At 74.2% G+C, this 42,158-nt stretch carries 44 protein-coding genes; 21 read left to right on the forward strand and 23 right to left on the reverse strand.

Going from position 1 to position 42,158, the window contains the following annotated elements; genetic code table 11:
* Positions 1-618 (reverse strand): hypothetical protein (locus MNZ29_RS13300; RefSeq protein ID WP_277957286.1); only part of this gene is annotated, 618 nt, incomplete at its 3' end.
* 135 nt (positions 619-753) lie between these two features.
* Between MNZ29_RS13300 and MNZ29_RS13305 the strand changes: the two genes are divergently transcribed.
* The gene (locus MNZ29_RS13305) at positions 754-1,551 is read left to right on the forward strand and encodes a hemerythrin domain-containing protein (RefSeq protein ID WP_242339887.1); all 798 of its coding nucleotides are present in this window, start codon (positions 754-756) and stop codon (positions 1,549-1,551) included.
* 170 nt (positions 1,552-1,721) lie between these two features.
* Positions 1,722-1,907: a hypothetical protein gene (locus MNZ29_RS13310; RefSeq protein WP_242339886.1), complete on the forward strand. Its 186-nt coding sequence runs from the start codon at positions 1,722-1,724 to the stop codon at positions 1,905-1,907.
* Between the two features lie 29 nt (positions 1,908-1,936).
* Here the strand turns inward: MNZ29_RS13310 and MNZ29_RS13315 are convergent, their stop codons facing one another.
* Positions 1,937-2,395, reverse strand: coding sequence for a hypothetical protein (locus MNZ29_RS13315; protein WP_242339885.1), 459 nt, complete (start codon positions 2,393-2,395; stop codon positions 1,937-1,939).
* Positions 2,396-2,550: 155 nt separating this feature from the next.
* Here MNZ29_RS13315 and MNZ29_RS13320 point away from each other — a divergent pair, with 155 nt between their 5' ends.
* The 8 genes from MNZ29_RS13320 to MNZ29_RS13355 all read left to right on the forward strand — a co-directional run bounded on the left by MNZ29_RS13320 (position 2,551) and on the right by MNZ29_RS13355 (position 8,517).
* A complete protein-coding gene (locus tag MNZ29_RS13320) occupies positions 2,551-3,000 on the forward strand; it encodes a hypothetical protein (protein WP_242339884.1) in 450 nt (149 codons plus the stop codon).
* Positions 3,001-3,078: 78 nt separating this feature from the next.
* Positions 3,079-3,573 carry an asparaginase domain-containing protein gene (locus MNZ29_RS13325; protein WP_242339883.1) on the forward strand — a complete coding sequence of 165 codons (495 nt, stop codon included), beginning with the start codon at positions 3,079-3,081 and terminating at the stop codon, positions 3,571-3,573.
* Between the two features lie 49 nt (positions 3,574-3,622).
* The gene (locus MNZ29_RS13330; RefSeq protein WP_242355538.1) at positions 3,623-4,522 is read left to right on the forward strand and encodes a glutathione S-transferase; all 900 of its coding nucleotides are present in this window, start codon (positions 3,623-3,625) and stop codon (positions 4,520-4,522) included.
* A 111-nt stretch (positions 4,523-4,633) separates the two neighbouring features.
* Positions 4,634-4,900: a hypothetical protein gene (locus MNZ29_RS13335; RefSeq protein ID WP_242339881.1), complete on the forward strand. Its 267-nt coding sequence runs from the start codon at positions 4,634-4,636 to the stop codon at positions 4,898-4,900.
* A 57-nt stretch (positions 4,901-4,957) separates the two neighbouring features.
* Positions 4,958-6,058 carry a winged helix DNA-binding domain-containing protein gene (locus tag MNZ29_RS13340; protein ID WP_242339880.1) on the forward strand — a complete coding sequence of 367 codons (1,101 nt, stop codon included), beginning with the start codon at positions 4,958-4,960 and terminating at the stop codon, positions 6,056-6,058.
* Between the two features lie 74 nt (positions 6,059-6,132).
* Positions 6,133-7,395, forward strand: a complete 1,263-nt coding sequence (locus tag MNZ29_RS13345) for a type II restriction endonuclease (protein ID WP_242339879.1) — start codon at positions 6,133-6,135, stop codon at positions 7,393-7,395.
* A 128-nt stretch (positions 7,396-7,523) separates the two neighbouring features.
* Positions 7,524-8,042, forward strand: coding sequence for a polymer-forming cytoskeletal protein (locus MNZ29_RS13350; RefSeq protein ID WP_242339878.1), 519 nt, complete (start codon positions 7,524-7,526; stop codon positions 8,040-8,042).
* A gap of 34 nt (positions 8,043-8,076) precedes the next feature.
* Positions 8,077-8,517 carry a hypothetical protein gene (locus MNZ29_RS13355; protein WP_242339877.1) on the forward strand — a complete coding sequence of 147 codons (441 nt, stop codon included), beginning with the start codon at positions 8,077-8,079 and terminating at the stop codon, positions 8,515-8,517.
* Between the two features lie 127 nt (positions 8,518-8,644).
* Here MNZ29_RS13355 and MNZ29_RS13360 read toward each other — a convergent pair whose 3' ends face one another.
* Positions 8,645-9,010, reverse strand: coding sequence for a hypothetical protein (locus MNZ29_RS13360; protein ID WP_242339876.1), 366 nt, complete (start codon positions 9,008-9,010; stop codon positions 8,645-8,647).
* Positions 9,011-9,238: 228 nt separating this feature from the next.
* Between MNZ29_RS13360 and MNZ29_RS13365 the strand changes: the two genes are divergently transcribed.
* Entirely contained in the window at positions 9,239-10,138 is a 900-nt protein-coding gene (locus MNZ29_RS13365) for a hypothetical protein (protein ID WP_242339875.1), read from the forward strand.
* 273 nt (positions 10,139-10,411) lie between these two features.
* Here the strand turns inward: MNZ29_RS13365 and MNZ29_RS13370 are convergent, their stop codons facing one another.
* The 7 genes from MNZ29_RS13370 to MNZ29_RS13400 all read right to left on the reverse strand — a co-directional run bounded on the left by MNZ29_RS13370 (position 10,412) and on the right by MNZ29_RS13400 (position 18,855).
* Positions 10,412-11,002 carry a hemerythrin domain-containing protein gene (locus MNZ29_RS13370; protein WP_242355540.1) on the reverse strand — a complete coding sequence of 197 codons (591 nt, stop codon included), beginning with the start codon at positions 11,000-11,002 and terminating at the stop codon, positions 10,412-10,414.
* A 110-nt stretch (positions 11,003-11,112) separates the two neighbouring features.
* Positions 11,113-12,816: a nickel-dependent hydrogenase large subunit gene (locus MNZ29_RS13375; protein ID WP_242339873.1), complete on the reverse strand. Its 1,704-nt coding sequence runs from the start codon at positions 12,814-12,816 to the stop codon at positions 11,113-11,115.
* Positions 12,813-14,030 carry an NrfD/PsrC family molybdoenzyme membrane anchor subunit gene (nrfD, locus tag MNZ29_RS13380; protein ID WP_242339872.1) on the reverse strand — a complete coding sequence of 406 codons (1,218 nt, stop codon included), beginning with the start codon at positions 14,028-14,030 and terminating at the stop codon, positions 12,813-12,815. The genes MNZ29_RS13375 and nrfD (MNZ29_RS13380) overlap by 4 nt, the downstream gene beginning before the upstream one ends.
* Positions 14,027-14,908 (reverse strand): hydrogenase 2 operon protein HybA, encoded by an 882-nt coding sequence (gene hybA / locus MNZ29_RS13385; protein ID WP_242339870.1) that lies wholly within the window; start codon positions 14,906-14,908, stop codon positions 14,027-14,029. Before hybA ends, nrfD (MNZ29_RS13380) begins: the two co-directional genes overlap by 4 nt.
* 3 nt (positions 14,909-14,911) lie before the next feature.
* Entirely contained in the window at positions 14,912-16,021 is a 1,110-nt protein-coding gene (locus tag MNZ29_RS13390; RefSeq protein ID WP_242339869.1) for a hydrogenase small subunit, read from the reverse strand.
* A gap of 248 nt (positions 16,022-16,269) precedes the next feature.
* Positions 16,270-17,475 carry an NrfD/PsrC family molybdoenzyme membrane anchor subunit gene (gene nrfD / locus MNZ29_RS13395; protein ID WP_242339866.1) on the reverse strand — a complete coding sequence of 402 codons (1,206 nt, stop codon included), beginning with the start codon at positions 17,473-17,475 and terminating at the stop codon, positions 16,270-16,272.
* 399 nt (positions 17,476-17,874) lie between these two features.
* Positions 17,875-18,855 (reverse strand): OmpA family protein, encoded by a 981-nt coding sequence (locus MNZ29_RS13400; RefSeq protein ID WP_242339864.1) that lies wholly within the window; start codon positions 18,853-18,855, stop codon positions 17,875-17,877.
* Positions 18,856-18,985: 130 nt separating this feature from the next.
* Between MNZ29_RS13400 and MNZ29_RS13405 the strand changes: the two genes are divergently transcribed.
* From MNZ29_RS13405 to MNZ29_RS13425, 5 genes are all read left to right on the forward strand, one after another.
* Positions 18,986-19,609 (forward strand): 1-acyl-sn-glycerol-3-phosphate acyltransferase, encoded by a 624-nt coding sequence (locus tag MNZ29_RS13405; protein ID WP_242339862.1) that lies wholly within the window; start codon positions 18,986-18,988, stop codon positions 19,607-19,609.
* 157 nt (positions 19,610-19,766) lie between these two features.
* Positions 19,767-20,507 carry a DUF4440 domain-containing protein gene (locus MNZ29_RS13410; protein WP_242339861.1) on the forward strand — a complete coding sequence of 247 codons (741 nt, stop codon included), beginning with the start codon at positions 19,767-19,769 and terminating at the stop codon, positions 20,505-20,507.
* A 166-nt stretch (positions 20,508-20,673) separates the two neighbouring features.
* Positions 20,674-21,129 carry a polymer-forming cytoskeletal protein gene (locus tag MNZ29_RS13415; protein WP_308197064.1) on the forward strand — a complete coding sequence of 152 codons (456 nt, stop codon included), beginning with the start codon at positions 20,674-20,676 and terminating at the stop codon, positions 21,127-21,129.
* A gap of 171 nt (positions 21,130-21,300) precedes the next feature.
* Positions 21,301-23,043, forward strand: a complete 1,743-nt coding sequence (locus tag MNZ29_RS13420; RefSeq protein ID WP_242355542.1) for a hypothetical protein — start codon at positions 21,301-21,303, stop codon at positions 23,041-23,043.
* A gap of 170 nt (positions 23,044-23,213) precedes the next feature.
* Positions 23,214-23,801 (forward strand): hypothetical protein, encoded by a 588-nt coding sequence (locus tag MNZ29_RS13425; protein WP_242339857.1) that lies wholly within the window; start codon positions 23,214-23,216, stop codon positions 23,799-23,801.
* A gap of 75 nt (positions 23,802-23,876) precedes the next feature.
* On the opposite strand, the gene MNZ29_RS13430 is transcribed toward MNZ29_RS13425, so the two are convergent.
* From MNZ29_RS13430 to MNZ29_RS13475, 10 genes are all read right to left on the reverse strand, one after another.
* Entirely contained in the window at positions 23,877-25,526 is a 1,650-nt protein-coding gene (locus MNZ29_RS13430; protein WP_242339855.1) for a hypothetical protein, read from the reverse strand.
* 17 nt (positions 25,527-25,543) lie between these two features.
* Positions 25,544-25,873 (reverse strand): hypothetical protein, encoded by a 330-nt coding sequence (locus MNZ29_RS13435; protein ID WP_242339853.1) that lies wholly within the window; start codon positions 25,871-25,873, stop codon positions 25,544-25,546.
* Positions 25,874-25,996: 123 nt separating this feature from the next.
* Positions 25,997-27,088: a chemotaxis-specific protein-glutamate methyltransferase CheB gene (gene cheB, locus MNZ29_RS13440; protein WP_242355544.1), complete on the reverse strand. Its 1,092-nt coding sequence runs from the start codon at positions 27,086-27,088 to the stop codon at positions 25,997-25,999.
* Positions 27,085-29,517, reverse strand: coding sequence for a response regulator (locus tag MNZ29_RS13445; protein ID WP_242340125.1), 2,433 nt, complete (start codon positions 29,515-29,517; stop codon positions 27,085-27,087). Before MNZ29_RS13445 ends, cheB begins: the two co-directional genes overlap by 4 nt.
* A 3-nt stretch (positions 29,518-29,520) precedes the next feature.
* On the reverse strand, positions 29,521-30,021 hold the full coding sequence (locus MNZ29_RS13450) for a chemotaxis protein CheW (protein WP_242340126.1): 501 nt from the start codon (positions 30,019-30,021) through the stop codon (positions 29,521-29,523).
* Positions 30,018-30,386, reverse strand: coding sequence for a PleD family two-component system response regulator (locus tag MNZ29_RS13455; protein ID WP_242340127.1), 369 nt, complete (start codon positions 30,384-30,386; stop codon positions 30,018-30,020). The genes MNZ29_RS13450 and MNZ29_RS13455 overlap by 4 nt, the downstream gene beginning before the upstream one ends.
* Positions 30,383-31,576: a methyl-accepting chemotaxis protein gene (locus tag MNZ29_RS13460; RefSeq protein ID WP_242340128.1), complete on the reverse strand. Its 1,194-nt coding sequence runs from the start codon at positions 31,574-31,576 to the stop codon at positions 30,383-30,385. Before MNZ29_RS13460 ends, MNZ29_RS13455 begins: the two co-directional genes overlap by 4 nt.
* Before the next feature lie 52 nt (positions 31,577-31,628).
* Positions 31,629-32,159, reverse strand: coding sequence for a chemotaxis protein CheW (locus tag MNZ29_RS13465; protein WP_242340129.1), 531 nt, complete (start codon positions 32,157-32,159; stop codon positions 31,629-31,631).
* A 60-nt stretch (positions 32,160-32,219) separates the two neighbouring features.
* The gene (locus MNZ29_RS13470; protein WP_242340130.1) at positions 32,220-33,095 is read right to left on the reverse strand and encodes a phosphate/phosphite/phosphonate ABC transporter substrate-binding protein; all 876 of its coding nucleotides are present in this window, start codon (positions 33,093-33,095) and stop codon (positions 32,220-32,222) included.
* 15 nt (positions 33,096-33,110) lie between these two features.
* Positions 33,111-34,814 carry a methyl-accepting chemotaxis protein gene (locus MNZ29_RS13475; protein WP_242340131.1) on the reverse strand — a complete coding sequence of 568 codons (1,704 nt, stop codon included), beginning with the start codon at positions 34,812-34,814 and terminating at the stop codon, positions 33,111-33,113.
* 336 nt (positions 34,815-35,150) lie between these two features.
* On the opposite strand from MNZ29_RS13475, the gene MNZ29_RS13480 reads away from it, so the two are divergent.
* Entirely contained in the window at positions 35,151-36,464 is a 1,314-nt protein-coding gene (locus MNZ29_RS13480; protein WP_242340132.1) for a hypothetical protein, read from the forward strand.
* Positions 36,465-36,544: 80 nt separating this feature from the next.
* On the opposite strand, the gene MNZ29_RS13485 is transcribed toward MNZ29_RS13480, so the two are convergent.
* The gene (locus MNZ29_RS13485; protein WP_242355546.1) at positions 36,545-37,102 is read right to left on the reverse strand and encodes a YceI family protein; all 558 of its coding nucleotides are present in this window, start codon (positions 37,100-37,102) and stop codon (positions 36,545-36,547) included.
* A 116-nt stretch (positions 37,103-37,218) separates the two neighbouring features.
* Between MNZ29_RS13485 and MNZ29_RS13490 the strand changes: the two genes are divergently transcribed.
* The 3 genes from MNZ29_RS13490 (at position 37,219) to MNZ29_RS13500 (ending at position 39,571) form a co-directional block, all read left to right on the forward strand.
* The gene (locus tag MNZ29_RS13490) at positions 37,219-37,911 is read left to right on the forward strand and encodes a TetR/AcrR family transcriptional regulator (RefSeq protein WP_242340134.1); all 693 of its coding nucleotides are present in this window, start codon (positions 37,219-37,221) and stop codon (positions 37,909-37,911) included.
* Positions 37,908-38,558: a DUF6448 family protein gene (locus tag MNZ29_RS13495; RefSeq protein WP_242355548.1), complete on the forward strand. Its 651-nt coding sequence runs from the start codon at positions 37,908-37,910 to the stop codon at positions 38,556-38,558. The genes MNZ29_RS13490 and MNZ29_RS13495 overlap by 4 nt, the downstream gene beginning before the upstream one ends.
* 131 nt (positions 38,559-38,689) lie before the next feature.
* Positions 38,690-39,571: a neutral zinc metallopeptidase gene (locus MNZ29_RS13500; protein WP_242355550.1), complete on the forward strand. Its 882-nt coding sequence runs from the start codon at positions 38,690-38,692 to the stop codon at positions 39,569-39,571.
* 159 nt (positions 39,572-39,730) lie between these two features.
* Here the strand turns inward: MNZ29_RS13500 and MNZ29_RS13505 are convergent, their stop codons facing one another.
* Both MNZ29_RS13505 and MNZ29_RS13510 read right to left on the reverse strand, forming a co-directional pair.
* Positions 39,731-40,231 (reverse strand): methylated-DNA--[protein]-cysteine S-methyltransferase, encoded by a 501-nt coding sequence (locus MNZ29_RS13505; protein ID WP_242355552.1) that lies wholly within the window; start codon positions 40,229-40,231, stop codon positions 39,731-39,733.
* Positions 40,228-41,682: a DNA-3-methyladenine glycosylase 2 gene (locus MNZ29_RS13510; RefSeq protein ID WP_242355554.1), complete on the reverse strand. Its 1,455-nt coding sequence runs from the start codon at positions 41,680-41,682 to the stop codon at positions 40,228-40,230. Before MNZ29_RS13510 ends, MNZ29_RS13505 begins: the two co-directional genes overlap by 4 nt.
* A gap of 209 nt (positions 41,683-41,891) precedes the next feature.
* Between MNZ29_RS13510 and MNZ29_RS13515 the strand changes: the two genes are divergently transcribed.
* Positions 41,892-42,158, forward strand: a 267-nt coding sequence (locus MNZ29_RS13515) for a hypothetical protein (RefSeq protein ID WP_277957287.1), incomplete at its 3' end; no start/stop codon positions are given.

Below are 42,158 nucleotides of genomic sequence, written 5' to 3' on the forward strand. Positions count from 1 at the left end.
CGCGCCGGCGGAGGCCTGCGGCGCCGGGGCGGCGTCCGCGTGCGCCTCGCCGGCCGGCGCGGACCGGCGCGACTCCGGGGAAGCGCCGGCGCGGCCCTCGTCCTCGAGCGGCTCGGCGCGGCGGAGCGGCGCGACGGGGCGGAGCTCGCGCTCGGGGAAGACCGCCACCCCGACGACGCCGACGTCGCGCGCATCGCCGGTGAGCGCCGCGTACGAGCGCGGCACGCTCGAGAAGCGGAACGCCGCGACGGACTCGCGGCTCGTCCGGAACCCGTCGATGGCCACCTCGGACCAGCCCTCCACGAGGTACCCCCGCTTCGTCCACGTCGCGGGACGTCCGTCGATCACGTCGCGGCCGTCGACCGACACGACCACCTCCACGCGGCGGCCGGAGTCGTTCCGCACACGCACGAGGTACCTCCCGCCGAGCGAGCCGAGGACGTAGGTGCGCCCGCGGTGGGAGAAGGTCGGCAGCGCCCTGCCCTCCTCGTCGGTGAGCTGGATGGAGTAGGGCCCGGCCTGCGCGGGCCGCTCCGGCGGACGGGCGGTGGCGCGGGCGCCGGGAACTGCGCACAGCAGGGCAAAGGCAGCGGCGAGGACGTGTACACGGACGTGCATGGTCGGCTCCTCTCTCTCGCGAGGTGAACGGACGAGCGGGCGAAAGGATCTACGGACGCCGTCCGGGTGACACGGGGGCATGCGCGACGCGGATGACGCGTTGCGTCCGCCGGGCGAGGTGCGGACATTCGCGCCATGCCCACGCCACGCGACGCCGTAGCCGTGCTCGAGGACGATCACCGTGAGGTCGAGGAGCTCTTCCAGGCCTTCGAGCGCTCCCGGAGCGCCACGCACCGGGAGGACCTCGCCGCGAGGATCGTCCGCGAGCTCTCGATCCACGCCTCGATAGAGGAGCAGCTCGTCTACCCGCGCGTGCGGCAGGTGGTCGACGGCGCGTCCAAGGAGCCGGCGGTCCTCGTCGCCCTCGAGGAGCACCACGTCGCGAAGCTCGCGCTCACCGAGATCCGCACCCTGCGGGCGACCGACCCTCGCTTCGACGCCAAGGTCCGCGTGCTCATCGCGAGCGTGCGCCACCACGTCGAGGAGGAGGAGCGCGACCTCCTTCCTGCGATGGAGCGCGCCTACACGACGGAGGAGCTGCGAGAGCTCGGCGCCGCGCTCGAGCGCGCGAAGCGGATCGCTCCGACGCGGCCCCATCCCTTCGCGCCGGACGAGCCGCCCGGCGCCATGTTCGCAGGGCTCGCCGCCGGCGCCCTCGACCGCAGCCGCGACGGCCTGGCCCAGCTCGTCGACATGGCGGTGGACATGAGCCGGCAGCTCGTGGACTCGGCGCTCCGCCGTGGCGAGGACGCGGTGCGCCGCGCGCGCGGGCGCCTCACGCGCAGGCTCGAGGAGGCGCGGGCGGAGGTGCAGCCCGAGGCGGTCGAGCGGCGGATACGGCGCGGCGTGCGCGCGGCCCGGCGCGCTCAGCAGCGGATCGGCGAGGGCGTAGAGGAGGTCGGTCGCGAGCTCCAGCCGGAAGCCGCGCAGTAGCGTCGCGCGCCCGCGCCCGGGGTCCGACCGCGCCCTACCCGGCCGCGCCTCGGCGCACTCGCGCGCCCTTGTGGCTCCTCGGCCGCCCGTGCGAGGTTCCCGGCCCGGCTGCCCGCCTCACGGTGCAGCCGCGTCCTCGTTCCTCGCCCGGGAAGGGCTCCGGAGCCCGCATGAAGACCCTCGTCGCCTCCGTCATGGCCGTCGCGCTCCTCGGAACCGGCTGCATCGTCCACGGCGGCCCGGTCTACCGCCGGTCCAGCAGCGGCGCCGTGGCTGCGCCCGCGAAGAGCTGCCCGCCCGGTCACCGCTGGAGCGACGGCCGCTGCCACTCCAAGGGCAAGGGGCACGACCGGTAGCGCGGCAGCGCGCCGCCTACGGGGTCGGCTCAGCCGGTCGCGCCGCGCCAGCGGAGAAAGGCCGCGGACCGCCTCCGCGCGCGCGCACGCCACAGCTGCGCGAGCGAGAGCGCGAGGCCCGCGGCGAGGAGCACGAGCATCCCGCGGAGATACGCGTCGTTGATGGGGGTGCGCGGCGCGAGCCCGAGCGCGAGCGCCCCGAATCCTGCGAGCGCGCCGGTGAGCGCGACGAGCTGCGCGGACACGGCGGCGCGCCAGCAGCGCCACGAGCCCGCGAGCAGCGAGTAGCCCGCCCACAGGAGGACGAGGCCGCAGAGCCCCTCGACGACGGTGGCGAGGGGGATGGGCGGCTCCTCGATCCGGAGGGCGCCGAGCGCGAGCGGGTGCCCGTGGTGGGCAGCGGCGAAGACGAGGAACGTCGTCGCCTCGGCGACCAGGATGAGGCCGAACAAGGCGGCCCCGGGCGTCGTCCGGCGCGGTGTTGCCATCCCTCCTCCTCCCCGAGCCGGCTCCTGGAGCGCGAACGGCTCGCCTGGAGATCGTAAGCACGACGCGCCGCGTGGGACCCGGGAGGTCGCCCGGCGCCCGTGGCCCAGGCGATCGGGGAGACGGCCGGTGCATGGGGATGTGCTAGCGTCACCGCGTGCTCCGCCGCCCCCCGCAGAGCGTCGTCCTGGCGATCGCCTCGGCCGGCGTCGTCGGCGCCGAGGCCCTGGCGCTGGGCGTCTGGTGCGTCCGGCTCCTCGGGCAGGGTGAGGCGATGCTGCGCTCCGCCGCGACCGCGGTCCTGTGCCTCCTCGTCGCGGGCGGGATCGTCGCGTTCATCCGCGGTGCGCTCCTCCAGCGCCCCGACGTCCGCATGACTGCGGTCGGCTGGACCATGCCGATCGCGGCGTGCCTGGGCGTGTTCGCGATGCTCATCGGGCTCGTGGCCGCGCTGCTCTCGGCCCGCACGGCCGCGCTCCCCCTGCTCGCGTTCGCGCTCGTGGTGGTCCTGCCGATCGGGACGATCGGCGTCGCGCTCCTGCGCCCGTCGGCGCGCGCGTGGTTCGACGCCGGCGCCGAGCGGGAGAGACGGTCCCGCCGCGCCTGAGGCCCCGGCTGGCCTGGTCGTCTCGTGCGGCTGGCGGCCCCCCGTGCGCCTGTCCGCGTTCCGCAATATCCTGCGGGCATGGCGACCGAGCCCATCCGACTGTTCGTGACCGGCGGCACCTTCGACAAGGAGTACGACGAGCTGACCGGGCGCCTGTACTTCAAGGACACGCACGTCCACGAGATGCTGCGGCTCGCGCGCTGCCGCGTCGAGACGCGCGTGCGGACGCTCATGATGATCGACAGCCTCGACATGACCGACGCGGATCGCCGCGCGATCGTCGAGAACTGCCGGAGCGCCGCCGAGCAGCGCCTCGTGATCACGCACGGGACGGACACCATGGCCGAGACCGCCCGCGCGCTCCTGGACGCGGGGCTCGGCAAGACGATCGTCCTGACCGGCGCGATGGTCCCCTACGCGTTCGGCTCCTCGGACGGGCTCTTCAACCTCGGCAGCGCGATCTCGTTCGCGCAGGTGCTGCCGCCCGGCGTCTACGTCGCGATGAACGGCCGCGTCTTCCCGGGCGACCACGTCCGGAAGAACCGGCAGAGCGGCATCTTCGAGGAGGTGTGACCCGCCCGGGCGCTCGCGCCCCGGAGCCGCCCGAGGGAACGTCCGGGCCATGGCTCCTTCCGAACCGCGATGGGAACTCCTCTACTGGCCGGGCCTCCAGGGCCGCGGCGAGTTCGTCCGGCTCGCGTTCGAGGACGCGGGCGTCCCGTACGACGACGTGGGGCGCATGCCCGACTCGGAGGGCGGCGGCGCCGCCGCGATCGAGCGGCTGCTCGAGGAGCCCGGGCCGTGGCTCACACCGCTCGGGCCCCCGGCGCTCCGGCACGGCGAGGTCCTCGTCGCGCAGACCGCCGCGATCCTGCAGTACCTCGCGCCGCGCATCGGCGTCGTCCCGGAGGACGAGGCGAGCCGGCTGCGCGCGCACCAGATCCAGCTCACGATCGCCGATCTCGTCGCCGAGACCCATTCCACGCATCACCCCGTCGCGACCTCCCTCTACTACGAGGCCCAGCGGCGCGAGGCGAAGCGCAACGCGGAGGCGTTCGTGCGCGAGCGCATCCCGCTCTTCCTGCGGTACCTCGATCGCGCGCTCGACTCGAACCCCGCCGGCGGCGGGAGGTGGCTCGTCGGGAGCGACTGCAGCTACGCCGATCTCTCGACGTTCCAGATCATCGCCGGGCTCCGCTACGCGTTCCCGAACGCGATGCGCCAGCACGAGCGGAGCTTCCCCCGGCTCGCCGCCCTGCACGACGCCGTCGCCGCGCGACCGCGCATCGCGGCGTACCTCGCGTCCGACCGCCGCCTCCCTTTCAACGAGTGGGGCATCTTCCGGCACTACCCGGAGCTCGATCTCGGAACCGCGGCCCGGACCGGCCGCGCGCGCGCCCGGAAGGCGGGCCCGATGAAGGCCGCAGCCCGCTCGAAGATCGTGCGCCGCGCGCCCGCCGGGAAGTCTCGCGCCGCTGCGACCGTCCGCGGCAAGGGTCGGAAGCCACGGCGGGAGGCGTGAGGCGGACCGGGCGGGCGGACCCGCGCGAGGGACCCCATTCGAACTCTTTCCGCGCAGTGACGTTCGCGGCCAACTCACCACCTCGAAGGCCACCCGAACCCGGAGTTGACCATGAAGCGGATCGCCCTCGCCCTCCTCCTCGGCTCGCTCGCCACCCCCGCCCTCGCCGCGACGAAGACCTACCAGGTGACCGGTCCGGTCCTCGAGGTCACCGAGGACAGCGTCACCGTCCAGAAGGGCAAGGAGAAGTGGGAGATCGCCCGCACGCCCGACACGAAGATCACGGGCGAGGTGAAGAAGGGCGAGAAGGTGACGGTCGAGTACCGGATGACGGCGACCAGCGTGGAGGCGAAGCCGGCGGGCAAGGCGAAGAAGTAGCGCGCGACGTTCGGTGAAGGTGCGGCGGCGGCGCGGGCGCGCCGCTATCTTCCTCGCGTGCCCGGCCGCCCGCTCTCGCTCCGCGCCCTGAACCGCGCCACCCTCGCGCGCCAGCTGCTCCTCGCCCGCCAGCGCGTCCCCGTGCTCCGCGCCATCGAGCGGCTCGCCGGCCTGCAGGCGCAGCTCGCGCGACCGCCGTTCATCGGCCTCTGGTCGCGGGTCGAGGGGTTCCGCCGCGAGGAGCTGAGGCGGCTCGTCGCGTCGCGGGCGGTGGTCCGCGGGCCGCTCATGCGCGCGACGCTCCACCTCGTCACCGCCGCGGACTTCCTCGCCTTCCGCGGTCCCCTCCAGCCCGCCCTGGACGCCGCGTCCAGGATCGTCGCGGACCGCCTCGTGAACGTGGACCTCGCGCGGGTGATCGCCGCGGCCCGCGCGCTTTTCGAGGAGGAGCCGCGGACCTTCGACGAGCTCCGGCCGCTGCTCGGCGCGCGGTTCCCGGGGGTGGACCTTCGCGCGCTGGCCTACGCCGTGCGCACCCAGCTCCCGCTCGTGCAGGTCCCGAGCGAGGACGCGTGGGCGTTCCATGGCTCGGGGCGCTTCGCGGTGGCGGAGGCGTGGCTCGGTGAGGCGATCCCGGACGAGCGCTCCCCGGAGGCGCTCGCCGTCCGCTACCTCGCCGCGTTCGGCCCCGCGACCGCGGCGGACCTGCAGGCGTGGTCGGGCCTCGGGAGGCTCGACGGCGCGCTCGCGGCGATCCGGCCGAAGCTGCGGAGCTTCCGCGACGAGGACGGGCGGGAGCTCCTCGATCTCCCCCGCGCTCCCCGTCCGCCGGAGGACACGCCCGCGCCCGTGCGGTTCCTGCCGGAGTGGGACAACCTGCTGCTCGCCCACGCCGACCGTCGCCGCGTCGTGGCCGAGGCGCACCGGAAGGCGCTCACCACGAAGAACCTGGTCGTGCCTCCGACCTTCCTGGTGGACGGGTTCGCCGCCGGCAGGTGGCGGATCGCGGGCACCGGCAAGCGCACGAAGCTCGAGCTCGAGCCGTTCGCGCCGCTGCCGAGACGCACGCGGGACGCGCTCGAGGAAGAGGGCGAGCGGCTCGTCGGGTTCGTGGTGAACGACGAGGAGGCGGCTCGCGCGCGGGGGCGGCGGGGGTGACCGCGACCTCGACCGCCGGCGCGCGCTCCGGCGACCGTCATCGCAATGGCGCGCGTGAGAAGTAGACTCCCGGAATGACCACCTCCCCGCTCCGCGACCTCGTCGCACGCTGGCGCGACGATCCCGGCGGCACCTACCGCACCTGGTTCACGTGGGACGAGCGGCTCAAGAACTTCCGCTCCATTCGCCGCGGCATCGAGAAGGTCGTCGCGGAGATCGAGGCGGGCGCGTTCGGCAACGTCTACAAGGGCTCGTCCCTCGAGACCGCCGTCGGCGCGATCGCCGAGCAGCGCCAGATCTTCAAGGGCGCCGACCACGCGTTCCTTTGGAAGCCCAAGCTCCGCATTCCCGACATCTACGAGGACCGCGAGAACCAGCTCGCTTTCGGCCGGTTCCTCGGTGCCTGCCTGTGCTGCGGCGGCGAGGAGGCGCTGCTCGCCGAGGTCCGCCGGCTCGCCGCTCGCCGGATCAAGGGGCTGGGCCCCGCCGCGGCGAACCTCCTCTACTTCCTGCACCCCACGCTCGCGCTGCCCTTCAACACCGCCATCGTGAACGGCTACAACGCGCTCGCGGGCGCGAAGGTGAAGCTCGGGCGGTGGGACGACTACCTCGCGCTCCGCGAGGGCGCGCTCCGGCTCGTGGCCGAGCACCGGGACCTCCTCTCGAACGACCTCGGCGCCGTGGCAGGCCTCCTGTTCGACGTCGGCTCGGGCCGCTACCGCGCGCCGCCGCGCGCCGACGACGCAGCCGCGCTCACCGCCTGGCAGGCGGATCTCGCGAAGGTGCGCGAGGAGAGCGCGAAGGAGCGGAAGACGCGGGAGGCCGCGTCGGCAGGCGACCGGACTCACACCGAGATCCAGGCCTGGCTGCGCGACCTGGGGCGCGCGCTCGGCTATGGGGTGTGGATCGCGTCGAACGATCGAAACCGGCCCTGGGGGGATGGCCGCCTGTGCGATGGATGCCTCGCGGAGCTGCCGCCGTCACTCGCGGGCGGCGCCGGATCGGGGTTCATCCCGCTCATCGACGTCCTCTGGCTGGAGCCAGGATCCGGCCGCGTCGAGGCTGCCTTCGAGGTGGAGCACACCACGACGATCCAGACGGGCGTGATGCGCATGCTCGATCTCGCCGAGACGCAGGCGGGAGGCCTCCGCGGGATCTTCCTGGTCGCGCCGGACGATCGCGAGGACGACGTGCGGCGGCAGCTCTCCCGCCCGGCGTTCCGACGGATCGGCGAGCTCGACGTTCGCTGGCTCCCCTACGGCGAGCTCGCGCGGAACCGGGAGGCGATGGCGCGGTTCGGGACCGGCCTGAAGGCAGTGGCGAGGCGGCTCGGCTGAAGGGCGGTGGAACGTCCAGGCGCGCGAGCACGCTCCTCGAGCCGGGATCGACCCTCGTCTGGGTGTGAACGTCGCGGGCGAAATATCGCTGTCGGACCCGCGTACGATTTCTCGCCCCGGAGGTCCCCATGCGCGTATTTCCGATCGTGGCGTCCCTCGCTGTCACCATGCCCCTCGTGCTCGCCGTCGCGCCCGCAGCCGCGATCGCCGCCGACACGAAGCGCAGCTGCGACGTGGAGATCACCGGCAAGGACGAGATCGTCCGGAGCGGCGACGTCGTGGTCTCCGCCGGCGAGCACCCCCGGCACGTCGTCGCGCTGAGCGGGAGCGTACGCGTCAAGAGGGGCGCGACCGTCGACGAGGCCGTCGCGCTCGGTGGAGACGTCGTCATCGAGAGCGACGCTGCGGTCACGGGCGACGTCACCGCCGTGGGCGGGAACGTCCGCCTCGAGAAGGGCGCGCGCGTCGAGGGGAACGCGACCACCGTCGGCGGCAAGCTGCTCGTCGCGCAGGGGGCTGCGCTCCAGGGGGAGCGCCACTCCGTGGAAGCCATGATCGACGGGGAGAGCCTGGCGCAGCGCGTCGTCGGGGCCGTGTCGGCCGCGCTGCGCGACGCGGACTGCCACGTCCGGATCCGCAAGGAGTAGGGGCCGCACGCGCGCGGCGTGATAGGACCGTCGCATGCCGCTCTTCTCGCGCCGCCTGCCGCACGTCCTCACGCAGAAGGATCTCGTCCTGCTGCTCGCGCCGACCTATGCGGCGGCGCGCAGCGTGGACGAAGAGGAGGCACAGGACCGCCTCGCGCAGGCGCTCGCCGTGCCGGCGGCGCTGGACGACGTGTACCGCGGGTTCTCGGAGGCGCTCCGCGCGCTCCAGGGCCCGCGGACGACCGAGGACCAGCTCATGGACAAGCTCTCCGCGGGCGTGCTCGCGCGCCGCGCGCGCGCCAAGCCTGCCCCGGCGACGCCGGCCGTCTCGGCGGTGCTCGTGCGGCTCGACCTCGAGATCGGCCTCGCCGCCGAGGCGATGCGCGGGACGCTCGCCACGCCGCGCGGCAAGGCGCTGCTCGACGAGGGGCTGCGTACGCTCGGCGCGCACGTCGTGAAGGATTTGCTGAAGTAAGAGGCACGTTCACCGGCCGACGCGCCCCCGCGACCCCAGAGCGACCGCCCGACGACGGCCCGGCTGAGGACGATCGGGCGCCGAGTGGCGCGAGCGCGGCCGGGAGGTCGACCGCGCTCGCGAGCCGCTACTTCCCGCCGTGCTCCTCGTGAAGCTTGCGAATCTGCGCCTCGCTGAGCTTCGTCAGCTTCACCGCCTTCGCGTCCTTCCGCTCGGCCTCCGGCACCTTGTTGATCGCGTCCTCGGGGCTCTTCGCCTCGGTGGTGAGGTACATCGTGTGGTCGCCCGACATGCAGCCCCACTCCGCCTTGCCGAGCAGCTTCTTGTCCTTCGCGACCTCGTCCATCCGCGCGAGGCACTCCTCCGGCGTGTGCTTCACCGTCACGAGGTACTTGCCCTTCCCCTCTCCTGCCATCGTGGTGTCGGCCGCCAGGCTCGGCGCCGCCGCGATGAAGAGCGCCGCGATCGTCGTCGTCCACAGGGCGAGCTTCATGAGCGTCTCCTCCTTTCACGCGCCCCCATACGCCTCCCTCCCGCCCGGCGCACGCCCACGACCGCGACGCCCGAAGGGCTGGGAGGCGCCTGGAGCGTGCACCCGACCGAGAGTACCGCTCCGCGGACCGACCGCCCGCGGCGCGGTCTCTCCTGCCGACCGCTCCTCCGAATGGCTCGCAACAACATGTCCCGGCGGCGGCACGATGCCTGCTTTGCCGCCGTTCTCATGACTGCTCCTCGCCGCGTTTTGCCAGGCACCGTCTACCTGATCACGCGGCGCTGCTCGGAACGCCGCTTCTTCCTTCGCCCGTCCAAGATCATCAACGAGATCTTCCTCTACGTCCTCGCCCTCGCAGCCCGTCGCCACGGCGTCCTCGTCCACGTGTTCTGCGTCCTCTCCAACCACGCGCACCTCATCGTCACCGATCCCGAAGGACGCCTCCCGGCTTTCATGCAGTACCTGGACTCTCTCGTCGCACGCGCGGTGAACGCCTCGCTCGGCCGCTTCGAAAGCTTCTGGGCGACCGACGGGAGCTACAGTGCGGTCGAGCCGCTCGATGCTGAGGACGTCCTCGCGAAGGCTGCGTACGTGCTCGCCAATCCCGTCGCCGCCGGACTCGTCAGGCGGGGCGCGGAGTGGCCGGGTCTCTGGACTGCCCCAGAGCAGATCGGGACCATCAAGCTCGTGGCCCGAAGGCCGAGCTTCTTCTTCGACCCCAAAGGCTACCTCCCGGAGACTGTCGAGCTCGAGCTCTCAGCCCCGCCGGGCTTCGCCTCTGCGGACGAGTTCCGTGCCTCGCTCTCGGCCGCCGTGCAGGAGCTCGAGAAGAGGCACCACCAGGAGATCGCCACCAAGGGCCGCCGGTTCGTCGGCGTCACGCGGGTGCTGGCGCAGAACCCGTTTGCGAGCCCGCCTGCCGGAGAGCCTCGCTTCGAGCTCAAGCCCCGGATTGCCGCGCGCGACAAGTGGAAGAGGATCGAGGGCCTCCTCCGCCTCCGGTCCTTCCTCGTCGAGTACCGGCAGGCCTTGGTCGAGTGGAGCTCGGGTGTGCGGACCGTGGTCTTCCCCGCCGGCACCTACCACCTGCGCCTTTTCCACGGCGTGCGGTGCGCCGGCGCAGCGTAGGATCCGCTCTCGCTCACGGACTCAGTGGGTCGGTTCCGCGCGCTTCCATGGCAGGGGTGCGCGCGCAGCCAGCGAAACTCGCGTCCACAGCCCGAAAGCGCGTCGAAACGTCACTCGCAGGCGGGCGTGAGTCGCCGGACTGCCTAACCATGACGCCGAGATTGCGCATCGAGCGCCCTCTCCTGCCGTATCCGCCGCTGGTTACTCTCGGTCTGGCCGAATACTCTCGAATACTCTCGGTCTGGCCGAACGAAGCGAAGCGAAGCGAAGAGGTCAGCGCGAACCCCTCGCCCTGACCGCGTCTCCCACCAGGAGCGCCGCCGGGTAGAACACCTGCTCCTCGGTGCGCGCGTGGAGCTGGAGGTCCTTCGCGAGCTGCTCGACCTTCGCGTTCCCCGCCTTCCTCGCCGTGGCCTCGAGCTTCTTCGCCGCGGCGCCGATGGCCTCGTGCTCCTTCAGCATCTTCGGGAGCTCCTCGCGGAGCGCGTCGGTGAGCTTCAAGACCTCCGCCATCTTCGCGTCGTACTTCCCGGCCGCGAGCGGCTCGAGCAGCGCGAGGGGCGGAAGCGCGATCTCCTCCTCCCGGACGAAGTGCGGGTGGAGCACCTCGGCGAGCGCTCGCGCGGCCTGCCCGACCGCCGCAGGTGCCTTCGTCGCGCGCACGAGCTCCTCGTGGATCTTCGCGTGCTCTGCGCGCATGGAGTCCGGGATCTGGAACGGCGCCGCTGCGTGAGGTGCCTCGGCCTCCTGCCCGTGCTGCGCAGCGGCCGGTCGCGCGTGCGCGGCGGCCGCCAGCACGAGGGCAGGAGCGATCGACGTCCAGGAGAGCAGCCGGCGGGCTCGAACGGGCTTCCCATCGCGCATGGCAGGACCTCCGCGTGTCGTGTAACCACACGGCGCCCACGGGCGCGCGGATCCTTGCCGCACTCCGACGAACGAACCGACGTGGGTGAGCGCGGCCGGTCGGTGACGCCCTACCCCACCCTGACCGTCCCGAGCTCGGTCCCTTCCCCGTCCACCGTGTGGACCGCGCAGGCGAGGCATGGATCGAAGGAGTGAATGGTCCGCAGCGCCTCGAGGGGCAGCTTGGGGTCGGCGATCGGATTCCCGACCAGCGCCGCCTCGTACGGCCCGGCCTGCCCCTTCCCGTCCCTCGGCCCGGCGTTCCAGGTCGACGGCACCACCGCCTGGTAGTTCTTGATCGCGCCGTCCTCGATGACGACCCAGTGCGACAGCGCCCCGCGCGGCGCCTCGTGGAACCCGAACCCCCGCACCTCGTTCTTCGGGAAGGTCGGCGCGTTGAACACCGCCGTGTCGCCCCGGCCGATGTTCTCGACGAGGAGCTGCCAGTGCTTGAGGGCGAGCTCGGCGAGGACCGCGGTCCGGATGGCGCGCGCGGCGTGGCGGCCGAGCGTGGAGTGGAGCACGGCCGGTGTGAGCTTCGCGCCCGCCACCGTCCCGGCCACGTCGAGGCAGCGGTCGGCCCAGAAGCGGATGCGCGGGTGGCCGAGCGCGTAGCCGACGAGCACCTGCGCCAGCGGACCGACCTGCATCGGCCTGTCCTGGAAGCGCGGCGCCTTCACCCACGAGTACTTCCCCTCCGGCTGCCAGTCCTGGACCTTCGGGACCGTCTCCTCCGCGAACGGACTCTTCTGCCAGTCCCCTTCGTAGAACGATCGCGCGATCGACTCCGTGACGTTGTCGCGGAAGTACGGATCGCTGAACGAGGAGAAGGGCCGCGCGGTGGAGAGGTCGCCCGCCATGATCGTCCCGCCGGGCAGATCGAACTTCGTCCCGGGCGCGTCGATGGGCAGGTCGGGGACGGAGAGGTAGCTCGTCACGCCCGCGCCGTGGCGCAGCCAGTCGGGGTACATACCGGCCACCGCGCAGACGTCGGCGAAGTACGCCTGGTGCACGAACGCCTGCACCTCCTCGAGCAGCGTCTTCACCTGGTACAGCTTCTCCATGTTGAGCGCGGCGGGGCTGTCCAGGTTGATCGCGTTCGCGACGCCGCCGACGGCGAGGTTCTGGATGTTGGGCGTCTTGCCGCCGAGGATCGCGACCGCCTGGTTCGCCTTGCGCTGCACGTCGAGCGCCTGCAGGTAGTGCGCGACCGCGAGGAGGTTCACCTCCGGCGAGAGGCGCATCGCCGGGTGACCCCAGTAGCCGTTCCGGAAGATCCCGAGCTGCCCCGCCTTCACGAAGCCGTCGAGCTTGGCCTTCACGGCCGCGAGGGCGGCCCGCGAGTTCCCCGGCCAGGACGAGAGGCTCCCGCCGAGCGCGGCGGCCTTCGCCGGATCGGCCTCGAGCGCGCGCGTCACGTCCACCCAGTCGAGCGCGGAGAGCTGGTAGAAGTGCACCACGTGGTCGTGCAGCGCGTGGGCGGCGACGAGCAGGTTGCGGATGAGCTGCGCGTTCAGCGGGATCGGCAGCCCGAGCGCGTTCTCCACCGCGCGCACCGACGCGATCGCGTGGACAGTCGTGCACACCCCGCAGATGCGCTGGGTGAACACCCACGCGTCACGGGGGTCGCGGCCCTTCAGGATGAGCTCCATCCCGCGCCACATCGTGCCGCTCGACCAGGCCTTGCGGACGGCGCCGCCGTCCACCTCGATGTCGATGCGCAGGTGCCCCTCGATCCGGGTGACCGGGTCGATCGTGATGCGCTGGCTCGTCATGATGCCGCTCCTTCCTGGACCCCGGCGGGCAGGCGCTCCGCCGCGGCGACGCTCACGCCGGCGAGGATCGGGAAGCGCCGCACCGCCACGATGTAGAGCATCGTCTCGGTGGCGATGAAGCCGAGGGTGATGAGGATCTCCCCGAGCGACGGGAAGTACCGCCAGCCGTGGCCCGGCTGAAAGGCGACCAGGAACGCGTCGATGCGGTAGAGCGCGCCGCCGGCGAGCGCGAGGAGCGCCGCCTGGAGCTGGGTGACCGGGCTCGCGTGGACCCACTGCTGCAGGAAGAGTCCCGCCGCGGAGAGGAGGAGCAGCGTCTCGGCCCAGAAGAAGAACGACAGCGTCCCCGAGGTGACGGTGAGGCCCAGGCGCCCGGCGCCCATCAGCCCGGCGAACCGCACCGCGACGAAGGCGAGGATCACGCCCGCGATGAACACGCCGAGCGAGCCGAGCAGCCGCGTCTCGAGCGGCCGCCCGAACGCGGCGCTCGAGAAGATCGTCTCGAAGTACAGCACGGCGTAGCCCATGCCGAACGCGGTGAGGAGGAAGAGCAGCGGCAGCGCGCCGGTGTGCCACAGCGGGTGGACCTTCGTGCCGGCGACGACGAGCAGCGAGCCGAGGCTCGACTGGTGCATCGTGGGGAGCACGAGCCCCAGCGCGATCACGAAGGGCAGCGCGCGCGAGAGCCGCGGCAGCCAGCGCGCCGCGAACGCCTCGCGCCGCAGATGCCTCCCGCGGGCCCAGCGCTCGAGCAGGGCCGGCGAGAGCTCCACGAGGAGCACCGCCAGGTACGCCATGATGCAGAGCGCGACCTCGAGGAGGATCGAGCTCGTGTTCCAGCGCCACGGCATGAGCGGGACCTTCCACAGCGCCCAGTAGCGGCCGACGTCGAACATGACCGCGATGCCCGCGACGGAGTAGCCGAGCGCGCTCGTCAGGATCGCCGGCCGGACGAGCGGGTGATAGCGGCCGCGGTTCAGGACGAAGACGAGGAGCGCGATGGCGTACCCGCCGCTCGCGAGCCCGGTCCCCACCACCACGTCGAAGGCGATCCAGAGCCCCCACGGATAGCCGTCGTTCATCGCGGTGACCGCGCCGAGCCCCCGCGTGAACCGCACGACGCCGACCGCGGTCGCCGCGGCCCACAGGACCAGCATGACCTTGAAGGTCGGCGTGAGGAGCCGCCCTCCCACCGCGCGCGCTCCCGACGTCATGGCTCCTCCTCCCCGCCGCCGCTCGCGCGCCGGTTGCGCCAGGTGACCCAGGCGAGCGCCCCGAAGAGCGCCACCGGCGCGACGAAGCCCTGATAGATGCCGTGCTGGATCGTCTCGCCGAGCGCGGGCACCGGCTCCGGCCCCAGGGCTGGCAGGCCGAGCGCCGTGAACGGCAAGGCGGAGAGGACGAGCACGCCCGTGCCGCCCCCCTCGCGCTCGCCGTACACCCCGCCGCGGTAGCGCCCCGGCTCCGCGTCGAGCCGCCGGTGCGCCTCGGCGCGAAGCTCGGCGCGCGTGCCGAACACCACCGCGTCTCGCGGACAGGCCTCGGCGCAGGCCGCGCCCTTGCCCTCGCGCCAGCGGTGCCGGCAGAGCTCGCACTTCACGATGCGCGGCGTCGCGGACGACCACTGGAAGCGGGGCACGTTGAACGGGCAGGCCACCTGGCAGTAGCGGCAGCCGACGCAGCGGTCCACGTCGTACGCCACCACGCCGCGCTCGCCCTTGTGGAGCGCGCCGAGCATGCACACGGAGACGCAGGCGGGGTCCGCGCAGTGCATGCACTGCGCCTTCACGTACGCGTCGCCCGGCCCGTCGCCCGTTCGCTTGATGATCGTGAGCGTCCGGTCGTTCAGATCGAGCGGCGCGTCGTAGGGCGCGCCGTCCACGAGCTTCACGTCCTCCGGGAGGGCGTTCGCCTCGCGGCAGCGCGCGACGCAGCCGCGGCAGCCGACGCAGCGGGTCGAGTCGAAGAGGAGCCCGAGATCGTCCCCGTGCGGCGGCTTCGGGGCGCGGGCCGAGGCGGGCGCGGGGGCCGCGGCCAGCGCGGCGGCGCCGCCGAGCGTCCCGAGGACGGTGCGTCGGGAGACGGTCGGCATGGCCTACTCCTCCTTCGGCGGCTCCCGGGGCTCCTGCCCGGCGAGCTTGCGCGACGAGACGTAGCCCGCGGCGGCGAGGCCACCGACGAGGAGCCCAGCCACGCCCGCGGAGACCGCGCTCACCTCGCCGCGCTCCGGCGAGATCCCCGGGTACGCCATCGGTCCGGTCGGCTTCTGGACCTCGACGGTCGTGTGGAGCGGGACGCGGAACGCGATCTGCTGCTCGGTGCAGCCGACGCAGGGATGGCCGATCCCGATGGGCCAGGCGCCGGGCACCTCGCAGAACGGGAGGAGAGAGCAGTTCGCGTGCGTCTGCGGTCCCTTGCAGCCGAGCTTGTAGAGGCACCAGCCGTTCCGGTGCCCCTCGTCCCCGAACGTCTTCGCGAACCGCCCGGCGTCGAAGTGCGGCCGGCGCGGGCAGTCCTCGTGGATGACGCGGCCGTAGGCGAAGCTCGGCCGGCCCTTGCCGTCGAGCGCGGGGAGCGTGCCGAACGTCGCGAACTGGAGCACGGTGCCGAGGAGGTTGTAGGGGTTCGCCGGGCAGCCCGGCAGCGTCACGACGGTCTTCCCCGCCAGCACCTCCGGCGCGCCGGTCGCGCCGGTCGGGTTCGGCGCGGCCGACGGCACACCGCCCCACGACGCGCACGAGCCGATCGCCACGATCGCCCCGGCACGGCCCGCGACGGTGCGCGCGATCTCGAGCGCGGTGCGGCCTGCGATGGTGCAGTAGCGCCCGCCCTCGCGCGTGGGGATCGCGCCCTCGATGACGCACACGTACTTGCCGTCGTTCTCCGCCATCGCCTTCGCGAGCGCGTCCTCCGCCTGGACGCCGGCGGCGGCGAGGAGCGTCTCGTGGTAGTCGAGCGAGACGAGGTCGAGGATGAGCGCCGCGACGTCGGGGTGGCTCGTGCGCAGGAGCGACTCGGTGCAGCCGGTGCATTCCTGGAAGTGGAGCCAGATGACGGAGGGCTTCTTGCCCTTCGCCACGTCGTCCGCCATGCGCTCGCCCGCCCACGCCGGCAAGCCCACCGCCGCCGCGGCGGTGGTGCAGACCTTCATGAAGTCTCGCCGTGACAGCGAGGAGGTCTCCGCGACCGAGGTCGGGTGCGGCATCGCGCCCTCCTTCCCGCGGGGTGTCCGCGGATGGGTGCGATGATGGGCGCCGTTTTCCGACGCCAACCTTGACCTCCGTCACTCAACGCAAAGAACGCGCGCATTTGTTGCGTTCGTTCGGAATCTCGCGAGGTTGGGCAGTGCGCAAAAATGAGTAGAGCTGCGGATGAACCGCGCTGCCGGACACGACTCTGACCCCTTCGCGTCAGCGCGACGCGGGCGGCGCCGGCGGCCGATCGCCTCGTCACTCAGGCGTGCGCGCGCAGCCGCTCGGCCTCCGGCCGCCGCTCCGCGGCGCGGGCGACGCCGCTCAGGATGGGCAGCCGCTTCACGAGGACGACGTACAGCGCGACGCCTGCGGCGGCGAGGCCGACCGAGAACACGATCTCGGCGAGCGAGGGGAAGTAGCTCCACCCCATACCCGGCGTGAACGCTCCGAGGTAGACGTCGAACCGGTACATCGCCCCGGCCGCGACCGCGAGCTGGGCCGCCCAGAAGAGCAGGCCGGGGTCCTCGCGGTACGAGCGCCGGAGCACCCGCACCGCCGGATACGTGAAGAGGCCCAGCTCGACGAGGAACAGCACCCCGCGCCAGCCGGTGACGTGCCGCAGCGCGCCGCTCGCGGCGAGGTCCCCGACCCGGAGCGCGACGAAGGCGAACGAGAGGGCCGCCATGACGAGCGCGAGCGAGCCGCACAGCCGGACGTCCCGCGTGCGCCGCCAGGCGAGGTGCGAGAGCGTGTCGATCACGATCACGGCGCCGAAGCCCATGCTGAGGCAGGAGAGCAGGAACAGCGCGGGCAGCCAGCCCGTGTACCAGAGCGGGTGGAGCTTCGTCGGAGCGAAGAGGAAGAGCGCGCCGAGGGACGACTGGTGCATGAAGGGCAGCACGATCGCGAGCGCGAGGAGGAAGGGGAACATCCGCTGGAGGCGCGGCAGCACGCGCGCGGCGAGCCGGCCTCGCGCGCCCGGCGCGTCGCGCCAGCGCTCGAGCAGCACGGGCAGCACCTCGAGCCAGAGGACCGCGCAGTAGGCGACGACGCAGAGCGCGACCTCGAGGAGCACCGAGCGCACGTTCCAGCGCGTCGGGACGGCGAGCCCCCACACGCTCCACCAGCGGCCGAGATCGACGAGCACGGAGAGACCGGCGAGCGTGTAGGTGATCGCGCCGGTCAACACCGCGGAGCGCACGAGCGGGTGGTGACGGCCGCGGTTCGCGACGTGCGCGACGAGCGCGAGGCCGAGGGCGCCCGCGCCGACCCCGGTGAAGGTCACGACGTTGAGCGGCTTCCACAGCCCCCACGCGAAGCCGTCGTTCAGCGCGGTGATCGACCCGAGCCCGGCGAACAGCCGGATCGACACGAGGACCGACGCGGCGGCGGCGAGGGCGAGCGCGAGCTTCGTGCCGCGGGTGAGGAGCGGGCCTGCGACGGGAGCCACGGATGCGTGGGCCATGTTCCACCTCCCCGCTCCGGAGGGAGCGGTGAGGGGCCCGCAGCGGCGGACGGCCCCGGGCGGCTGCCGGCCCCGAGCCCTCCGCATCGCAAGGCCGGCGCCAAGGCGCGGACCGGCCGCGCGCCGCACCGAACGCGCGACTGGCGCGCGAATCCTTCACCCGGCGCCGCGCGCGAGCGAGGGGACCCGCCCCGGGCTGTTGCCGTGCTCAACGGCCGGCCGCGGGCAACCGCGCCGAAAGTCGAGGCGAATCGAGGATGACCGGCGGCGATCGCGAGGACCGTCGCGATTCTCCACGGCCGTCGAATCCGTGCACACCCTGGGGAGGGCCCGCTCACCTCTTGGACGGACCCGGACGCGGGAGCTCAGTCGCCGAACCCCGCCTGCGAGCTCGCCGGGTCAGCGCTTCGTCCGGCTCGCCGCCGCGCGCTTGTGGGCCGCCGCCGTCGCCGGCGCGGCTCGCTTCGGCGCCGCCGCCGGCGTCGTCGCCGCGGCGATCTTGCGGGGCGCGGCCGCCGGAGCAGCGGCCGCAGCGTTCCCGGCCGCCGCGAGGGTCGCCTTCCGATCGGGATCGATCTCCGGCGTGAGCAGGATCTCGATGCGCCGGTTGCGCGCGCGCCCGCTCGCGGTCTTGTTCGCGGAGATCGGATCGAACTGCGAGTGCGCCGCGGCGACGAGGCGGCGGCCGGGGACATGGGCGCGCTCCTCGAGGAATCGCACGACCGTGATCGCGCGCGCGGCGGAGAGCTCCCAGTTCGTCGGGAAGCGGTCCGCGAGCCGCGGGGAGATCGGCAGGTCGTCCGTGTGCCCGGACACCTGGATGCGCTTGTCGGCCAGGCGGGCGAGCACCGCTCCCACGCGGGAGAGCACCTCCTCGCCCTGCGTGGAGATCGACGCCTCGCCGACGTCGAAGAGGATCTCGTCGACCATGTCGACCTTGATCCGCCCCTGCTCCTGCGAGAGGCGGATGTTCCCCTTCTCGATCTCCGCCTTCATCTTCTCCTGGAGCTCGTCGAACTCGCCGCGGAGCGTCGCGATCTGCTCGTCCTTCGCCTGCACGTCCTGCGAGAGCTCGGCCTTCGCGGTCGTGAGCTCCTGCTTCTCGATCTCCGTCTGCCCGAGCCGCTGCGCGAGGTCCGCCCGCTGGGCCCGCGCGTCGTCGAGCTCGGCCCGGACCCCCTGGAGGCGCTGCGCCGCGGTGGCTGCCTCGTCGCGCGCGAGCTGGAGCCGGTAGAGGAGCCAGCCCGCGACGCCCGTGCCGGCGAGGAGCGTGAGGACGAGCAGCACCCACGGTGCGCGGCTCGGGCGCCTCGCCTCGACGCGGTCGAGCTCCATCACGTCGCGCGTGTCGAGCAGCTCCGCCTCCTCGAACTTCGGCATGCAGCGCTCCCTTTCGCCGGGGGAAAACGGAGGATTCTTCCACCGAGCGTCAGGAGGCGGGCAAGCGCCAGGGTGGCCGCGCCTACCACACGGCTTGTAGGCAAGGGCGTCCCGTGTCACGCTCGGTTCGTTGCGACACCCACGACCCGCGCCCACAGCGCGCCCCGACTCCCCGTCACCCACCGTCGCCGCCCGCGTCGCGCGCGCGCTGCTCGCCGCGGCCGGCTGGCGCACCGACATCCGCTGGCCGCCGGTCCCGCGCTGCGTGATCGTGGTGTACCCGCACACGTCGAACTGGGACTTCGTCGTCGGATACCTGGCCCGGCTCGCCTCCGCGCTCCCGGTCACCTTCGTCGGGAAGCACACGCTGTTCCGCTGGCCCTTCCGCGGGCTGCTGCGGCGGATGGGCGGCATCCCGGTGAACCGCGCCGATCCCGCCGGGATCATCGAGCTGCTCGAGGGCGAGCTCGCGCGCTGCGAGCGGCTGTTCCTCGCCATCGCGCCCGAGGGCACCCGCTCGTACACCGATCACTGGAAGTCCGGGTTCTACCGGATCGCGCTCGCGACCGGCGTCCCCGTCGGCCTCGCCTTCATCGACTACCGCACGCGCACCGTGGGCCTCTCGGAGTACCTGCCGCTCACCGGCGACGAGGAGGCAGACCTCGCGCGGATCCGCGCCTTCTACGCGGACAAGACCGCCAAGCACCCCGAGCAGGCGAGCGAGATCCGCTTCCGCTCCGCGCGAGCGCGCTGAGCCGCGGCCGCGGCCGCTGGATCTCCCCGGGCGACCGGCCGTGCGCCGGCCGAGCGACCTCACCGATGGGGAGACCGCCGCAGGGAGGTGCCACGCCCGCTCGCGCCCGTTACTCGGGGTGCACGACCCGTGTCATCCACGGAAGGAGCCGTTCATGATGAGCCCCGTTCGTTTCCTGGCGCTGCTGTCCCTCCTCGTCCCCATCGCCGTGCTCGGCCAGGGGGCGGGCACCCCGCCCGCGCCCACCCGCCCATCGCCCTCGACCCCCGAGCCCAGCACTCCTCCGCCCGGCAGCGCCGAGCCCGCCACCCCCGCGCCCGGCACTCCCGCGCCCGGCGCCGCCGAGCCCAGCGCTCCGGCGCCCAGCGCCGCAGAGCCCGCGCCGTCGCACGGGAAGGACATGGGCGAGGCGATGGCGGGCTGGACGCCGCGGAAGGTCACGCCGGCGCAGGAGAAGCAGGGCCAGACGCAGATCACGGCGCTCCTCAAGAAGCTGCAGCAGGCGAGCCAGAAGGGCGAGCTCGACGCGGCCGCCGCGCTCGTGGACTTCCCGGTGCTCATGGTCACCGACAACAAGGCCGGCGACGGCGTCGGCGGGCCGTGGAACGAGGAGCAGTGGCGGAAGATGATGGAGCCCGTCTACGGGAAGCCGATGAAGGACCTGAAGATGACTCACGCCCCGAAGATCTTCCTCGTCTCCGACGCGCTCGCGACGGTGGACGACAACTGGACGATGACGATGGGCAAGAAGAAGACCACCGGCCGCAGCGCGCTGCTCCTCGTCCGGAAGGGCGGGGAGTGGAAGATCAAGGCGATGATCGAGGGCGGCTGGGGGGACATGCCGGGCGTCTCCGAGGGGCAGGGCGCCCCGGCGGGGAGCGACACCGGCACGAAGTAGCGCACACGCTTTTCAGAGCGAGCGCGAGGGGCGCGGGCGCGGGGTTCCGCGCCCGTGCCTCCCTCGGGTCTCTTCCGGGAGGGGCGATCGAGCGAGCGCGGGAATGCTCGCCGTCGCCCGGGTGTAAGTGGTGCGTCGCAGCACCCACCCCCGAGGAGCCCACCTGATGTCCATGATCAAGCGCGACGATCTCGCCGCACCGCCGAACCCCATCGCCAACGGCCCCAGCGCGGCGCCCACCGGCTCGAGCGATCTGCTCCTCGGGGCGGGGGCCGAGTTCGAGGGGAAGCTGACGTTCCGGGGCACGGTCCGGATCGACGCGCTCTTCAAGGGATCGATCGTGACCAACGACGTGCTCGTCGTCGGCGAGCACGCGCGGATCGACGCCGAGATCACCTGCGGGACGGTCGTCGTCCTCGGGGAGGTGAACGGCGACATCCACGCGAAGACCGGCGTCGAGCTCCACCGCGCCGCGCGCGTTCGGGGCAACGTCGACACCGCCGCGATCGAGGTGCAGAAGGGCGCGCTGCTGCAGGGCTCGGTGAAGATGACGCCGGGCGGCTCGAGCGAGAAGCCCGCGCCCGTGAAGTCCACCCCCGCCCCCGCCCCGGCGAAGCAGTAGCGCCCCGCGGGCGCGTGCAGTGCACGCACCGTGTACGCGCCCGCAGCCGCGCGACCGGCCCCCGCGCCGGGTCGTGAACGTCCGCTGACGCCTCCCACGCGTCCCCACATTGACCGTCCGCTCACCGTCCCGTACGGAAGGGCGTTCACGATGTGAGAAGGGACGGCGTTCATGCGCGAGCTGGCGATCCACCCGCAGGCCCCCGGCACGGATGCGCTGCCGGTCGATGCCGCGTCGCTCTACCCGGAGCCCGATGGCTTCCTCGGCCGGCGCGCCAAGGCGCAGCGGGCGAAGCTCGTGGACGGCATCGCGGGCGTCCTCCGCACGGCGCTCGCGCCGGGCGAGACGATCCGCTACGCGGCGCGCGGCATGCGCTACTTCCTCTTCGAGTACGCGTTCGGCGGGGCCCCGGCGTACGTCCACAACATCACGGCGCTCGTGCTCACCGACCGGCGCCTGCTCCTCGTCCAGCTCGACGGCCGCGGCCGGCCCGGCGACATCAAGAACCAGGTCCCCCTCCCCGCCCTGCGCGGCGCGGGCCGTCACCTCCTGTCGGGCTGGCGCATCCGGCTCGCCGACGGCTCGTGCCTCAGGTTCGTGGGGTTGAGGGCCGCGGACCGCAAGCGGCTCGAGGCGCTCCTCCCGCCGGTGGACGGACCCAAGGCCGCGGAGCCCTCGCTCCAGCACCTCTGCCCCGCCTGCCTCGGCGTCGTCGCGGGACCCGTCGGCGCGATCGCGACGTGCCCCTCGCCCGCCTGCCGGATCCCGTTCCGCGATCCCGAGAAGGCGGCGCGGCTCTCGACCTGGGTGCCCGGCCTCGGCGACCTCTACCTGCGCCACCACCTCTTCGGCGCGCTCGAGTTCCTGGGCTCGATGGCCATGCTCGGCCTGGGGCTCGCGCTCCTCGCCGACGCGCTCGCGAACCGCGAGGCGGAGAGCCTTGGCCTCGCGGCGCTCATGCTCCTCTTGCTCATCGGCGTGCCGCGCGTGATCGACCGGCGTCTGACGCGCCACATGGGCAGGAAGGGGCTCGTCCCGCTCGCGCTGGCGCCGGCGCCCGGCGCCCAGGCGCGGAACCTCCCCTCCTTCCCCCGCTGGAGCCCGCTCCTCTTCGCCGCCGGCATCGCGATCGCCGGCGGGCTGCTCGCGCTCGCCGGAGGCGACCTCCGCCACGACGGCGCCGCGCGCGAGGCGAGCCGCCTCGCCTCGCAGGGCCGCTTCGACGACGCGCTCGCCCGCTGGCATTCGCTCGAGGCCGGGGGCGGCGTCGACGAGGCGCGCCGGATGCGCTTCGTGCTCGCGCTCATGGAGGCGGGCGATCTCGCCGACGCGGACCGCCTCCGCGGCGACCTCGACGGTACCCCGGTGGACGCGGGGCTCGTCGAGCGGCTCGAGGCGGCGATCGCGCGCGAGGACGCGGCGCTCACCGACTACGGCGAGGGCGTCGCGGCGCTCGTGAAGGGCGACGAGGCCACCGCCTGGCCGAGGCTCGATCGCGCCTTCGAGTACCTGCGCGGCGTGAAGCGCCCGCACCTCCCCGCCAGCCGCGCCGAGCTGCACGCGCACCTCGCCACCCAGCTCCTCGCGGAGCCGCTCGCGGACGGCGACGTCGCGGCCGCGCCCCGCTGGATCGACGGCGCCGCCGGCGCCCCCGCCGCGGAGCTCGCGGTCGTGAAGGCCGCCTACCACTCCGCGCGCGACGAGGCGGACGCCGCCCGCGCCGCGCTGGCGGGCGCGGACGTCCGGGCGCTCTCGGCCGACTTCCAGCTCCTCGCCCTCGAGGCACGCGCCCGGCTCGCCACGAGCGACCCCGCGCGCGCCGAGGTTCGCGCGGCAGCGCGGGCGCTCCCGCGCGAGCAGCTCTCCGAGGAGGACGCGCCGCGGCTCGACGCGCTCATCGGGGACGCGGAGTAACCCGCCGCCGGGCGGGGCCTCACCTCGCGGCGGCGCTCGAGCCGACCCGGGCCAGCGCGGGCGAGGTGCGCGAGGCGCCCACCTCGTCCGCGGGCCTCCTCCACCCATCGTCAATCCGCTGCGACGTCACGGTGCGTGATAGGATCCGCGGCCTCTCCGGAGAGGTCCCCATGCGCAAGAAGCTCCTCCTCGCCCTCCTCTCGCTCCCGCTCCTCGCCTTCGACTGCGGCGGCGGCGACTCGCAGCCCGCGCCCGGCGGTTTCGGCTGCAGCCTCCAGGTCCGCGGCGCCGTGACCGAGGACCTCTGGTGCATCGCGACCGCCTACGACTACTCGTCCATGCCGAGCATGCCGACGAACGAGTGGGTCTTCATGCTGGTCGCCTACCGGGGACAGCCGGTGGCGGGCAGCGCGCTGCCGGAGCCGGCTGCCCAGGTCGGGTTCTTCCTCACGGGCCGGCCGGCGCTGAACCAGCCGTACGGATGGTCCGCGACCGCGACCACGGTGGACAGCGGCACCGCCACGCGCGGCACGGGCTCGGTCCAGGCGGGCACCTACGCGGAGACGCACGAGGCGCTCGCCCCGCTCGATCCGCTCGACCCGAGCTCCGGCACGGGCGCACTCGCGACCCGCTTCACCGCCATCCCGCCGGCGGGCGCCACCGACGCGCAGGTGCTCGCCGTGCACGGCACGCTCGAGGGCACCCTCCCCGCGCTCGACGCCGGCGGCGCGCCGGTCACGATCCGGGCGACGTTCTGAGGTCAGGACCCGTTCCCTCACCGCCCCCGCCCCGTCGCGGTCGCGGCGCTCCCTGATCCGCCCGCTCGCGGCGCCCTACGGCTGGAGCACGGCGAGCGGGTCCCCCTCCACCACCAGCGCGCCCGGGTCCGCGGGATACGCGTCCCAGCCCTCGAGCGAGTAGCCGGCGGGGATCGCGTCGCCGAGGCAGCGGATCTCCCGCGGCGGCGTGCCGATGCCGTCGCCGTCCGCGTCCGGGTACAGCACCGTCCAGCGCCAGAGCGCCACGTCGGCGTCGTCGCAGTCGTTCCCGGCGACCTTCGCGCGGTAGGGATCGGGGAGCGCGGCGCCGGCGCAGAGGCTGCCCGCGGCGCGGGTGGTGAATCCGTCCCCGTCCTCGTCCAGCCCCGCGTAGGGGAGCACCTGCCAGCGGCCCCCGTCCTCCGCCGCGCAGTCCGTCCCCGCGGCGACCCAGTCTGCCGGGAGCGTGCCCGCGGTGCAGTACAGCACGCCTTGCCCCGCGCCGACGCCGTCGTGGTCAGCGTCGGCGTAACCCCACAGCGCGCTGTGAACCGAGGGGTCCGCGTCGTCGCAGTCGAAGGGCAGGGCGGACGAGGTGGCGTAGCCCGTCGGGACGGCCGTGCCGTAGCAGAGCGTGCCGGCCGACGAGACGAAGTGCCCGTCGCCATCGGCGTCGCGATACGTGTACGCGTACTCGCGCCACCGATCGCGATCGTCCGGGGCGCAGTCGCCGCCGGTCGCGAGGTATCCCGCGGGCAGCCGGCCGGTCGTGCAGAGCGCGACGGCGGCGCCTCCCCCGACGCCATCCGTGTCCGCGTCCGCGTACCCGTACATGGCGAGGTGTGTGGCCGCGTCCGCGTCATCGCAGTCGCCGTCTCCGCGCCAGCCGGACACGTTCGAGTACGGCCATGAGAGCCCCCATCCGCTGCACACCGTGCCGCTCTCGTGGGCGGTGTAGCCGTCCTGGTCGCGATCCACGTAAACGTACGAGAGCCGCTGCCAGCGCCCGCCGTCACCCTCGTCGCAGTCGCCGCCCGTCGACGCCCAGCCGGAAGGGAGCGCGTACCCTGCGCAGACGGTGCCCGCCGGGCCCCCGTGGCCGTCCAGGTCCGCGTCGGCGAACGCCTCCGTCCAGACGAACGCCGCCGGGTCCCCGTCGTCGCAGTCCTGGCCGCTCGCGTCCATGGCGTAGCCGGACGGGAGCGCGTCGCCGCTGCAGACGACGCCCACTCCGTGAGTCGTGACGCCGTCGCCGTCGGCGTCGCGGTACAGGTACGCTCGCTCGGTCCAGCGCGCGGCGTCGTCCGGCGCGCAGTCGGTCGCCGCGTCGGCCCAGCCGGGCGGGAGGGCCTCGCCCCGGCAGATCGTCGCGAGCGAGCCGCCGCCCCACCCGTCGCCGTCCGCGTCCGGATACGCCTCGCCGAGCATCCAGCGGCGGGCGTCGCCGTCGTCGCAGTCGCTCCCGTCGACCGCCCAGCCCGGAGGAAGCGCGTCGCCGGCGCAGGTCACCCCCTCGGTCGCCGCCCCCCAGCCATCGCCGTCCGCGTCGGGGTGGGCCGTCACGGGCCGCCAGACGCTCGGGTCCGCGTCGTTGCAGTCCTGCGCGCGCACGACGCCGTCGCGATCGGCGTCGAGGGTGGCGGGATCGGAGCTGCCCGCTCCGCCGCCCCCGCAGTGGACGGAGGCGGCCGCGAGCGCGGCGAGGATCCAGGGCGTGGCGCGCATGACTTCGTCGCGCGCGCCTAGGGCGTGGCCCGCGCGAGCTTGCACACGTTCAGGTTGTAGGTCGTGGATCCCTGGATCTCGAAGAGGAACTGGCCCGGTCGCGTCATCGCGAGCAGCGCCAGTCGTTCGCACGCCGCCACGCTGTCCACTCCGGAGGAGCTGGACAAAGTCATCGTGACGGTCTGCGGGGCGCTCTCGCCGTCCACCACCCCGGTCACCTTGATCGTGGTGGAGCGGATCTCCACCGCGTCCACGGCCACGAACACGTACCGAACCGGCGCCGTCTGCGCGAGCGCAGGCATCGCAGAGAGGAGCGCGGCCGCGCCCGCGAGGAGAAGCCGCTTCATGTGAGCCCCCGGAGCCGGCCCGGCGACCGGCACGCCTCGAGTGTGGACGCGATCCTTCCGTGATTCCACACGCACAGTCAATCCCCGCGGCGCTGCTGGGACACCCGGGCTCGGGCGCCCGGATCAGACCGGGGCGCCGCCGCGCACCTCGCGCCTGGCGAGCCGGAGGATTTCCTCCGGGATCTCGTCGAGATCGAGCTCGCGGGCCGCCGCGCCGCAGTCGAGCGCGGCCTTCGGCATGCCGTAGACCACGCAGGAGGCGGCGCTCTGCGCGGCGGTGTAGCCACCCGCGGCGCGGAGCAGCGCGAGGCCCTCGGCGCCGTCGCGGCCCATCCCCGAGAGGACGATCCCGCCGCCGCGCGGCCCGAGCTCGCGCGCGAGGGACGCGAAGAGCTGCGTGCCCGAGGGCCGGAAGCCGTGCACGGGCGGCTCGTCGGAGAGCCGCACGGTACGCCCCCGGACGCCGAGGTGCCGCCCGTCAGCGCCGAGGTGGACCGTGCCCGGCGCGAGCGGGGCGCCGTCCACCGCGAGCCCGACGGCGAGGGGCGTGAGCGAGTCGAGCCAGCGCGCGAGCTCCGCCTCGAACCCCGCCGCGATGTGCTGCACCACGAGCAGCGGGATGGGGAGATCGCGGGGGAGCCGCGCGAGGATGCGGGCGAGCGCCGCCGGACCCCCGGTGGAGGCCACGAGGGCGAGCACCTCCGGCGCCACGCCCGCCTCCGGCACGGTGACCCGGGCCCGCTCCGGCGCCGGGCGGCGCGGCTCCTCGCGGCGCGGCGCGGGAGGCGGCCGCGGCGCCCGCCTGCGGCCGACGAGCAGCAGCCCCGCCACCGCCCGGACGGCCTGGCGGATCGCCTCGGCCTGCCGCTCGAACCGCGCGGTCCCGGGGTCGCGCGGCTTCGCCAGCACCTCGATCGCGCCGAGCTGGAGGGCGCGGAACGCGAGCTGCTGCGCCTCGCCGCCCGCCTCGCCGCTCACCACCACCACCGGCGTCGGGGCGACGCGCATGATCTCCTCGAGCGCCGCGAGCCCGTCGAGGCGTGGCATCCGCACGTCCATCGTGACGACGTCGGGCCGGAGCGCCTTCACGAGCGAGACGGCCTCGCGCCCGTCGCCCGCCTCTCCCACCACCTCGACCCCGGGGGCGGAGGAGAGGATGTCCCGGAGCACGGCGCGAAAGGCGCGGGCGTCGTCGACGAGGACGCAGCGGATCATGCAGGGAGGAGCTGCCGCACGAGGTCGAGCAGCTTCCCGCGCTGGACGTCGCGCTTCACGAGGTAGCCGTCGGCGCCCGCCTCGAGCCCCGCCGCGCGGTCCTCCGGGGCGTCGAGCGACGTCACGAGGATGACCGGGACGTGGGAGAGCTTCGGATCCGCCTTGAGGCGCCGGGTGAGGCCCAGGCCGTCGAGGCGCGGCATCTGCACGTCGCTCACGACGAGGTCGCAGCCCGACTCCCGGGCCAGCGCGAGCGCCTCCTCCCCGTCCTCGGCGGGGAGCACGAGGAACCCGGCGATCTCGAGGAGCGCCTTCACCGCGGAGCGGGTGCCGAGGGAGTCGTCGGCGACCACGATCCGGTGGCGGGCGGGGGCCTTCGCGTCCGCGGGGAGCCGCGCCGCGTCGACGAGGTGCGACGGCTGGAGCACCGCGACGACGCGCCCGTCGTCGAGCACCGCCGCGCCTGCGACGTGCTGCGCCGAGGACATCCGCCGCCCGAGCGCGCTCACGACGATGGCCTGCTCCCCGAGCACCTCGTCCACCGCGAACGCGACCCTCCTGCCGGCCGAGGCCACGAGCAGCGCGACGGTCGCCCCGGTCTCGCTCCGCGTCGTCGGCGGGCCGCTCGCGCCGACGACCCGCGCGAGGGGCGCGTACGGTACCTGGTCACCGTCGACCGAGACCGTCACCTGCCCCGCCACGGTCCCGAGGTCGCCGGCGCCCACGAGGAGGACGCGCTCGATGGCGTCGGCTGGGAGGAGCGCCACGCCGCCGCCGGCGCGGACGAGGAGCCCGGTGGTGCCGGCGATCGTGAGCGGCACGTCGAGGACGAAGGTGGCGCCGCGGCCGCGGTCGCTCGCGACGTCCACGCGGCCGCCGAGCCGCCGCACGGCCTCGGCCACGACGTCGAGCCCCACGCCGCGACCCGAGAGCGCGGTGATCTCCTGCGCGGTGGAGAGGCCCGCCCGGAACGCGAGCCGGATCGCCTCCGCGTCGCCGAGCCGCGCGGCCTCCCCGGCGGTCACGATCCCGCGCTGGACCGCGGCGGCCCGTAGCCGCTCCGGCGAGAGCCCCGCGCCGTCGTCGCGGACGGTGAGGACGACGCGGTCGCCGCGCGACTCCACCCGCACCGAGAGGAGCGCCTCCTCGGGCTTGCCCTCCGCTCGGCGCGCGCCGGGCGCCTCGATCCCGTGGTCCAGGGCGTTCCTCACGAGGTGCAAGAGCGGCCCCTTGAGCTCGTCGAGCACCCGGCGGTCGAGGCGCACCTCGCCGCCGGCGAGCCGCAGCGAGACCTTCTTGCCGAGCTGCGCGGCCAGCTCCCGGACCGCCGGGCGCAGCGACTGCAACGCCGCCTCCGCGGGGACCATCCGCAGCCCCTGGAGCGTGTCGCGCAGCGACTGGGCGAAGATGCGCTCGCGCTCCGCCTCCCGGCGGAGCTCGCGCGCGGTGCGGCCGAGATCGGCGCCGCGCGCACGGATGCGCTCGAGCCCCTCGTCGAGGGCGCGCGGGCGAGCGTCATCCGCGATCCCCGCCTCGTCGAGCCCCCGCTGCACGAGCAGGAGCGCCTCGCGCAGCGCCTGGGCCGTCCGCTCCAGGTCGCGGCCGCGGCGCTCGCGGCGAGAGACGCCGACGACGAGCTGATCCACGTCGGCGGCCGCCGTGTCGAGCCGGGTGGCGTCCACCCGGACGCTGCGCTCCTCGTCCCTGCTCGACCGCGCCGCGCCCTCCGGCGGCGAGGCGGGGCGGGGCTCCGCGGCCACCGCCACCTCGCGCAGCTCCACCACCTCCGCGGCGGCGCGCGCGAGGATCCTCGGGAGGTCGTCGCCGCCGCCTTCCAGCTCGCGAACCGTCGCCTCGACCCGGCTGGCCAGCTCCGCCGCGCGCCCCCGCAGCGCGGCCGCGAGGCGGCTCGCCGCCTCGCGCGCGCGCGCCACGTGCGAGGACCGCGCCTCGCCGTCCGAGGTGCAGACCGCGCCGAGCTCGGCCGCGAGCACCTCGACGTCGGCCGAGGGGCCGGCCGCCGACGGCCGGCCGCGCGGGTCCGGCGCCCCCGCCTCCCGGGGAAGGACGGCCCCGAGCCCCGCGAGCACCTCGTCCCTGTCGGCGATCCGCCCCTGCGCGGCCGCGGTGAGCGACTCCTCGACCGCGCGTGCAGCCCGCAGCACGGCCTCGACCGCCCCGGCGGGCAGGCCCCGGCCGCCGTCAGCGAGCACGAGCACGTCCTCCACCGCGTGCGCCGCCTGCTCGATGTCGTGGAGGCCGAGGCTCGCGGCCGTGCCCTTCAGCGTGTGGGCGATGCGGCGGAGCGGCACGACGGCGCCGGGCGACGGCGCGCTCTCGAGCTCCATGATCCCGGCGGCGAGCGCCTGGACCTGCTCGCGGGTCTCGGCCTCGAAGACCGGCCATACGCGTTCGAGGAGGTCGGCCAAGGATCAGCTCCTGTCGCGCTCCGCGACGCCGAGGCGCGAGGGGTCGAGGACGGCCCGCCGATCGGGCGTCACCCACGCGAAGGGTCCGCTCTCCGGCGGCCTCAGGTCGGCCAGCGGGATCTCGAGGCGCCTGCCCACCCGCTCGACCGCGAGGCCGAAGAGATCGCCCTCGTCGTCGAGGACGATCACCCGCGGCAGGTCCGAGAGCCCGCCGCCCTCGAGCCCGAGCACGTGGCGGAGATCGAGGACCGGCACCGGGCGGGTGCGCGCCACGATGGCCCCGACGACGCCGCGCGGCGCACCGAGCAGCGGGTGGACGCGGCGGGCGTCGAGGACCTGGTGGATCCGGGTCACCTCCACCGCGTACCTGTCCCCGAGGACCTCGAAGGGCAGGATCACCCGGACCTCGGCGCGCTCCTCCTCCCGCGCCTGCGCGAGCTCGCGGGCTCGCTCGCGCAGGATCGCCTCGGCCCGGGCGGCCTCCGCCGCGGCGCGCGCGCTCACCGGATCACCGCCGTGACCTTGCGGACCGCGTCCCGGAGCTGGAGGGGCGACACCGGCTTCGTGAGGAACGCGCTCGCGCCGACGAGCACCCCCCGCTGCCGGGACCCCTCGTCCCCGAGCATGGTGAGGAGCAGCACCGGGATGTGCCGGAGGGACGGGTCGCTGCGCATGGCGGCGCACAGCTCGAACCCGTCCATCACCGGCATGTTGACGTCGGAGATCACCACGTCCGGGCGCAGGGCGCGCACCTTCTGCAGGCCCTCCGCGCCGTCGCACGCCTCGCTGAACTCCCAGCCCTGGGCGATGAGGTAGATCTGGACGAGCGAGCGGAGCGTGTGGGTGTCATCGACGATGAGCACCTTCATGCGCGCTCCTCCCTCCGGGTCCGCGCGGTGGCCTCGCCGAGCCGGGCGGCGAGGGAGGAGAGGCTCGCGGTGGCGCGCTCCACGACCTCGGTGCCGGCCACCGCCTCCTCGGACGCGGAGGACAGGTCGGACATCGCGGCGACGATCTGCTCGACGCCGATGCCCTGCTGCCGCGTGTTGTTGGCGATCTGCCGGGCGGAGAGAGAGGAGTCGCGGATGGCCCGCGTGAGGCCGGAGATCGCCTTCGCGGCGTCCGCCGCGAGCTCCATCGCGCCGTGCGCGCGGCGCGTCCCCTCCTCGGCCACCTGCATCGCCGCCTGCGTCCCCTTCTCGATCTCGGCGAGGATGCCGCGGACGTCGCCGGCGGCGGAGGTGGACTGCTCGGCCAGGTTCCCCATCTCGACGGCGACCACCGAGAACCCGCGCCCGCGATCGCCAGCCTTCACCGCCTCGATGGAGGCGTTCAGCGCGAGCAGGCTCGTCTGTTCCGCCAGATCCTTCAGACCGGCGACGATCTCGCCGATGTGCCGCGAGCGCCGCGCCTGATCGGCGATGGCGCGCGAGAGGGTCTGGACCTGCCCGGCGAGGCTCCGGATCGTCTCGACGGTCCGCTCCAGCACCTGCTGGCCCTCGGCGGAGAGGTCCTCGGAGCGCTGCGCGACCTCGACCACCTCCTCCGCGTGGAGCGCCGCCGCCCGCGCCGTCTGGGCGATCTCCGCGGCGGTCGTGCTCGTCTCGGCGACGACGGCGGACTGGCGCGCCGCGAGGGCCGACTGCCGCGAGACGCCGCCCGCGAGGAGGCTCGAGTCCTCGGCGAGCTGGGCCGAGGCCTTCGAGAGCTCGTCGAGCGTCGCGCCCAGCGTCAGGCGCAAGGCGTCGAGATCGCGCCCGGCCCGCCTCACCTCCGCGGCGCCCTCGGGCACGAGCGGGCGGGTGAGGTCGCCCCGCACCGCGGCCCGGGCGGCCGCGGCGAGGTGCTCGGCCGGGCGCGCGAGGTGCGTGGCCGCGACGAGCACCGCCGCGAGGGCCACCCCCATCACGGCGAGGCCGCTTCCGCTCGGGAGCCGCGCCGAGGCCGCTCCCGCGGCGAGCGCGGTTCCGCCGACGAGGAGGATCCCCCATCGCAGCGGGAGCGCCAGGCGTCCGCGCCGCCAGCGAGGACGCCCGCTCGGACTCTCGGTCCGGTTCACTCGAAGACCTCCGACCAGGGGGACGCCGCTCCGGCGTCCGGCAGCGAGGGGTTCACGACTGCTCCAGCGCGTCCCGCTCCACGAGCTCGGGGGCGAGGACGGGGACGGCCTCGTCTCCCACCCGGCAGGCGCCGAGGACGAGGCGCGAGGCCTCCCCCGCTCCCGCGGCGCCCTCGGCGAGGAGCGGATCCTCGACGAGGCCGTGGACCTCCTCCACCACGAGGGCCACCGTGGGGGCGCCGTCGAGGATCACCATCATCGCGTCGAGCGACAGCGCGCTCGCGCCGCCGAGACGCACGCCGAGGTCGACGGCGAGCGCGGGGCGTCCACGCCAGACGAAGCTCCCGAGCAGCCAGGGCGCTGCGCCCGGCACCTTGTCGAAGGCCACCCGGCGCGCCAGCTCCGCGGCGCGGGCGGCGGGCAGGAGCACCCGGCCGGCGGCCACGCCGGCGAGCAGGTACAGGCCCGGGAGTCGCTCCCCCGGGCCGAGCGCCACGAGCCCCGCGCGAACGCGCTGATACTCCCGCTCGATCGCGCGGAGCTCCTCCACGAGCGCGCGGCGCTGCGCTCCGAGCTCGCTCATGCCCGCTCCCGTGGCGTGCGACTCGGGGTGCTCACGCTTCGGGCCGCCCGTGCGCGCAGCTCACTTGCCGTTCGACAGGGTCTTCGTCACGCGGACGAGGTCGTCGCGCGCGTGGCGGACGTCGTCCCAGTCCGCGGGCTTCGCGGCCTCGAAGCCCTGCTTCATGTTGAGCGCCTCGAGGATGCTCCTGTTGGCGGGGTCCTTCGCGAAGGCCACGAGGGCCTTCTGCACCTTGGCGACCACGTCGGCCGGCACGTCCTTGCGCGCGGCGAACGGGAGCGGCGAGTACGCCTTGGTGGTGTAGAGCACGCGGAGCTTGGCGCGATCCGCCTGGGGGAGGAGCTCGAAGGTGCGCGTGAGCCCGCCCGAGGCGGTCGCCTTCCCCTGCAGCACCGCCTGGTAGCCCGCCTCGTGGGAGCCGGCGACCACGACCTTCACGTCCTTCTGCAGCTCGAGCCCGCCCTCCTTCTGGAGCGCGAAGAGCGGGAGCACCGCGGCCCCGAACGAGCCCGCGCTCGGGATGGCGACGGTCGAGCCCTTCAGGTCCGCGAGCCGGGAGAGCTTGCTGTCCTTGGCGACGACGAGCACGCCCACCGTCTTCGCGCCGACCTCGCGCGCGAAGGCGGCGTACTGGTCGTCCTGCTGAACGTAGGCGAGGGTGTTGTGGTAGTAGAACGGGTACGCCGCCGCCTTCGCGCGCGTCCCGAACTCGGAGATGCTCGGGGCGGTGACGAAGCGGAGCTTCACCCCCGACATCTCGCTCACCTTGTCCAGGAACGGCACCCACTGCTCCGCGACCTTCGCGGTCGCCACCTGGGGCAGGACGCCGAAGTCGTAGACGGGCTCCTCCGCGCGGGCGGGACCCGCCGCGGCGGAGAGGGCGCCGGCGAGCAGCGCGGCGATCCCGGTCTTCAGGGCTCTCTTCTTGCGAACCATGCGTGCCTCCTCCGTTCAGCTGCGGTAGCGCTCCGCGAGGCGCGTGAGCCGGCTGGAGACGGCCTTGAGCCGCTCCGCCGCGCGCCTCGTCTCTTCACTTCCGGCCACGTTGCCCTCGGCGGCCTGCGCGAGCTGCGCGAGGGCTCCCACGATCTCGTTCACGCCGCTCGCCTGCTGGCGCGAGCTCTCGGCGATCTGTCGCGCCGCGGTCGCGGACTCGCGGCAGACGTTCGCGAGGTTGCCGATGGTCGCGCCCGCCCGCCGCGCCAGCGCCGCGGTGGAGCGCGCCTTCTCGCTGCCCTGCTGGGTCGCGGCGGCGGCGGCCTCGCTGCTCTCCGCGATCTCCCCGAGGAGCTTCGGGACCTCGCCGGCGGTGGCGCTCGACTGCTCCGCGAGCGCGCGCATCTCCCGCGCGATCACGGAGAAGCTCGCGCCGCTCTCCGCCGAGCGGGCCGCCTGGATCGCCGCGTTCAGGGCGAGCACGTTCGAGCGGAGGGCGAGGTCCTTGACCTTGCCGATGATGTCGCCGATCTCGCCCACCCGCGTCGAGAGCGCGCCGAGGCGCGTGGCGATGGCGGAGACCTGCTGCTCGACGTGCGTCGTGCTGCCGACCGCCTCCTCCACGATGCCCTCGCCGGCGCGCGACGACTCCTCCGCCGTCTGCGTCACGGTGATCACGCGGTCCGCCTGCTCGATGGCCGCGCTCGAGGTCTGCGCGATCTCCTGGGTCGAGGCGTTCATCTCCGCGACCGCGGCGGACTGCTGCGCGGCCATGGCGGCCTGCCGCGTCGCCGCGCCCAGCATGGCGTCGGACTCCTGCGCCAGCGCCGCCGCGGCCTCCTTGAGCTCGCCGAGCATCGACTGCAGCTCCGCGACCATGTGCGCGAAGCTGCGCCCCAGCGCCGCGACCTCGTCGCTCCCGGAGCGCCGCACCTCCTGGCGCAGGTCCCCCTCGGCGATCCCGAGGGCGGCCTGGGAGAGCTCCATGAGCGGCTTCGTGGTGAAGCGCGCGATGGGGAACATCGCGAGCAGGCAGGCGACGAAGACGACGGACGCGAGCCCCAGCGCGCGCCGGCTCGCCTCGGCGATCTGGCTCCTCAGGTCCGCGTACGGAAAGCCGATCTCCACCGAGCCGAGCACCTTCACGCCGGCGTCGCCGGCGGACCCGGCGCCGAGCGCCTCCTCCAGCCCGAGCGGATCGAGGTACTGCGCGTCGGACTTTGCCTTGAAGGTCACGAGCGCGACCACGTGGAGGACCTGGCGGCCCCCCACGGTCACCGACCGCTCGAGGAGCCGGGTCCCGAGCTCGAGGTCCGCGAGCTTCACCGCCTCCGGCCGGGCGACGCCGAACTCGTCCTTCAGGGCCTCGGCGAGCGGGCGCCCGCGCTCGTCGCGCACGATGACGTACGCCGCGCCCGGGACGTCGCCGAGCGTCGCCGCGCTGAGCGCCTCGAGCCCCGCCCTGTCCTGCGCGAAGATCAGGCTCGCCGAGGTGTTCGCCACCGTGAGGGCCGCCAGGCGGCCGCGGCTCGTCAGCTCCCGCTCGAGGAGCTTCTCCACCTCGCGACCGAAGGACAGCGCCAGGATGATCGCGACGATCGCCGTGGACGCCCCGGCGATCGCCATGATCTTGAGGCTCAGGCCGAACCGGGACCTCCGGGCCGCCTCGAGCACTCGGGGGGACGCCTCGCGCCCGGACGTGCTCGCCGCTGTCTGCATGCGCGCCACCTCTGATGAACGCCGCTCGTGCTCACGGAGCCCCCGGCCCGTCTCGCCGGGCGGAGCAGATTTCCAGCGAGTGAAGAACCCTAAGCTGGGGACAGCGCGTGCGTCAAATGAACCGCTCCCCTTTTGCACCGTCCGTGTGCGCGGCTCAATCTCACTGTCGGTCGCTCGCCGACACGGGTCCACCGGGTCGGAAACGACCGCGTTGAAAAACGATTTTCCCGCTCGAGATCACGTCGACTGGGCCCGGGGGCGCGCTGTACCATCCGCGAATCACCTCGGTCTGTGAACCATCACCGAGCGTTTGACCACGCATTTGAAGGGGACCTCATGAACACTCGCAACCCACTGCACGCGGCGGGCACGGCGCTCCTCGCCGGCGTCCTCGCGCTGGCGGCGACGCCCGCGCTCGCGACGGACATCTACTTCCGAAGCTTCAGCACCGCCGCGGCCATGGGGCCGCCGGCAGACGACTACGGCGCGAAGCTGGCGAGCATCACGGACCTCACGCTCGGCCCCGCCGGCAGGGTCAACTTCGTGAAGCTGCCGGGCATCCCGGCAATCCCCTCGCAGTTCAAGGGCGACATCGTCGCCGCCGTCGGGGCGGGCGCGGCCGGCGGCGGCTTCGACGCCGCGTACAACTCCGGCAGCGAGCTCAACAAGACCTGGGGCTTCCTCTTCAACTCGGGGGTGCCGTTCGGGCCCGGCTTCGACGAGTACCTGGGCTTCCTCTTCGGGAAGTCCGTGGACGACGGGCAGCGCTCCGGCCTCGAGCTGCTCCAGTCGATCCTCGACCTCAACAACCGGAACGTCGTCGTCCTCCCGATCGTCGGCAACGCCGAGCAGCTGTCCGGCTACTTCTACGAGCCCATCGGCGAGGCCCCCGGGCGCGCGGGCATCGGACTCGAAGGCCTGTGCCAGCGGAACTGGACGCTCCGCTACCTCCCGCCCGGCGAGTACACGCTCAACCGCGCCTGCGACGACCTCGTCGCCCGGGGCGTCATCCCCCAGAAGAACCTCAAGTTCATCGCGCCCATCCCGGGCGGCGGCTCGCTCGTCGACGCGGTGAAGCTGGGCTACCTCCAGGGCTTCGAGTTCGCGACGCCGCTCGACGACGTCTCGTCGCTCTTCAACACCGCCGACAACCCGGGCACGGTGGGTGTCCGCTACGTCCACTTCCCCGGCTGGCAGCAGCAGTTCCTCATCACCTGGATGATCGTCAACAAGCAGGTGTGGAGCTCGCTCAACACCGCGCAGCAGACGCTCGCGTACAGCGTGGCGCGTGACCACGTGCTCGCGTCGTACGGCGAGAACATGCGCCAGCAGGGCGCGGCCCTGAGGTACATCCTCGAGGTGAACCGCTACGACGCCGACCCGAACAACGACATCGTGCTCGTGAAGTGGCCGAGGAAGGATCAGGACCTGATGATCAAGTCCACGATCGCGATGCTCAACGATCGCGTCTACGACGCGACGCTCCCGGCGACGGACCGCCGCGACTACAAGACGGTCCTCGAGGCGCTCCGCAAGTACGTCGCCACGAGCGACATCTACTGGGACGACCGCAAGGTCGACTCGAAGATCCGCTTCGAGGGCTGGGTGAACGAGAGCGGCGAGACCTGGCAGCCGAAGTTCCCGAAGTAGGCTCGCCGGAGGCGGTGACTTAGTGTCCGGCGGCCGTTCCCTCGCGGGGGCGGCCGCCGGCGCATTCTTGGGCGGCGGCGTCAGAGGCCTTCGGCGGGCACGGAGAGGCGCACGAGGACGTCCGGCTTCACGCGGAGCGTCCCGAGCATCGCGCTGTACGGCCTCACGCCGAACGCGGGCTGGTGCAGGGGCACCTCCGCGACGAGCCGCTCGCCGTCGCGGCTCACCGCGACCTCGATCGGCCGGGTCACCCCGACGAGCGTGAGCGCGCCGCGGACGTCGTAGCCGCCGCCGTCGCGCCGGGAGACGCCCGTGGACGCGAAGCGGATGTCCGGGAAGCGCCGCGCGCGCAGCACCGTGGCCGCGATCGCCTCCTCGATCTCCCGCGCGTCCGTCGCGCGGAGCGCTCCCGCGAGCGGGCGGCCGTCGCGCATCGCCCCCACCACGCGCAGCGACGCCGGATCGAGCCGCGCGGCGACCGACGGGACGACCGGGTCCACGACGAGCTCGAACGCGGTGACGCGCAGGAGGAGATCGTGCGCGAAGGCCGAGAGGGCCCCCTCGCGGAAGGTGAGGACCTCGCAGCGGGCCGCGTCGGGTCCGTAGCTCCGCCTCGACAGGCTCGCCGGGTCCGCCATGGCCGCAGGATGGCGTCGTCCCATGGGAGGAGCAAGGACGGGCGGCGCGCGCACCTCATGGGTCCCATCGGCGCGGTGGCTGGCAAGTTAGTTCGTACTTACTTACAAAGCCCGGCATGCCACGGACGACCGAACCTCTCCGCGAACGAAAGCCCGCCGAGGACCGCCGGCGCGAGATCGCCGACGCCGCCCTGCGCGTCATCGCCAGCCAGGGGGTCGGCCGCTTCACCGCGCTCGCCATCGCGCGCGAGGTGGGGGTCACCGACGCGGCGCTGTTCCGGCACTTCCCGACCAAGGAGGCCATCGTCCTCGCGGCCATCGACCGCGTGGGTGAGCTCCTGTTCGAGGCTTTCCCGCCGCAGGACGCCGATCCGATCCGGCGGCTCGGCAACTTCTTCCGCCAGCGCGTCGCCGTGATCCGCGGCCGCCCCGGCATCGCCCGGCTCTTCGCCTCCGAGGAGCTCGCGCACGCGGCGCCCGCGGCCGGCGCGGAGCGGCTCGAGGAGTTCCGCGCCCGGTCCACGGACTTCGTCCGCGCCTGCATCGCCGAGGCGCTCCGGAGCGGCGCCCTCGCGAAGGGGCTCCGCGTCGAGGAGGCCTCGCTCGTGGTGCTCGGCGCGCTCCTCGCGCTGGCCCACTCGCGCGCCGTGCCGCCCGGCGACGTCGCCGATCTGCCCGAGCGCGTCTGGAGCACGCTCGAGACGTTTCTCCGCGGGGCCGCTCCCCGCCCGCGGAGCGCGGCCCGCCGTCCGCCGCCCCCCACCCGACGGCACCTGACCCGTACTCGAAGCCCAGGAGAACTCCCATGAAGACGATGCTGCTGCTGCCGCTCGCCCTGTCCGCCCTCCTCTCCCCCGCGCTCGCGCACGCCCACTGCGACACGCTCGACGGGCCGGTGGTCGTGGCCGCCCGGTCCGCCCTCGAGTCGGGCCAGCTGAACCCGGTCCTCGCGTGGGTGCCGGCCTCCGGCGAGGCCGAGATCCGCGAGGCCTTCGCCAAGACCCGCGCGGCCCGCAAGACCGGCAAGGAGGCCCGCGAGGTGGCCGACCGCTGGTTCTTCGAGACCGTGGTCCGCGTCCACCGCGCCAGCGAGGGCGCGCCCTACACCGGCCTCAAGCCCGCGGGTGAGGTCGAGCCCGCGGTGGCGGTGGTCGACCAGGCGATCGCGAAGGGCGATCCCAGGGCCATCGACGCGTTCCTCCGGGACTCCGTGCACGGTGGCCTCGAGGCCCGCTGGCGCCGGCTCGCGGCCGAGAAGCCTCCGGCCGACGACGTGGCCGCCGGCCGCCGCTGGGTGGCCGCCTACGTCCCGTTCGTCCACTGGGTCGAGGGGGTGCAGGCCGCCGCGGCGGGCCCCGGCGCGCACGGCCACGCGGGCGCGCCCGAGGCCGCTCACGCTCCGGAGCAGGCCCGGCGTGAGCCGGCGCGCGGCACCGACGCCCGCCACGTCCACTGACGCCGGTCCGGCGCGGCCGGGTGGACACGCCCGCCGCGCCGGATCCCCGCGAGCGCCGGCGACGCTTCCCGCAACGGCTCGACCGCCAGGGCCGCCCTCCGTCATCATCTTGTGAAAGGGAGGGCGGACGCATGCGACTCGGCAGGGGGGACAGCTCGAACGTGGAGGACCGGCGTGGGCTCGGCGGGGCGGGGCTGCGCCTGGGGCTCGGCGGCACGCTCGTCGTGGCCGCGCTGAGCCTCATCTTCGGGAAGGACTTCCTCTCGATGGTGGGCGGCGGCGAGGCGCCGTCGTCCCCCGAGCAGGTCGAGCAGCGCAAGGCGGAGGAGTCCCCGCTCGAGGACGTCGCCGTCGCGTCGTTCAACGACGCCCAGGACGTCTGGACGCGCGAGCTCGGCCGGCGCTACCGCCCGTCGCGGCTCGTGCTGTTCTGGGACGGGACGCGCTCCGGCTGCGGCGACGCCTCCTCGGCGATGGGGCCGTTCTACTGCCCGCTCGACGAGAAGGTCTACATCGACCTCGGGTTCTATCGCGAGCTCGCGCGCCGGTTCGGCGCGCCAGGCGAGCTCGCGCAGGCGTACGTCATCGCCCACGAGGTCGGTCACCACGTGCAAAACGTCCTCGGGATCGCCCCCCGGGTGCGCGAGGCGCAGGAGCGCGACCCGTCGGCGCAGAACGCGCTCTCCGTGAAGATGGAGCTCCAGGCCGACTGCCTCGCCGGCGCCTGGGCCCGGACCGTGGCCGACCGCGGGCAGCTCGACCCCGGCGACCTCGAGGCCGGCCTTCGCGCGGCGGCGGCGGTCGGCGACGACCGGATCCAGCAGACCACCACCGGGAGCGTGCACCCCGAGCGCTTCACGCACGGCACGGCCGAGCAGCGGGCGCGCTGGTTCCGCCGCGGCTACGACACCGCGAGGCTCGACGCGTGCGACACGTTCGGCGGCGCCATCGCCGGCGACGGGGAGGACCGGAGCGCGCCGAGGCCGCGCGGGCGGTCAGCCCCGGAGCCGTGACCTCCTGCGACGGACTCGACGCAGCCGAGTCGCGGGTCAGCTGCCAGGCTGGAACGTGGCCGTGAGGGTCCTCGCGCTCGTCACTGACACCGTGCACACGCTCCGGAGACGCTCGTGACCCACCGCGACCTGGAGCTGGAGCCGTCTGCCGAGCCGCCGTCACTGTCCTGAGCAGGACGAGGGGCGCGCCGCCCGCTCGTGCTCCAGCAGCCACCGCTTCCGCTCGACCCCGCCCGCGTAGCCGGTGAGCGCACCGCCCGCGCCGATCACCCGGTGGCACGGGATCACGATGGCGAGGGGATTACGACCGTTGGCCGCGCCCACCGCCCGCGCCGCCGAGGGCGCGCCCAGGCGAGCGGCGATCTCGCCGTACGTCCTCGTCTCGCCGAACGGGATCTCGGCGAGCGCGCGCCACACCTCGAGCTGGAACGGCGTGCCGCGGGGGCGGAGCGGGAGGTCGAAGGTGGTCCGCTCTCCCGCGAACCAGCCCTCGAGCTGCCGGCACGCCCGCTCGAGCAGGGCGTCTCCCCGGACGTCCTCCGCGGCGAGCACCGGCGCGCCGCCCTGATCCTCCATGTACACGGCCACGAGGGCGTCCCCGTCCGCCAGGAGCCGCAGCCTGCCCACCGGACTCTCCATCACCCGCTCACGCAAGGTCATCTCTCCGCTCCTTTCGTCGCCGGGGTCCACAGGTGCATCACCGCGTAGGCGCGCCACGGGCGCCAGGCCTCGGCGCGCACCTCGGCGACCCGGGCCGAGGCAGTGCCCAGCGCGCGGAGCACGCCGAGGTCCGCGGCAGGGAACGCGTCGGGATCGCCGGCCGCGCGCATGGCGATCACCTCGGCGGTCCAGGGGCCCACGCCGGGCAGCTCGAGGAGCCCCGACCGTACGGCCTCTACGTCGGCGCCGCGGTGCAGCGAGAGGCCGCCGCCGGCCACCGCCTCCGCCAGCGCCAGGATCGTCCGGGCGCGTGCCCCGGGCATGCCGACCCCGGCGATCCGGTCGACCCCGGCCGCCGCCACCGCCTCCGGCGTGGGGGCGAGCCGGTCGAGCCCCGGGAACGGCGTCTCGACGGGCTCGCCCAGGGCGGCGGCGAGCCGCCCGGCCACCGTGGTCGCCGCGGCGACGCTGACCTGCTGTCCCACGACGACGCGCACCGCGGCGTCGAACCCGTCGAACGCCCCCGGGACCCGCAGGCCTTCGCGACGACGGACGGAGCGCGCGAGGACCGGATCGCGCCGCAGCCACGTCGCGACCGCGTCGGGCCGTGCGTCCAGATCGAACAGCCCGCGCAGCCGGGCCACGAGCGGCATGAGCGCGCCCGCCAGCGAGAGCGACACCTCGGCTCGCAGGGCGGGCCGCCCAGGGTCGCGCGTCACGGAGACCCAGCCGCTCCGCCCGCCGAGGCGCACCGTCCGGCGATAGGCGCTGCCCTCCACCTGCTCCACCCGCGCCGTGCAGCGCGCGGCGAGGAACCCGAGCAGCGCCTCCCAGTCCAGCGGCGGGCGGAAGTCGAGGCGGAGGACGAGCGAGCTCGTCGCGGCGCCGTCGCCGTGGGCGCGCCGGATCGCCGAGGGCGGGCGGCCGAAGCGCTGCTGGAAGAGCGCGTTGAACCGGCGCAGGCTCGAGAACCCGGCGGCGAAGGCCACCTCGGCCATCGGGAGCGCGGTGTCGTGGAGGAGCTGCTTCGCGAGCGCCATCCGACGCGACTGCGCCAGCTCGATCGGGGTGACGCCGAGCTCGGCGGCCACCGCCCGGCGCAGGTGGCGGGACGTGACGCCGAGCGCCGCGGCGAGGTCGTCCACCGAGGCCTCGTTGAGGAAGCCCTCCCCGATCCGCGCGGCCGCCGCGGACACGAGGCGCGGGACCGCGTCCACCGGGCCACCCCCGGGCGCGAGCTCCGGCCGGCAGCGGAAGCAGGCGCGGAAGCCCTCGCGCTCCGCCTCCGCCGCGCGCGCGAAGAACACGCAGCGGTCGCGGCGCGGCGTGCGCGCCGGACACACCGGGCGGCAGTAGACGCCGGTCGTCCGGACGCCCACGAAGAAGCGGCCGTCGAAGCGGGGGTCCCGCGCGGTCAGCGCGCCAAAGCAGGTTTCGGCGTCGAGGATCACGCCCCCTGTCTAGCGGCTCGCGCGGACGGTGTCTGGCCGTTTTCGGACCTGGGGGCGACGGCGAGAACGCGCACCGGGGCGGGCGGACCCGCGCGCGTTCCTGGCGCCGGCGTGAGCGGGTGTGCGCGACAGCGGCATGGCCCGCTGCGCCACGCCATGAGCGAGCACGCGGGTTCCAAAGCGAGCGGCCGAGCGAGTAGCATCGCACCGTGACCAGTGATCCCGTCGTGCTCGCGCTCCGCGCGGCCATCGCGGCGAACGACTCCGCCGAGCTGCGCGCCGCGCTCGGGGAGCACCTCCTCGGATCCGGCGCGCCGCGGGAGGCGCTCGACGAGCTCGAGGCCGGCCTCCGGCTCGCGCCCGGCTCGGGGCCGCTCCTCGACGGCGCGGCCCGTGCGGCCGAGGCCGCCGGCGACCCCGGCCGCGCCGCCGCCTCCCGGCGCGGGGCGGCGGCGCGCGCGGGCCCGCCCCCGCCC

This window comes from Anaeromyxobacter sp. SG64 (assembly GCF_022690745.1).
GTDB classification, from domain to species: Bacteria; Myxococcota; Myxococcia; order Myxococcales; family Anaeromyxobacteraceae; genus Anaeromyxobacter; species Anaeromyxobacter soli.

What these genes read in the sequence shown, in the direction of transcription:
- MNZ29_RS13305 (WP_242339887.1), top strand. Translation starts at nt 754, where the DNA reads ATGCCCACGCCACGCGACGCCGTAGCCGTGCTCGAGGACGATCACCGT.
- MNZ29_RS13310 (WP_242339886.1), top strand. Translation starts at nt 1,722, where the DNA reads ATGAAGACCCTCGTCGCCTCCGTCATGGCCGTCGCGCTCCTCGGAACC.
- MNZ29_RS13315 (WP_242339885.1), bottom strand. Translation starts at nt 2,395, where the DNA reads ATGGCAACACCGCGCCGGACGACGCCCGGGGCCGCCTTGTTCGGCCTC.
- MNZ29_RS13325 (WP_242339883.1), top strand. Translation starts at nt 3,079, where the DNA reads ATGGCGACCGAGCCCATCCGACTGTTCGTGACCGGCGGCACCTTCGAC.
- MNZ29_RS13330 (WP_242355538.1), top strand. Translation starts at nt 3,623, where the DNA reads ATGGCTCCTTCCGAACCGCGATGGGAACTCCTCTACTGGCCGGGCCTC.
- MNZ29_RS13335 (WP_242339881.1), top strand. Translation starts at nt 4,634, where the DNA reads ATGAAGCGGATCGCCCTCGCCCTCCTCCTCGGCTCGCTCGCCACCCCC.
- MNZ29_RS13345 (WP_242339879.1), top strand. Translation starts at nt 6,133, where the DNA reads ATGACCACCTCCCCGCTCCGCGACCTCGTCGCACGCTGGCGCGACGAT.
- MNZ29_RS13350 (WP_242339878.1), top strand. Translation starts at nt 7,524, where the DNA reads ATGCGCGTATTTCCGATCGTGGCGTCCCTCGCTGTCACCATGCCCCTC.
- MNZ29_RS13355 (WP_242339877.1), top strand. Translation starts at nt 8,077, where the DNA reads ATGCCGCTCTTCTCGCGCCGCCTGCCGCACGTCCTCACGCAGAAGGAT.
- MNZ29_RS13360 (WP_242339876.1), bottom strand. Translation starts at nt 9,010, where the DNA reads ATGAAGCTCGCCCTGTGGACGACGACGATCGCGGCGCTCTTCATCGCG.
- MNZ29_RS13365 (WP_242339875.1), top strand. Translation starts at nt 9,239, where the DNA reads ATGACTGCTCCTCGCCGCGTTTTGCCAGGCACCGTCTACCTGATCACG.
- MNZ29_RS13370 (WP_242355540.1), bottom strand. Translation starts at nt 11,002, where the DNA reads ATGCGCGATGGGAAGCCCGTTCGAGCCCGCCGGCTGCTCTCCTGGACG.
- MNZ29_RS13375 (WP_242339873.1), bottom strand. Translation starts at nt 12,816, where the DNA reads ATGACGAGCCAGCGCATCACGATCGACCCGGTCACCCGGATCGAGGGG.
- nrfD (WP_242339872.1), bottom strand. Translation starts at nt 14,030, where the DNA reads ATGACGTCGGGAGCGCGCGCGGTGGGAGGGCGGCTCCTCACGCCGACC.
- hybA (WP_242339870.1), bottom strand. Translation starts at nt 14,908, where the DNA reads ATGCCGACCGTCTCCCGACGCACCGTCCTCGGGACGCTCGGCGGCGCC.
- MNZ29_RS13390 (WP_242339869.1), bottom strand. Translation starts at nt 16,021, where the DNA reads ATGCCGCACCCGACCTCGGTCGCGGAGACCTCCTCGCTGTCACGGCGA.
- nrfD (WP_242339866.1), bottom strand. Translation starts at nt 17,475, where the DNA reads ATGGCCCACGCATCCGTGGCTCCCGTCGCAGGCCCGCTCCTCACCCGC.
- MNZ29_RS13400 (WP_242339864.1), bottom strand. Translation starts at nt 18,855, where the DNA reads ATGCCGAAGTTCGAGGAGGCGGAGCTGCTCGACACGCGCGACGTGATG.
- MNZ29_RS13410 (WP_242339861.1), top strand. Translation starts at nt 19,767, where the DNA reads ATGAGCCCCGTTCGTTTCCTGGCGCTGCTGTCCCTCCTCGTCCCCATC.
- MNZ29_RS13415 (WP_308197064.1), top strand. Translation starts at nt 20,674, where the DNA reads ATGTCCATGATCAAGCGCGACGATCTCGCCGCACCGCCGAACCCCATC.
- MNZ29_RS13420 (WP_242355542.1), top strand. Translation starts at nt 21,301, where the DNA reads ATGCGCGAGCTGGCGATCCACCCGCAGGCCCCCGGCACGGATGCGCTG.
- MNZ29_RS13425 (WP_242339857.1), top strand. Translation starts at nt 23,214, where the DNA reads ATGCGCAAGAAGCTCCTCCTCGCCCTCCTCTCGCTCCCGCTCCTCGCC.
- MNZ29_RS13430 (WP_242339855.1), bottom strand. Translation starts at nt 25,526, where the DNA reads ATGCGCGCCACGCCCTGGATCCTCGCCGCGCTCGCGGCCGCCTCCGTC.
- MNZ29_RS13435 (WP_242339853.1), bottom strand. Translation starts at nt 25,873, where the DNA reads ATGAAGCGGCTTCTCCTCGCGGGCGCGGCCGCGCTCCTCTCTGCGATG.
- cheB (WP_242355544.1), bottom strand. Translation starts at nt 27,088, where the DNA reads ATGATCCGCTGCGTCCTCGTCGACGACGCCCGCGCCTTTCGCGCCGTG.
- MNZ29_RS13455 (WP_242340127.1), bottom strand. Translation starts at nt 30,386, where the DNA reads ATGAAGGTGCTCATCGTCGATGACACCCACACGCTCCGCTCGCTCGTC.
- MNZ29_RS13465 (WP_242340129.1), bottom strand. Translation starts at nt 32,159, where the DNA reads ATGAGCGAGCTCGGAGCGCAGCGCCGCGCGCTCGTGGAGGAGCTCCGC.
- MNZ29_RS13470 (WP_242340130.1), bottom strand. Translation starts at nt 33,095, where the DNA reads ATGGTTCGCAAGAAGAGAGCCCTGAAGACCGGGATCGCCGCGCTGCTC.
- MNZ29_RS13475 (WP_242340131.1), bottom strand. Translation starts at nt 34,814, where the DNA reads ATGCAGACAGCGGCGAGCACGTCCGGGCGCGAGGCGTCCCCCCGAGTG.
- MNZ29_RS13480 (WP_242340132.1), top strand. Translation starts at nt 35,151, where the DNA reads ATGAACACTCGCAACCCACTGCACGCGGCGGGCACGGCGCTCCTCGCC.
- MNZ29_RS13485 (WP_242355546.1), bottom strand. Translation starts at nt 37,102, where the DNA reads ATGGCGGACCCGGCGAGCCTGTCGAGGCGGAGCTACGGACCCGACGCG.
- MNZ29_RS13490 (WP_242340134.1), top strand. Translation starts at nt 37,219, where the DNA reads ATGCCACGGACGACCGAACCTCTCCGCGAACGAAAGCCCGCCGAGGAC.
- MNZ29_RS13495 (WP_242355548.1), top strand. Translation starts at nt 37,908, where the DNA reads ATGAAGACGATGCTGCTGCTGCCGCTCGCCCTGTCCGCCCTCCTCTCC.
- MNZ29_RS13500 (WP_242355550.1), top strand. Translation starts at nt 38,690, where the DNA reads ATGCGACTCGGCAGGGGGGACAGCTCGAACGTGGAGGACCGGCGTGGG.
- MNZ29_RS13505 (WP_242355552.1), bottom strand. Translation starts at nt 40,231, where the DNA reads ATGACCTTGCGTGAGCGGGTGATGGAGAGTCCGGTGGGCAGGCTGCGG.